The 56,169-nt window shown below is 57.1% G+C and carries 55 protein-coding genes, 1 tRNA gene, 1 pseudogene and 1 riboswitch (1 of these 58 only partly in view); of the genes and pseudogenes, 24 read left to right on the top strand and 33 right to left on the bottom strand.

The features are described from left to right. Both EDC27_RS06105 and EDC27_RS06100 read right to left on the bottom strand, forming a co-directional pair. On the bottom strand, nucleotides 1–845 hold the 5' portion of the coding sequence (locus EDC27_RS06105) for an oxidoreductase (RefSeq protein WP_123289743.1). 313 nt of this gene lie to the left of the window's left edge; 845 of the gene's 1,158 nt are visible here — the first part of the coding sequence; it begins with the start codon at nucleotides 843–845; the stop codon falls past the left edge of the window. Between the two features lie 135 nt (nucleotides 846–980). Beyond that, a complete protein-coding gene (locus EDC27_RS06100; RefSeq protein ID WP_123289742.1) occupies nucleotides 981–2,681 on the bottom strand; it encodes an acyl-CoA dehydrogenase family protein in 1,701 nt (566 codons plus the stop codon). A gap of 203 nt (nucleotides 2,682–2,884) precedes the next feature. Here EDC27_RS06100 and EDC27_RS06095 point away from each other — a divergent pair, with 203 nt between their 5' ends. The 6 genes from EDC27_RS06095 to serA all read left to right on the top strand — a co-directional run bounded on the left by EDC27_RS06095 (nucleotide 2,885) and on the right by serA (nucleotide 9,341). Further along, entirely contained in the window at nucleotides 2,885–4,018 is a 1,134-nt protein-coding gene (locus EDC27_RS06095) for an ABC transporter substrate-binding protein (protein ID WP_211334825.1), read from the top strand. Between the two features lie 268 nt (nucleotides 4,019–4,286). Further along, nucleotides 4,287–5,216 (top strand): branched-chain amino acid ABC transporter permease, encoded by a 930-nt coding sequence (locus EDC27_RS06090; protein WP_342778635.1) that lies wholly within the window; start codon nucleotides 4,287–4,289, stop codon nucleotides 5,214–5,216. A gap of 15 nt (nucleotides 5,217–5,231) precedes the next feature. After that, a complete protein-coding gene (locus EDC27_RS06085) occupies nucleotides 5,232–6,254 on the top strand; it encodes a branched-chain amino acid ABC transporter permease (RefSeq protein ID WP_123289739.1) in 1,023 nt (340 codons plus the stop codon). Then, entirely contained in the window at nucleotides 6,255–7,031 is a 777-nt protein-coding gene (locus EDC27_RS06080; protein ID WP_123289738.1) for an ABC transporter ATP-binding protein, read from the top strand. Beyond that, entirely contained in the window at nucleotides 7,024–7,743 is a 720-nt protein-coding gene (locus EDC27_RS06075; RefSeq protein ID WP_123289737.1) for an ABC transporter ATP-binding protein, read from the top strand. The genes EDC27_RS06080 and EDC27_RS06075 overlap by 8 nt, the downstream gene beginning before the upstream one ends. A gap of 17 nt (nucleotides 7,744–7,760) precedes the next feature. Beyond that, the gene (serA, locus tag EDC27_RS06070) at nucleotides 7,761–9,341 is read left to right on the top strand and encodes a phosphoglycerate dehydrogenase (RefSeq protein ID WP_123289736.1); all 1,581 of its coding nucleotides are present in this window, start codon (nucleotides 7,761–7,763) and stop codon (nucleotides 9,339–9,341) included. 508 nt (nucleotides 9,342–9,849) lie between these two features. On the opposite strand, the gene EDC27_RS06065 is transcribed toward serA, so the two are convergent. Then, nucleotides 9,850–10,923, bottom strand: a complete 1,074-nt coding sequence (locus tag EDC27_RS06065) for a branched-chain amino acid aminotransferase (protein WP_123290109.1) — start codon at nucleotides 10,921–10,923, stop codon at nucleotides 9,850–9,852. Between the two features lie 86 nt (nucleotides 10,924–11,009). Continuing rightward, on the bottom strand, nucleotides 11,010–11,738 hold the full coding sequence (locus tag EDC27_RS06060) for an amino acid ABC transporter ATP-binding protein (protein WP_123290108.1): 729 nt from the start codon (nucleotides 11,736–11,738) through the stop codon (nucleotides 11,010–11,012). 245 nt (nucleotides 11,739–11,983) lie between these two features. Between EDC27_RS06060 and EDC27_RS15965 the strand changes: the two genes are divergently transcribed. The 4 genes from EDC27_RS15965 (at nucleotide 11,984) to selB (ending at nucleotide 15,260) form a co-directional block, all read left to right on the top strand. Beyond that, nucleotides 11,984–12,075 (top strand) — tRNA-Cys (locus EDC27_RS15965). 64 nt (nucleotides 12,076–12,139) lie between these two features. Further along, nucleotides 12,140–12,604 carry a hydrogenase iron-sulfur subunit gene (locus EDC27_RS06055; protein WP_123289735.1) on the top strand — a complete coding sequence of 155 codons (465 nt, stop codon included), beginning with the start codon at nucleotides 12,140–12,142 and terminating at the stop codon, nucleotides 12,602–12,604. A 110-nt stretch (nucleotides 12,605–12,714) separates the two neighbouring features. Then, nucleotides 12,715–13,269 (top strand): hypothetical protein, encoded by a 555-nt coding sequence (locus EDC27_RS06050; RefSeq protein WP_123289734.1) that lies wholly within the window; start codon nucleotides 12,715–12,717, stop codon nucleotides 13,267–13,269. Between the two features lie 17 nt (nucleotides 13,270–13,286). Further along, nucleotides 13,287–15,260: a selenocysteine-specific translation elongation factor gene (gene selB, locus EDC27_RS06045; RefSeq protein ID WP_123289733.1), complete on the top strand. Its 1,974-nt coding sequence runs from the start codon at nucleotides 13,287–13,289 to the stop codon at nucleotides 15,258–15,260. Nucleotides 15,261–15,523: 263 nt separating this feature from the next. Here selB and EDC27_RS06040 read toward each other — a convergent pair whose 3' ends face one another. The 18 genes from EDC27_RS06040 to EDC27_RS05955 form a co-directional block, all read right to left on the bottom strand. Next, complete coding sequence (locus tag EDC27_RS06040) at nucleotides 15,524–16,261, bottom strand: ABC transporter permease (protein WP_123289732.1); 738 nt, start codon at nucleotides 16,259–16,261, stop codon at nucleotides 15,524–15,526. Then, complete coding sequence (locus EDC27_RS06035; protein WP_123289731.1) at nucleotides 16,258–17,094, bottom strand: ABC transporter ATP-binding protein; 837 nt, start codon at nucleotides 17,092–17,094, stop codon at nucleotides 16,258–16,260. The genes EDC27_RS06040 and EDC27_RS06035 overlap by 4 nt, the downstream gene beginning before the upstream one ends. A gap of 309 nt (nucleotides 17,095–17,403) precedes the next feature. After that, entirely contained in the window at nucleotides 17,404–18,015 is a 612-nt protein-coding gene (locus EDC27_RS06030; protein WP_123289730.1) for a class I SAM-dependent methyltransferase, read from the bottom strand. 44 nt (nucleotides 18,016–18,059) lie between these two features. After that, entirely contained in the window at nucleotides 18,060–20,024 is a 1,965-nt protein-coding gene (locus tag EDC27_RS06025) for a TonB-dependent receptor (protein WP_123289729.1), read from the bottom strand. Between the two features lie 230 nt (nucleotides 20,025–20,254). After that, on the bottom strand, nucleotides 20,255–20,875 hold the full coding sequence (locus EDC27_RS06020) for an FmdE family protein (RefSeq protein ID WP_123289728.1): 621 nt from the start codon (nucleotides 20,873–20,875) through the stop codon (nucleotides 20,255–20,257). Between the two features lie 33 nt (nucleotides 20,876–20,908). After that, nucleotides 20,909–23,197 carry a TonB-dependent receptor gene (locus EDC27_RS06015; protein ID WP_211334790.1) on the bottom strand — a complete coding sequence of 763 codons (2,289 nt, stop codon included), beginning with the start codon at nucleotides 23,195–23,197 and terminating at the stop codon, nucleotides 20,909–20,911. A 448-nt stretch (nucleotides 23,198–23,645) separates the two neighbouring features. Next, the gene (locus EDC27_RS06010; protein ID WP_245994306.1) at nucleotides 23,646–24,746 is read right to left on the bottom strand and encodes an iron ABC transporter substrate-binding protein; all 1,101 of its coding nucleotides are present in this window, start codon (nucleotides 24,744–24,746) and stop codon (nucleotides 23,646–23,648) included. 23 nt (nucleotides 24,747–24,769) lie between these two features. Next, nucleotides 24,770–25,525 carry an ABC transporter ATP-binding protein gene (locus EDC27_RS06005; protein WP_123289726.1) on the bottom strand — a complete coding sequence of 252 codons (756 nt, stop codon included), beginning with the start codon at nucleotides 25,523–25,525 and terminating at the stop codon, nucleotides 24,770–24,772. Then, nucleotides 25,522–26,535 (bottom strand): FecCD family ABC transporter permease, encoded by a 1,014-nt coding sequence (locus EDC27_RS06000; RefSeq protein ID WP_123290106.1) that lies wholly within the window; start codon nucleotides 26,533–26,535, stop codon nucleotides 25,522–25,524. The genes EDC27_RS06005 and EDC27_RS06000 overlap by 4 nt, the downstream gene beginning before the upstream one ends. A gap of 293 nt (nucleotides 26,536–26,828) precedes the next feature. Further along, on the bottom strand, nucleotides 26,829–27,020 hold the full coding sequence (locus tag EDC27_RS05995) for a CooT family nickel-binding protein (RefSeq protein WP_123289725.1): 192 nt from the start codon (nucleotides 27,018–27,020) through the stop codon (nucleotides 26,829–26,831). Beyond that, on the bottom strand, nucleotides 27,013–27,441 hold the full coding sequence (locus EDC27_RS05990) for a DUF3842 family protein (RefSeq protein ID WP_123289724.1): 429 nt from the start codon (nucleotides 27,439–27,441) through the stop codon (nucleotides 27,013–27,015). The genes EDC27_RS05995 and EDC27_RS05990 overlap by 8 nt, the downstream gene beginning before the upstream one ends. 72 nt (nucleotides 27,442–27,513) lie before the next feature. Further along, the gene (locus EDC27_RS16730; protein ID WP_170161641.1) at nucleotides 27,514–28,404 is read right to left on the bottom strand and encodes an energy transducer TonB; all 891 of its coding nucleotides are present in this window, start codon (nucleotides 28,402–28,404) and stop codon (nucleotides 27,514–27,516) included. Nucleotides 28,405–28,466: 62 nt separating this feature from the next. Continuing rightward, nucleotides 28,467–28,877 (bottom strand): ExbD/TolR family protein, encoded by a 411-nt coding sequence (locus EDC27_RS05980; RefSeq protein WP_123289722.1) that lies wholly within the window; start codon nucleotides 28,875–28,877, stop codon nucleotides 28,467–28,469. A gap of 6 nt (nucleotides 28,878–28,883) precedes the next feature. Next, entirely contained in the window at nucleotides 28,884–29,498 is a 615-nt protein-coding gene (locus EDC27_RS05975; protein WP_123290105.1) for a MotA/TolQ/ExbB proton channel family protein, read from the bottom strand. A 266-nt stretch (nucleotides 29,499–29,764) separates the two neighbouring features. Beyond that, nucleotides 29,765–30,619, bottom strand: a complete 855-nt coding sequence (locus EDC27_RS05970) for an ABC transporter ATP-binding protein (RefSeq protein ID WP_123289721.1) — start codon at nucleotides 30,617–30,619, stop codon at nucleotides 29,765–29,767. Then, on the bottom strand, nucleotides 30,616–31,647 hold the full coding sequence (locus EDC27_RS05965) for a FecCD family ABC transporter permease (protein ID WP_245994302.1): 1,032 nt from the start codon (nucleotides 31,645–31,647) through the stop codon (nucleotides 30,616–30,618). The genes EDC27_RS05970 and EDC27_RS05965 overlap by 4 nt, the downstream gene beginning before the upstream one ends. Then, nucleotides 31,647–32,570, bottom strand: a complete 924-nt coding sequence (locus EDC27_RS05960) for an ABC transporter substrate-binding protein (protein ID WP_123289720.1) — start codon at nucleotides 32,568–32,570, stop codon at nucleotides 31,647–31,649. Before EDC27_RS05960 ends, EDC27_RS05965 begins: the two co-directional genes overlap by 1 nt. 14 nt (nucleotides 32,571–32,584) lie before the next feature. Then, on the bottom strand, nucleotides 32,585–34,684 hold the full coding sequence (locus EDC27_RS05955) for a TonB-dependent receptor plug domain-containing protein (RefSeq protein ID WP_170161640.1): 2,100 nt from the start codon (nucleotides 34,682–34,684) through the stop codon (nucleotides 32,585–32,587). Nucleotides 34,685–34,823: 139 nt separating this feature from the next. Beyond that, nucleotides 34,824–35,011, bottom strand: a riboswitch (cobalamin riboswitch). A 40-nt stretch (nucleotides 35,012–35,051) separates the two neighbouring features. On the opposite strand from EDC27_RS05955, the gene EDC27_RS15785 reads away from it, so the two are divergent. Then, a complete protein-coding gene (locus tag EDC27_RS15785; RefSeq protein ID WP_148045692.1) occupies nucleotides 35,052–35,294 on the top strand; it encodes an ERA-like protein 1 in 243 nt (80 codons plus the stop codon). Nucleotides 35,295–35,342: 48 nt separating this feature from the next. Beyond that, nucleotides 35,343–35,540 (top strand): annotated as a pseudogene (locus EDC27_RS17020) (KH domain-containing protein); the annotation flags it as partial. A 348-nt stretch (nucleotides 35,541–35,888) separates the two neighbouring features. On the opposite strand, the gene EDC27_RS16485 reads toward EDC27_RS17020, so the two are convergent. The 3 genes from EDC27_RS16485 to EDC27_RS05930 form a co-directional block, all read right to left on the bottom strand. Continuing rightward, nucleotides 35,889–36,395 (bottom strand): hypothetical protein, encoded by a 507-nt coding sequence (locus tag EDC27_RS16485; RefSeq protein WP_123289719.1) that lies wholly within the window; start codon nucleotides 36,393–36,395, stop codon nucleotides 35,889–35,891. A 543-nt stretch (nucleotides 36,396–36,938) separates the two neighbouring features. Then, nucleotides 36,939–37,787, bottom strand: a complete 849-nt coding sequence (gene panB, locus EDC27_RS05935; protein ID WP_123289717.1) for a 3-methyl-2-oxobutanoate hydroxymethyltransferase — start codon at nucleotides 37,785–37,787, stop codon at nucleotides 36,939–36,941. After that, complete coding sequence (locus tag EDC27_RS05930; RefSeq protein WP_123289716.1) at nucleotides 37,765–38,706, bottom strand: ketopantoate reductase family protein; 942 nt, start codon at nucleotides 38,704–38,706, stop codon at nucleotides 37,765–37,767. Before EDC27_RS05930 ends, panB begins: the two co-directional genes overlap by 23 nt. A 223-nt stretch (nucleotides 38,707–38,929) precedes the next feature. Between EDC27_RS05930 and EDC27_RS05925 the strand changes: the two genes are divergently transcribed. From EDC27_RS05925 to EDC27_RS05900, 6 genes are all read left to right on the top strand, one after another. Continuing rightward, nucleotides 38,930–39,274 carry a hypothetical protein gene (locus EDC27_RS05925; protein WP_123289715.1) on the top strand — a complete coding sequence of 115 codons (345 nt, stop codon included), beginning with the start codon at nucleotides 38,930–38,932 and terminating at the stop codon, nucleotides 39,272–39,274. Nucleotides 39,275–39,331: 57 nt separating this feature from the next. Then, a complete protein-coding gene (locus EDC27_RS05920; protein WP_123289714.1) occupies nucleotides 39,332–40,042 on the top strand; it encodes an RNA polymerase sigma factor in 711 nt (236 codons plus the stop codon). Next, nucleotides 40,039–40,623, top strand: coding sequence for an anti-sigma factor family protein (locus EDC27_RS05915; protein ID WP_123289713.1), 585 nt, complete (start codon nucleotides 40,039–40,041; stop codon nucleotides 40,621–40,623). The genes EDC27_RS05920 and EDC27_RS05915 overlap by 4 nt, the downstream gene beginning before the upstream one ends. Before the next feature lie 301 nt (nucleotides 40,624–40,924). Further along, entirely contained in the window at nucleotides 40,925–41,134 is a 210-nt protein-coding gene (locus EDC27_RS17015; protein ID WP_170161639.1) for a DUF3106 domain-containing protein, read from the top strand. Between the two features lie 12 nt (nucleotides 41,135–41,146). Then, the gene (locus EDC27_RS05905) at nucleotides 41,147–41,590 is read left to right on the top strand and encodes a 4Fe-4S binding protein (RefSeq protein WP_123289711.1); all 444 of its coding nucleotides are present in this window, start codon (nucleotides 41,147–41,149) and stop codon (nucleotides 41,588–41,590) included. Nucleotides 41,591–41,616: 26 nt separating this feature from the next. Beyond that, entirely contained in the window at nucleotides 41,617–43,356 is a 1,740-nt protein-coding gene (locus tag EDC27_RS05900) for an aldehyde ferredoxin oxidoreductase N-terminal domain-containing protein (protein WP_123289710.1), read from the top strand. Nucleotides 43,357–43,522: 166 nt separating this feature from the next. Here the strand turns inward: EDC27_RS05900 and EDC27_RS05895 are convergent, their stop codons facing one another. Continuing rightward, entirely contained in the window at nucleotides 43,523–43,957 is a 435-nt protein-coding gene (locus EDC27_RS05895; RefSeq protein WP_123289709.1) for an acyl-CoA thioesterase, read from the bottom strand. A 189-nt stretch (nucleotides 43,958–44,146) separates the two neighbouring features. Between EDC27_RS05895 and EDC27_RS16230 the strand changes: the two genes are divergently transcribed. The 4 genes from EDC27_RS16230 (at nucleotide 44,147) to EDC27_RS05885 (ending at nucleotide 46,224) form a co-directional block, all read left to right on the top strand. Continuing rightward, a complete protein-coding gene (locus EDC27_RS16230) occupies nucleotides 44,147–44,683 on the top strand; it encodes a patatin-like phospholipase family protein (protein ID WP_211334788.1) in 537 nt (178 codons plus the stop codon). Between the two features lie 12 nt (nucleotides 44,684–44,695). Beyond that, a complete protein-coding gene (locus EDC27_RS16225; protein WP_211334787.1) occupies nucleotides 44,696–45,022 on the top strand; it encodes a hypothetical protein in 327 nt (108 codons plus the stop codon). A 33-nt stretch (nucleotides 45,023–45,055) separates the two neighbouring features. Next, a complete protein-coding gene (locus EDC27_RS16720; RefSeq protein WP_281273120.1) occupies nucleotides 45,056–45,187 on the top strand; it encodes a hypothetical protein in 132 nt (43 codons plus the stop codon). Between the two features lie 290 nt (nucleotides 45,188–45,477). Next, the gene (locus EDC27_RS05885) at nucleotides 45,478–46,224 is read left to right on the top strand and encodes an HAD family hydrolase (protein WP_123289708.1); all 747 of its coding nucleotides are present in this window, start codon (nucleotides 45,478–45,480) and stop codon (nucleotides 46,222–46,224) included. Between the two features lie 528 nt (nucleotides 46,225–46,752). Here the strand turns inward: EDC27_RS05885 and EDC27_RS05875 are convergent. Genes EDC27_RS05875 through EDC27_RS05845 form a run of 7 tightly spaced genes read right to left on the bottom strand, consistent with a single transcriptional unit; the run spans nucleotide 46,753 to nucleotide 53,942 of the window. After that, nucleotides 46,753–48,078 (bottom strand): CaiB/BaiF CoA transferase family protein, encoded by a 1,326-nt coding sequence (locus EDC27_RS05875; RefSeq protein WP_123289706.1) that lies wholly within the window; start codon nucleotides 48,076–48,078, stop codon nucleotides 46,753–46,755. A 32-nt stretch (nucleotides 48,079–48,110) separates the two neighbouring features. After that, entirely contained in the window at nucleotides 48,111–49,448 is a 1,338-nt protein-coding gene (locus EDC27_RS05870; RefSeq protein ID WP_123289705.1) for a CaiB/BaiF CoA transferase family protein, read from the bottom strand. Nucleotides 49,449–49,493: 45 nt separating this feature from the next. Beyond that, nucleotides 49,494–50,201, bottom strand: coding sequence for an LrgB family protein (locus EDC27_RS05865; protein ID WP_123289704.1), 708 nt, complete (start codon nucleotides 50,199–50,201; stop codon nucleotides 49,494–49,496). After that, a complete protein-coding gene (locus EDC27_RS05860; RefSeq protein WP_211334786.1) occupies nucleotides 50,198–50,536 on the bottom strand; it encodes a CidA/LrgA family protein in 339 nt (112 codons plus the stop codon). Before EDC27_RS05860 ends, EDC27_RS05865 begins: the two co-directional genes overlap by 4 nt. Before the next feature lie 4 nt (nucleotides 50,537–50,540). Beyond that, complete coding sequence (locus EDC27_RS05855; RefSeq protein WP_123289703.1) at nucleotides 50,541–51,257, bottom strand: FadR/GntR family transcriptional regulator; 717 nt, start codon at nucleotides 51,255–51,257, stop codon at nucleotides 50,541–50,543. After that, nucleotides 51,254–52,555, bottom strand: a complete 1,302-nt coding sequence (locus EDC27_RS05850) for a (Fe-S)-binding protein (RefSeq protein WP_123289702.1) — start codon at nucleotides 52,553–52,555, stop codon at nucleotides 51,254–51,256. Before EDC27_RS05850 ends, EDC27_RS05855 begins: the two co-directional genes overlap by 4 nt. Before the next feature lies 1 nt (nucleotide 52,556). Continuing rightward, nucleotides 52,557–53,942, bottom strand: a complete 1,386-nt coding sequence (locus EDC27_RS05845; protein WP_123290101.1) for an FAD-linked oxidase C-terminal domain-containing protein — start codon at nucleotides 53,940–53,942, stop codon at nucleotides 52,557–52,559. Between the two features lie 567 nt (nucleotides 53,943–54,509). On the opposite strand from EDC27_RS05845, the gene EDC27_RS05835 reads away from it, so the two are divergent. Both EDC27_RS05835 and EDC27_RS05830 read left to right on the top strand, forming a co-directional pair. Next, nucleotides 54,510–55,667, top strand: a complete 1,158-nt coding sequence (locus tag EDC27_RS05835) for a TRAP transporter substrate-binding protein (protein WP_123289700.1) — start codon at nucleotides 54,510–54,512, stop codon at nucleotides 55,665–55,667. Between the two features lie 27 nt (nucleotides 55,668–55,694). After that, the coding region (locus tag EDC27_RS05830) for a TRAP transporter small permease subunit (RefSeq protein WP_123289699.1) at nucleotides 55,695–56,169 on the top strand (475 nt) is incomplete at its 3' end.

Below are 56,169 nucleotides of genomic sequence, written 5' to 3'. Positions count from 1 at the left end.
ACGGCCTTTTTGATTCGGGCGGCAAAATCGACCATGTACCCCTGCCTCTTTTCTCTGGCGAGATAGTCCGGCAGGAAAAAGGAATCGTAGGTTCCGGCCATGACGGAAAGATAGGCCACCCGCCGCTTCTCCAGTTCCACGGCGTAAACGGATGTCTCCTCCAGGCCGAGTCCATCTGGAAGGCACTCATCGGCCAGAAACCGATAGCCCACCGGAAAGCCGGCACCCACGGCATCCTGAACCGCTTCCACCACCTCCAGGGGATAGCGCATGCGGCTCTCCAGCGGTCCTCCGTAGGCGTCCCGGCGCTGGTTGGTCCGCGGCGACAGAAACTGCACCAGCAGGTATCCTGTACCGCCGTGAATCTCCACCACATCGAATCCAGCGTCCCGCAGTCTTCGACCTGCGGCCGCATAGGCTTGGCGGATGGTTTCCATATCCCTTTCGTCCATCTCTTTGGGCACGACCTCACCCGTTCGAAAAGGCGACGGCGCTAAGCGCTCTGGCGTGTAAGCAAATCGGCCCGCGTGGTTAATCTGGGCCGCCGCCACAGCTCCTTCACCCTTAATGATTCGGGCCAGTTGTTCCAAGCCCGGCAGGTAGCGATCGTCGTCGGCACGGAGCATATATGGACTTCCCAAGCCCGTTACATGAACCGCGATGTTTTCCACCACGATCATGGCCGCCCCCGATCGCGCCATTTCCCGGTAATGATCCAGAAGGAGCGGGGTGACCGTGCCGTCGGCACCTGCGTAACCGGCAAAAAGGGGAGCCATGGTGATCCGATTGGCAAGGGTAAAGCCTTTTAACACGATGGGGGAGAAAAGCCTTGGGTAGCGTGTCATGGGGCGTCTCCTTTTGTCGGCAATCGCAGGTTAGCACGGAAAAGGAAAGACATGCTTTTCCTTGACCGGCAGGTTTCTCGAGGTCATGGCATCCTGGATGGCCACAACGTACTCGCCTTCCTTTCCCGTTATTCGTCATCTGTTCATTTCATAGGCACCTTTGAGCGCATAGATGTGGTCGTTCCAGACGGTCGCAAACCGGGCCGAATCCACGTGAGGCTTGCGGATCATCTTCTGGCACAAATCCATCTGTTCGGGCGTACTGCTGGGTTTGGAGTAGATCTCCAGGGCGAACTTGGAAAAATCGCGGACCATGACATCAAAGATCTGATCCACGAGGTTCTTGTCCACATTGTCCATGGCGGCCTCTTCCAGAATGAGCTGGCCGTAAGCCACGAGTGTAAAAAGTTCTCCGAGACTTAACAGAAAGTCGATGTCGCGGCTCTGCTCCTTGCTGGGCGGGGCCGCCATAAGGAATCGCTTAAACGCCTCGATTTGTTCCTTGAAGACGGCCAGGTTGGGCAGATCCATGCTGTCGTAGGCGATGCGGTAGTCGTGGAAGAGCACTTGACTGAGACCACCCGTGGGGCCCTGGTTGAAGAGGAAATCATCGTTCGCCGCATCGTCCCGTTTAGGGATATGCGGAAACGGTGCCGGGTTGAAAAGGAAGTTTTTCATGAATTTGACCACCAAAGCCATGTTCACATGCACGGTTCCTTCCAGCTTGGGAAGGGCGCGGATTTCCCGAGCGGCCATTTCGAAGTAGACGTCCTTTTCAAAGCCGCGGGCCGCAATCACGTCCCATAGCAGGTTGATCACGTGCTCGCCTTCGGTGGTCACTTTCATCTTCACCATGGGGTTGTAGAGCAGGTAGCGGCGGTCTTCCCGGGACGCGGATCGCATATAATCGATGGCGCGAGTGGAAAAGAGCTTCATGGCGGCCAGCCGTGCATAGGCGTCCACGAAAAGTTGCCGAATGTGAGGGAAATCGCTCACCCACTTACCGTAGAGATTTCGGTTGGCGGCGTGCGTGATGGCTTCATAGAAAGCGTGGGTGCAAATGCCGATGGAGGCCCACCCCAGATTGAACTTACCCACATTGACCGTGTTCAGGGCTGCGTCCCAGGCCGCCTGGCCCGTGGACAGGATGTCGTCTTCGGTCACCGGATAGCCGTTCAGGGCGTATTCGGCCACGAACCCCTGCCAAGCCACCACGTTTTGAATGCACTCGTAAGCTTCATGGCGGGAATCTACAGCAAAAAAAACGTACTCACCGGTTTCGCTGTTTTTGCCAAAAGTGGAGACCATGGCGGCTTCATTGCCGTTGCCGATGTAATATTTGCCACCGTCGGCCACGTAACGCCCATTGCCCAACGGGGTCAACGCCATTTCGGTGGAATAGAGGTCCGCGCCGTGCGCCCGTTCCGACAGGCCAAAGGCGAAGATGTGGCCTTCCTTCAGGAGCTGTGCCGCCTTCTTTTTGGCCGTCTCATTGGCGCTCATCCAGATAGGGCCCAGCCCCAAAATGGTCACCTGCCAGGTGTACCAGTAAGGCAGGCCGTAGAAGCCCAGAATTTCATTCATGTCGCAGATGCGCCGCGTATCCCAGCGATAGACCGGGTCGCCTCCGCCGTAGCCCGAGGGAGTCAGAAGCGGGGCAAAGATTTCGTTTTCCTTAACGAACTGCAGAAAGTCCTTGTACCAGACCTGCTTGTGATAGTCTTCCTTAAGCTTGGCCTTTCCTTTCGCTTCAAAAAACTCGATGGTCTTGTGCATGATCTCCTGCGACCGCGAATCTAGATAACCGTAGCTTTCCTTTTTAGGGTGGAGCAGCATGAGCTTTGACTCCTTTCATGAACCTTGGCGCTGGTGTACCAATTCTTTTTACGTAAAGCTTCGTGATTGAAAGCGCATGTGAGCCTGTGCTATGAAAGCCCCATTTTGACCCAAATGTGATGTGCCATAAACCCTTTCACTTTTCAAGCCAGGGAGGAAAAGCCATGTCCCAAAGAAAACCCTTGACTGTTTTCTTGATCCTCATGGCCGTCCTAGTTTGCGCACCTGGGGTGTGGGCCGTGGACACCATCAAGATCGGTTTCAACATTCCTCTGACCGGGGACATTCCCAAGGTGGGCGAAGGATCCAAATATGCCGCGGAGATTCTTCTGGCGGAAGTGAACGGGGCAGGTGGCATCAAGGTCGGGGACAAGACCTACATGTTGCAATTCATTTACGAGGACAACGAATCCAAGGCGGAGTCGGCCACAGCCGCGGCCTTGAAGCTTATCACGCAGGACCAGGTGCTGGCCGTCATCGGCCCTCAAGCCAGCAAGCAGGCCATTCCCGCGGGAGAAGTCTGCAACTCCTACAAAACACCCATGATTTCCCCTTGGTCCACTAACCCTCAGACCACCACAGATCGACCCTATGTGTTTCGTGCCTGTTTCCTGGATCCATTTCAAGGCCCTGTAGCGGCCAAGTTCGCCTCGGAAGAATTCCAGGCGAAAAAAGCTGCGGTCCTTTACGACATCGCCAGCGATTATCCCATGGGGCTTGCGCAATACTTCAAGGAAGCCTTTGAAAAGATTCATGGTCCCGGTAGCGTCGTGGCCTTTGAAACCTTCACCACCAAGGACCGCGACTTCAGTGCTCAGCTGACCAACATCGTCAAGTCCGGTGCCGATGTGCTCTTTACCCCGCAATACTACGACGAAGTGCCGCTCATCGTTAAACAGGCCCATCAGCTGGGCTGGAAAAAACCCATTATGGGCAGTGACAGCTGGGGGTCGGCGGAACTGATGAAACTGTGCGGCGACGACTGCAAGGGTCTTTTCTTCACAACCCACTATGCGGCGGCCGGAGCCAAGGGGGCCACGAAAGAGTTCATCGATAAATACAATGCCAAGTACGGGTATGTTCCGGACGATGTGGCGGCACTCACCTGGGATGCCATTCGGCTGCTGATTCAAGCCATTCAAAACACGGGTGGATTGACCGGAAATCTGGACAAAGACCGGGAAAAAGTAAAGAACGCCTTGGCCCAGATTAAGGACTTTGACGGGATCACCGGCAAGATGACCTTCACGCCTGAGGGGGATCCTATCAAGTGCGCGGTGGTGGTGAAGATCAGTGACACGGGTGAGTTCGAATTTTTCAAGTCTGTGTGCCCCTAAATTCGAAGCCCGCCCGGGGCTTCAAGGAACCCCAGAGGGACGAGACTTTTGCCTTTTCATGAGGGCATGAATTTCTGCTGCTTCGAAAGTGAAAGGCAAAGAGGCTCCGCGGCCTTTCGCAGACCCGCGGTTCAACGGCACCATTAAAAGGAGCGCCGCCAGGGCCGCATGGCCTCGCGGCGCTCCTTTAAAAATGAAGGCTTGATGGGGACGGCAAGACGTTCACCGAAAAGGGTCCAACCATAACTTTTAACGAAAAACGGAACGAATAGTGGATCTACTGCTGCAAAACATTCTCAACGCCTTACAATGGGGAAGTTTTTACGCCCTCATCGCTCTTGGCTACACTCTGGTCTACGGCGTTCTGCTCCTGATCAACTTCGCCCACGGGGACATCTTCATGGTGGGAGCCTACATTGGCTTCTTCGTCGCCAATTTCCTTTTAGGCGCCTATGCCTTCAAGCTTCCCACAGCCCTATCCCCACCTTTGGTTTTCGCCCTCACCATTGTGGCCACCATGGCTTTGACCGCCCTCGTGGGCGTGACCTTGGAAAGGGTGGCCTATCGACCTCTGCGCCGTCGAGGGGCTCCGCGCCTCTACGTGGTCATCACCGCCCTCATGTGCGGCCTGCTCTTGGAAAACGGCAACTTGGCCCTCTTGGGCGCCAGCCGACGCAGTTTTCCCACGCTGATTCCGGCCACCGTCTATGACGTCGGTGGCGTGCTGGTCACCAATGTCAAGCTCCTGGTCATCCTCGCCACGATCTTGGTCTTTTTCTTTCTGGAAACCGTCGTGCGAAAGACTAAACTGGGCATGGCCATGCGGGCCGTCTCCTATGACCGCATGGCCGTGCCTCTCATGGGCATTCCTGTGGACCGGGTCATCGTGTTCACCTTTATTCTGGGATCTTCCATGGCGGCTTTGGGGGGCGTCCTTTTCGCTTCGGCCTATCCGGTCCTGGAACCCTACATGGGAGCGCTCATCGGTTGGAAAGCCTTTATCGCCGCCGTCATCGGCGGCATCGGTGAAATTCGAGGCGCCTTTGTGGGCGGATTTCTTCTCGGCTTTGTAGAAATTTTCGTGGCCGCCCTTTTTCCATCCACCCTGCGGGATCTCATTGCCTTCAGCACTCTTTTGGTCTTCTTGAGCTTTCGACCCACGGGCATTTTCGGGGTCGCTCGAGCCACCAAGATCTGAGGGCAGGACAAGAGCATGCGACGCTTCCTAGGATTCTGGCTCTACGTCATTTTTTCTCTCGTGCTTCTCTGGATCTGTCAGGCTCGATGGCTCACACCCTATGTGCAACTCGTCGTGATGTTCATCGGCATCAACATCATCCTGTCCAGCTCCTTGAACCTGATCAACGGATACATGGGGGAATTCTCCTGCGGGCATGCAGGATTTATGGCCGTCGGCGCCTATGTGGCCTCCATCCTCAACGTGTGGCTGTTTACCTCGCACAAGGTTTTTGGGCCCGCATTGCTTTCGCCCTCGGCGGCCGTGTACCTCTTTCCGGTGACGCTTTTTGCCGGAGGCGTGGCGGCAGCTCTGGCGGGTCTTTTGGTGGCGTTTCCGTCCTTTCGCACCCGAGGCGACTATCTTGCCATCATCACCTTGGCGGTCAATTACATCGTCAAGAGTTCCGTGGAAAACATTCAAGCCATCGGCGGTGCCAGAGGCTTTATGGGCATGCGCAAAGTCATCGAAGGCATGGAAGCGGTGTGGAACATCCCTTGGGTCATGCTGTGGATTCTGGTTTGCACGGGACTTACCGTGTGGGTGCTGCACCGTTTTGTGTCTTCATCCTACGGCAAGGGTATCGTGGCGATTCGAGACGATGAAATCGCCGCCGAAATCATGGGCGTGAACACGCGGCGTATGAAGCTCATGGCCTTCATGCTTTCTTCCGGTCTTGCCGGAATTGCCGGAGGCCTTTTTGCGCATATTTTGGGCTATATCAACCCTGGGACCTTTACCATCATGAAATCGACGGAAGTCATGGTCATGGTCTATCTGGGGGGGATGGGATCCCTGAGCGGGTCGGTCTTGAGCGCCGTGGCCTTTACCCTGATCTTGGAATTGCTGCGACCGCTACAGGTCATCAAATGGGTGGTGATTCCGCTTCTGCTCATCCTGCTCATGCTGCTGCGGCCCGAAGGCTTCCTTGGAAACCGAGAACTCACGGACGTCTTTCCCAGGCTTCGTCGCTGGTTTGCCGCGGGAAAGGAGGCCTAGATGGCGCTCCTTGTCATTCGAAAACTCACCCACTACTTCGGTGGCCTGCGAGCCGTGGCCAATTTCAACCTCAGCGTGCAGGGCGGAGAGCTTTTGGGTCTGATCGGCCCCAACGGCGCAGGAAAGACTACCGTATTCAATTTGGTGTGCGGGTTTTACAAGCCGACGGAAGGACAGATTCTTTTTCAGGACAAAGACATCGCGGGACTAAGACCGCACGCGGTCACCGCCATGGGCATCGCCCGCACCTTTCAAAACATTCGGCTCTGGAACACCCTCTCCGTTTTTGACAACCTGTGCATCGCCCAACACTTCCGCCTCGGCTATGGGCTGCTGGACACCATCCTGCGCACGGGCCGCTACATGCGGCGCGAACGCGCCGTGCGGCGCACTGCCGAAGAACTTTTGGAAATCATGGGGCTGCGCCATTACGCTCAGGAACAACCCAGCAACTTGCCCTACGGCCTGCAGCGGCGCCTGGAAATCGCTCGAGCTCTGGCCACCCAGCCCAAACTCCTGCTTCTGGATGAACCGGCCGCGGGCATGAACCCAGGCGAAATCCAACAACTGGTGGAAACCATTCGTTGGATTCGCCAGTCGTTTCAACTGACCATCTGGCTCATCGAACACCACATGCGGGTGGTCATGAGCGTCTGCGAACGCGTGCAGGTGCTGGATTTTGGAGAAACCATCGCGGATGGATCCCCTGAAGACATTCGGCGCAACCCTCGTGTGATTCAGGCCTATCTTGGGAGTGAAGAGCTGAGCCATGCTTGAAGTCAAAGACCTGCACGTGCGCTACGGCAACATTCAAGCCCTGCACGGCATTTCTTTCACTGTGCGTGAGGGGGAAATGGTGGCCTTGCTGGGCGCCAACGGCGCCGGCAAGACGACAACGCTATGCAGCATCATGCGGTTGCCGCCCCCGGAAGGGCCCGTGGTGACGAAAGGAACGGTGCGATTTCGCAGCACGAACCTCCTGCATGTGCCGCCCCACGAGGTAGTGGCCAAGCACGGCATCGGCCTGGTGCCGGAAGGACGCCACATTTTCGGCAACCTGACCGTGATGGAAAATCTTCGCATCGCCACCTACGCTCGAAAAGATACAGGGGCCATCGCCAAAGACATGGATCGAGTGTTTGGCCTGTTTCCTCGACTGGCTGACCGAAAAAACCAGAGGGCAGACACACTGAGCGGCGGAGAACAGCAGATGCTGGCCATGGGCCGAGCCTTCATGTCCGGTGTGCGCTGGATTCTCCTGGATGAGCCGTCCATGGGGCTCTCGCCACTGCTCATGCAGGAACTGTTTCGGGTCCTTAAGGAACTCAATGAGACAGGCACCACCATTCTCGTGGTGGAACAAAACGCGCACCTCGCTTTGCGCTACGCTCACCGTGCCTACGTCTTGGAAACGGGGCGCATCGTGATGGAAGGCCCGGCTCGGGAGCTAGCTCAAGATCCTGAAATCAAAAAAGCCTATCTGGGCTGACATCCAGGAGCAGGACCATGAGAATCCTCATCTGTGACGGACTGCATCCCCAAGGTTTGGACATTTTGCGTGCCGATCCGGACGTGGAAGTGCTGGCGCCGGATCAACCCAGCGCCGAACTTATTCGAGAAATACTGCCGGAATGCGACGCCATGGTGGTGCGCAGCCGCACCAAAGTCACAGCCGATCTTTTGGAAAACGCTCCGCGCTTGAAGGTCATCGGCCGAGCCGGCACGGGGGTGGACAACATTCAGGTTCAAGCCGCCAGCGCTCGAGGCATTCTGGTGATGAACACTCCCGGAGCCAACGCCATGGCGGCGGCGGAACACACCATGGCGCTCATGTTGGCCCTGGCCCGGCACGTTCCTCAGGCCACCCAGTCCATGCGGGAAGGTCGCTGGGACAAGAAACGCTTCATGGGCACCGAACTCTATCAGCAGACTTTGGGCATCGTTGGCCTAGGAAAAATCGGCACCATCGTGGCCGATCGGGCTCTGGGCTTCAAAATGAACGTCTTGGCACACGACCCGCACATCACGCCGGAAACGGCGGCCATTTTGGGAACCGAGTGGGTGGAGCTGGACAAGCTGTGGTCTCGCGCAGACTTTATCACCCTCCACACGCCCCTCACTGCCGAGACACGCAACCTGATCAATCGGGACACCCTGAGCAAAATGAAAAAAGGGGTAAGAATCATCAACTGCGCGCGAGGCGGCCTTATCGATGAAGAGGCCCTTTATGAAGCCATCGTCTCTGGGCATGTGGCCGGAGCGGCCTTGGATGTCTTTGCCAAGGAGCCTCCCGAGGGAAGCCCACTATTGAGATTGCCCAACGTCATCTTCACGCCCCATCTGGGAGCGTCGAGCACTCAGGCTCAGGAAAACGTCTCTCGAGCCATCGCCATGCAGATTTTGGATTACCTCAAACGAGGTATCATTCGTAACGCCGTCAATTTCCCATCTATGAGCGCTCGAGAATACGACCGCCTTCGCCCCTACATGAGGCTCGCCGAACAGCTCGGGCACCTGCACGGCCAACTGAGCACCCCCATCGAGAGGGTGGACATCGAATACAGCGGCCCGGAACTTCAAGAGCTGCCGTTGGACCCCCTGACCCAAAGCATCGCCAAGGGGCTTTTGGACCCCATTTTGGCCGAAAAGGTCAACTTGGTGAACGCCCCCCTGCTCTTGCAGGAACGCAAGATCCAGCTGACGGCCACCCGCACAACAGCAACTCAAGGCTACACGGGGCTCATCCGTGTCACCGTGGAAAGTAAAGGCCAAAAAAAATCGGCCACCGGCGCCGTTTTCCCCGGGAACGAAATCCGTCTTATTCGTTTCAACACCTATCGGCTGGAGGCCGAACTGGAAGGCATCAACCTTATCGTTCAGAACAAGGACACTCCGGGAGTCATCGGTTTTATCGGGACCACCCTGGGCACCTTTCACATCAACATTGCCAACATGCACTTGAGCCGCACGCCGGAAAAAGATAAGGCCGTGGCCATCATTCGCCTGGATACCGAAGCGCCGGAGGAGGCTTTGAACGCCCTGCGCGCCAATCCGATGATTCTCTCCGTCGAACAGGTCCGGTTATAGACGGTGTTCTAAAAAGAACCTGCCCGGCCGGAGGGGGGAGCCGGGCAGGTCAAGGAGGGGTTAGGAGAAGGCGAGGTCTCTATCGCCCACCTAGTATGAGTCTAATGACACCCTGTGAGAAATTCAACCCCAGCTCGACAAATACCTTGTGACATTCTTCCGACAAAGGCGTCGAGGCACTCTGAAGTCTTTCCTTCGTCCAAAGACTCAAAGCATATTCCACAACACGGCCCGCGGGAGGGAGCATTCCCTCAGGCTCGTCCTTTGGAAGAACTCCTCTTGCGGTTCGCCCTCCTAGGCTGAAGGCATGGTGGAGGGCCGCACGGCGTGTCACGTTGTCCAGGCGTCCGCCACTCCAAACGTTTTTCAATCTGTCAAAGGCACCACGTCGCGCGCTTGTCGTCGGCTTGACGCACAAACGCTCGACGAGGGCTTCGTCGCTGCACCACCCCACGCGCCCGGGGGCCTCAAAACAGAACGTTCGCGGGCATCCCGCCGCCTCAGGTGCCTAGGCAACAATGGTATGAACCCACCCAAAGGGATCTTCCTTGTCGCCGTATTGAATCCCCGTCAATTCGTCATAAAAACGTTGGGACCATTCGCCCACGCCGCCGTTTCCCACCCGGTAGGTCTTGTCCTTGTAGCAGACCTGGCCAACGGGGGAAATGACCGCCGCCGTGCCTGTGCCAAAGATTTCCTTCATGGTTCCCATCGCGATAGCGTCCAGGACTTCATCGATGGTGATGGGTCGTTCGTGCACCGTAAGGCCCCAATGTTGTGCCAGGTGAATCACCGAGTCCCTTGTGACCCCGGGCAGAATGGAGCCGCTCAAAGGCGGTGTCACCAGCTCGTCTTTCAACCGGAAGAAGATATTCATGGTGCCCACTTCTTCCACGTAGCGGCGTTCCACGGCGTCCAGCCACAGCACCTGAGTGTAGCCCTTCTTCTTGGCCACCTCCTGGGCTTGAAGGCTTGCCGCATAATTGGCCATGGTCTTGGCTTCTCCCACACCACCGCGCACGGCCCGCACATATTCGTCCGTGACGTAAATCTTGACCGGGTTGAACCCTTCCGGGTAGTACGCCCCTACAGGTCCCGTGATCACATAATGAAGGTATTCCGTGGCCGGCCGCACGCCCAGATGGGGTTCGGAAGCAACCATGGTGGGGCGAATGTAGAGCGAGGCCCCTTTGCTTCGAGGCACCCAGTCCGCGTCCAGTCGAACCAAAGTTTCGATGGCCTGCAGATGAAAATGGATGTCCACTTCTGGCATGCACATGCGTTGAGCCGACCTATTAAAACGCTTCATGTTTTCCAGTGGGCGAAAGAGATGAATGCGCCCGTCGGCACCGCGGTAGGCCTTGAGACCCTCAAAGATGCCTTGGCCATAGTGAAGCACCATGGCCGCGGGGTCCAAAGACAGGGGCCCGTAAGGAACGATCCGTGCGTTGGACCATCCCTGCGGCGTCTCGTAATCCATTAAAAACATATGGTCGCTAAACACTTTACCAAAAACCAACTCCGCATCCTTTGGCCGATCCTTTCTCCGTTCTGGTGCCACAGCATGAATGGTAATTTCCATGAAAACCTCCCCCAAAGGAATTCCCTGTGCGGTTACCGAGACCTTTCTCCTTTCCCGCTTTTCCTCGCCTTGAAGCCTCCCCCCCCTCAATGGCTCAAAATCTTGCTCAGGAACAACCGCGTTCGCTCACTTTGCGGGTTGGAAAAAAACTCCTGGGGAGGCGCGCTCTCAATCAAACGGCCTTCATCCATAAACACCACTCGATGAGCCACTTCCCGAGCAAAACCCATCTCGTGGGTGACCACCACCATGGTCATACCTTCCTTGGCCAAATTCTTCATCACGTCCAGCACTTCATTGATCATTTCCGGATCCAAGGCCGATGTGGGTTCATCGAACAACATGATCTTGGGCCGCATGGCCAATCCTCGAGCAATGGCCACCCGCTGTTGCTGGCCACCCGAAAGCTGCGCGGGATAATGGTCCGCTTTTTCGCGAATCCCCACTTTGTCCAAAATGTCCAACGCCAAGGCTTCGGCGTCTTTTCTGGACATCTTGCGCACCTTCATGGGAGCCAAGATGATATTTTCCAGGGCGGTCATGTGTGGATAAAGATTGAACTGCTGAAAAACAAACCCGATTTCGGCCCTCAGTTTGGTAATATCCGTGCGCGGATCGTTCAGATCCATACCGTCCACCACAATGGTTCCCTTTTGAATGGGCTCCAGTTTATTGATGCACCGAATCATGGTGCTTTTGCCCGACCCGCTGGGCCCGCACACCACGACGACTTCTCCCGAATCCACCGAAAAGTCGATGTCCTTCAAGACGTGCAGCGGTCCAAACCACTTATTCACTTTGCGAAAAAGGATCATGACCATAGGCTCTTCATTGGGATTGGCGTCTGCGACCCCGCTTTACCCTGTGGGTTTTCAAGGCTCTTGCATCATCACCTTACGCCAGCCCTACCCGTCCTGGCAAGAATGGAAATTCACACTCCATAAAAATCCAAAATCCAAAACTGCATGTTATCGGAACTACCTATTTGACACATTAGGCTTTTCTCCATAAGAGCCAAATCGGGTAAGGGAAGAGGCCTTACTTTTTTTGACGGATTCTTGGGGGCAACGGCGCTGGGCGCCCCACGGGCTGCAAACCCGCTGGCCCGGTCTTATCAACCGGGAGGAGGTTCGATTCCCCTTGCCCCCTCCAAGAGGACCGGCGCGGATGCACGACGGCTATGTTTGTGTCGGTCCACGCCCCAGAGGATGCCCCCATGAGCGAGAGAGCCCTGCAGGAGTCCGCATCCCTTGTTGATGCCTTTGAACCCGTCGTCATCCTGTATTGCTGTCAGTGGTGTTCCTATGCCGCGGCGGATCTGGCCGGAGCCATGAGGCTTTCTTACCCCCCGAACGTGCGCATTGTGCAGGTGCCGTGCACGGGCCGAGTGGATATCTTGCATCTGCTCAAGCCCTTGGAACATGGAGCGGACGGCGTGTACGTTTCAGGCTGTCTTCCTGGTGAATGCCATTATGTGTCCGGTAATCTCAAGGCTGCCAAGCGGGTCGCTCAAGTCCAAAAAATTCTTGAATCGGTCGGCGTGGAACGCGACCGAGTCGGCATCGTCTACAACTCGGCATCCATGGGACCACAGTTCGCTCAATGTTGCCGGGACATCACGGAACGCGTTCGCGCCATGGGCCCCATGTTCGCCGGAGTCGAAAGAAAGCTTGAGGCTTAAGAAGCCGAAGCCTTCGAGACATAACGAAAATCGTTAAGGACTGACGGCCTAAGTTTCACTAAAAACCTTGCCTAACAGGCCAAGACCCTAACGGAATCGCTTTCAGGACCATGGATAACGTCGTTTTCCTGGACCAAATGAGAAGACAAAAGCTGGCCAGTCGAGCTTTTCGGCTCTGGCGCCGATTGTTTTCGGGCGACCACCCGTGGAACGAAAAAACCCGGTGGCAAGATCTTACCCATTCCATGCTGCTGCGCTTCGCCTCAGAAGACCAGAACGCTCAAAAGGCTCTCTACGACTTGATCATGGTGACTCAGGGGCTTGGCGATGGGGATCACTTTACATCTGTCAATCTCGAGACGCTGTGTCGCCTTCTTAACGGGTATTTTTACCTCACCGACCAGGCCCGATTTGAAATCATGGCCCGCTTGGATTGGGTCCAGAGGTCGCCCCGCATGGAAAGACCGATTTTGGATATGGCCTGTGATCCGTCCATTTATGAGACCGAAGCCCTTTGGGAAATTCCGCCTCTCTGTCCGAGACATCCCGAGTACGAAAAAGATTGGATGACAAAAGGCATGGAGCGTTCCGTCCTTGTCCGCAAAGCCATTCCCCAAGCCCTTCAGCAGCTTCGTGCCATGGCCCAGAATCCGGTCACGATGTGAAACGTTCGAGGAATCCCATGCTTGCGTCCTTCACCATTGGCATCGCCGGCCATGTGGACCACGGCAAAACCTCCTTGGTCAAAGCCCTGACCGGATGGGACACGGATCGGCTGGCAGAGGAAAAACGCCGGGGTCTGACCATAGAACCGGGCGTTGCGCCTCTTGTTCTGCCCAACGGGCGCCGCGTGGCTTTGATGGATGTTCCTGGCCATAAGGATTTCCTGAAAAATACCATTCGAGGGCTGAGCAGTGTGCAGGCGGCAGTTCTTGTGGTGGCCGCCGATGACGGCATTATGCCTCAAACGCTGGATCACCTGGAAATCCTGCATTTCATGGGGGCCAAAACCGGGATGGTGGTCCTCAGTAAAGCGGATTTGGTCGATGAGGAAACCCTGGAACTGGCCGAAATGGAAGTGAGGGACCTGATCAAGGGCACTTTCTTGGACGGCTGTGTGGTGGTGCCATTTTCTGCCCTCCAAAACCGCGGTCTTGCTCAGGTCCTCAAAGAGCTGGAGCGGCTGGTGGACAGGGTGACGGTGGATTTCGTCCACCCCATCTTTCGGCTTTGGATCGACCGGGTGATCCAGGCGGCGGGTTTCGGCACCGTTGTTTCCGGCACAGTTTTGTGCGGGGCGCTTGCCGAAGGCGACCCTGTGGAAATCCTTCCCACCTGCGCAAAAGCAACGGCGCGTTTTCTTGAAGTGCACCACGAAAGGGTGCCGAGGGTAGAACCGGGCATGCGTGCCGGGATCAACCTGCGGGGGGTCCCTTTCGAAGCCGTCGCTCATGGAATGGCCTTGATCACTCCAGGCTACACTTCCCCGGCCTTTTACCTCAACGCCCAGCTGGAAATTTCTCGACATGCTCCAAAGCCCTTGAGGAACCAAGCGCGAGTTAAAATTCACCTGGGAACGGGCTGCCACAACGCCCTCGTCGTTCTTATGGACCAAAAATCCTTAAACCCCGGAGAAACGGGGTTGGTGCAATTGCGAATGGAAAAACCCGTCCCAGCTTTAGCCCGCGATCCTTTTGTGATGTGTTCTTTGGATTTGGAGGCCGTGCTGGGAGGGGGGACCGTTTTGGAAGTCTCCAACCAGAAATTTCGGGAACGCAAAGCGACCAAAATCCTCCCTTTTCTGGAATGTCTTCTTCGGGAAGATGTCTCCGGTGCCACGGACATGCTTTTTCAGCGCAGCGGCAACCGCGCCTTGACGCTTCAGGACATGACCCGAGCCACGGGTTTTTCCAGCCGACGCATTGCTGACCACGTCAATCAAGCCTGCCGGCAGGACCGTTATGTGCTCTTAGGCCAAGAGTTTTACCTTCCCAAAGCGGCCTACAGACATTTAATTCGAGAAACCTTTCAAGCCTTATCGGCAATCTTGGCCGAGACCCCCCTCAAAGCCGCCGTGACGGCCCAGGAAATCAAGCATCGCGTCGATGCACACTTGGACGACGCTGTTTGCGCGCACGTTCTGGACACGTTGGTTCAGCGCGGCATGGTGGCACGAACAGAGTCGGGGTATCGCCTTCCTGAAAAGGTCACAGCGCTTCCTCGACGGCAACAGGAAATCGTGCAGAGGATTCTGGATTACGCCCATAAACTGGGGTGGCGCACTTTTGCCGTGGGCACCTTTTGCGACGAACATGGCGAGCGATATTCCAGGCCGGAGGTTCAAAAACTCGTCGACTATCTGACGGCCCAAAAAACTTTGGTTCGTCTTCGGGATGGGCGCTATATGACGCGCAAGGCCCTAGAACAGATCAAGGAAAGGGTTCGGGACAAAATCCTTCGCGATGGCTCCCTTACCATCGCCGATTGCTCCCAACTGTTTGGTTTCGGGCGAACCCGCGGCATCAGCATTCTCGACTATTTGGACTCCATCGGCATGACCATGCGCGTAGGCGATCGGCGCGTTCTTTCGGACCAATACGCTCAAACCTTTTGGAATGAACGCCGGCGGCGTCCAAACAGCTCGTCCAGTGCTTAGGGTCTCAAGGCGGCCCAAAAGATCGAGCAGCAAACGAGCGGGGCCGTATGAGCGGCCATGCACGAATCTACCTTTTAGGCGCTTCAGACCTCGCCCAACGGCAAGAAACACAGGCTGCGCAGGACTTTTCTTACCCCGGCGTTTTTTTCCACGCCGGTAGATTCATTCAACGCCCATGGCGTGGCCTCCTCGTGACACACAACACCCCCGCGGCACATTGAGATCAGGGCTCAACGCATCGCAACACGTTCGACGAAAAAACTTCAGTCCTTGGCTCGGTCCACGGTGAACACGGCACCCGCAAAGGCCGCCACGCCCAGCACGGCCAAAAGCCCAAAGGGAAAAAGGGGAGGTGTCTTGCCAAGAGCGGCGTCGCGCATTGCAAACGTCGCGTGCGTGATGGGCAGGAATTGCAACACTTTTTGGGCCCACTCCGGCAGATGGGCCAGGGGAAAAAAGGTACCGCCCAGAAAGGCCATGGGAGTGATGATGAAGTTGTTCATGAAGGCCTGGTCGGCATGGGACTTGACCACCATGGCCAAGGCCACGGCCAAAGACGAAAAGACCAGACCGTTGAGCACAAAGGCGATCCAAAAGTACAGGTTATACGAGAGAAATACGCCGAAAAGGGCTCCGAGCCCCACAATGACCAGACCGGCCAGAATAGCCCGGCACAACCCGGCCAAAACTTCCCCCAGCACATAGTCCAGATGGCTCATGGGCGCGGCCTGAAACTCTTCAAAAATATGCCAATAAAACCGAGCGATGTTGATTTCGCTTCCGATGGCAAAGGCTTGGGTCATGCTGGTCATGGCCAAAAGACCCGGAATGAGAAACTCCACATAGCTCACGCCCTGCACAGTGACATGGCGCCCCATGCCGTAGCCGAAGGCGATCAAGTACAGAAGCGGCGCCACGGACCAAGAGAAGATTTGACGAAACAAGCGCCGGCGCAGAATGAGCATCTCTCGAAGAAAAACCGCCTGCCATGCGCCACTCATGAGACTTTTTTCCCCGTGCAGGCCAAGAAGGCGTCTTCAAGGTTCACTCGCCGAAGAGTGTAGCCGTTCATGCGCTCTTCGGCATAACGGCGGGCCGATTCCCTGTCGGTAAAGTAGCGTGTTTCCATCTCGTTGCCCCGGTAGCAGTCAATGGCCCATTGGCCCAGGGCGTCCATCAGGTGCCGAGGCGTGTCCAAGGCCACGATGGCCCCCTCGTCAATGAAGGCGACACGGTCGGCCAAAAATTCGGCTTCTTCGATGTAGTGCGTGGTGAGAAAAATGGTCACGCCGTCCCGTTGAATTTTCTTGATGAGCGTCCAGACGCGGCGCCGAATGGCGGGATCCAACCCCACCGTGGGTTCGTCCAGAAAGAGCACGGCGGGGCGATGCAGCAAAGCCCGAGCGATCATAAGCCGCCGTTTCATGCCGCCGGAAAGGCGCTTGACGAGGCTTGTGCGCTTTTCCTTCAACCCCACATAATCCAGCAATTCTTCGATGCGCCGCCCAATATCCACGCGCCCCATGCCGTGCAGCCGACCGTGAATGAAGAGGTTTTCCTCGACGGTCAACTCGGCATCCAGATTCACGTGTTGTGGCACCAGTCCTTGGTGGCGCTTGGCTTTAATAGGTTCCTTGCCCACATCGTGCCCCCCTACGTAGGCTTGACCTCCACTGGGCCTTGTCAACCCTGTCAAGATGCGAATGGTCGTCGTCTTGCCCGCTCCGTTGGGACCGAGGTAGGCGAATAATTCACCGGACCCCACTCGAAGGCTGATACCCTTGAGGGCTTGCACTTTCCTGTAGTTCTTTTTCAAATCCACGATCTCGATCACACGCCACCCTATATGCGCATGCCCCACGTCTCCCTTGGCCGGCTATCTCAAAGAAGGTGCTGGCTGAGGCCGGCCTGGACCTTGGCCGACCCGCAATTGCCGAGGCCAAAGCCTGTGCCCTAGAAAACCACGTTCCCTCGGGCAGACGGGTCCTCTCTGGCTTCGGCCCCTTTGACTTGCGACTATCCTTCCACAATCCGTGCTCGGAAGGTCGTCGATCGCCCCTTTCATGGGCGCTCGGCCAGGGTCTCTCGAACGCTTTCTCCATACACCGAAGGCTTCTTTTTGTGAAGAATCCGAGGCGACTGCCTACGGTGCGACGGTGCAGCTGCGGACGGCCTTAAGAAGGTAGCGACCCGGTTCGTCCACCAGAGTGCGCACATGAAAGCCGGCCGCTCTCATCAGGAAGGTCATGGTCCGCGCATCGGGCAAAACATCCCGGCGCACATCCTCGTGGGTGGCATGATGCTGCGCGAGCTCCTCTCGGCTCATCAGATGGGCAATAATGAGCTCTCCCTCGGGCTTGAGCACCCGAGCCATTTCAGCCAGAGCTCGAGGTTGCTCTTTGAAGTGGGGAAAGGCGGCAAAACACAGCACGCGGTCAAAGACGCCGCTTCGACAAGGTATGGCATGCACGTCCGCCTGCAACACCATTCCCCACGGAGCGGCACATTTTTTTGAGGCCTCCACCGTCATGGCCCGCACCAGATCCAGAGCGACGATGCGGCCTTCAGGTCCGACGAGACGGTGCACATAGGGAACCAAAATGCCTGGGCCTGTCCCTACGTCCAACACCCATTCCCCTAAGCCGATACCGAAGTGCGGAAGAAACGCCTCAAGGCGCGCGCGCACCTCGGGCGGGTAACAGGTTTCTTCCCACCGAGCGGCCCTTGCCTCAAAAAATTCTGCCCTGCCCGCCATGGCGCACAACCTTTCCGTGCGTTTTCTCTGGGTATCGTTCCTGTTTAGAAGGTGAATTTGGCACCGAACATCACATTGGTTCCGGGCATGGGATACCCGGGCAGATATTCGTAGTCTTCATTCAAAATATTTTCCACGGCCACATAGACCGTTCCCTGCGCCTTGGTATGAGACAAGGGAAACTGATAACTCAGCTTGCCGTTGAGCAACACGTAGGCGTCCACCTTTTGGGTGTTGAGGGCGCCGAAGCGTCGAGCCTGCTCGCGTACGGCCATGGAGCCCACGCGCTCTCCATCCACATTGAGAGTCCAACGATCCAGAAAACGCCAGTTGAGGCCCCCCGTCACGGTCCATTTTGGAGTGTAGGGAAGATCGTCGGGATCCGCGACTAAATAGGTGGCCCCGGCAAAAAAAGCGAGCCGATCCGTCGCGAAAAATGTGGCCGTCGCTTCCGCCCCTTTCAGCGTGTAGTCTTCCACATTGTCATAGATGGGCGGAAAGGGCGGTGGAGGCACCACCACATAGCGGTCCGAGCCTTCATCGTAAAACGCTGTGACATCCACCGTGAGCTTTTCAGCCCAGCGATGCCGAATTCCCAATTCAAAATGGTCCAAAACCTCCGCATCCAGATCCTTCCACGTGTCCTTCAAAGCCGGTATGACTTTTTGGGAAAACACCACAACATCCAAGCCGGGATAGAGCACCCCACGGGCGTAGCTCGCGTGCAGTTCCGTGTGCCCGTAGCCAACGATCACACCGACATGGGGCGACCACTGCCCATCGAAATCCGTGTGATCATAGTAGCGAACCCCGACGGAGGGGATCACTCGAAAACCCTGAGGATCCCCAAAGGTGTGGCTCAACGCCGCATACGGGGACAGAAGGGTGAAATCGTGGCCGTCCCAGACATCTCTTTTGCCGTCCGTGAACCGGGCCACGTAATCGCCCTCCGTGCGGTCCCAGTCCAAGCCTGCGACGAGCTCACTTCCCGGCCACAACCTGAAACTCTCGCGGGCCTTGAATCCATAGAACAAAAAATCATTGAAAAGGTCTTCTCGAACTCCTTCTCTGGATGTGGGCTGATCCAGCCAGTCGCCCTCCCCGCTGCTCCGGTACACCTTGAAAAACCCGGAGGCTTTTTCGTATTCGTTGGTCAACGATGCCGTCACGAGCCATAGACGGGTCTCATAGCGCCCGAGGCGTTGTGCCCGCGGTGCCCCCTTGGCACCGGGATCGTCGGCATAATTGTCATTCCACAGGGCAAAGGCGTAGGCTCCCCAATGGGAATTGATGGTCCCCCCCAGGCGCGCGTAAGCGTTGCCAAGCTCACCGTTCGCATTGTCACGGTGGCCGTCGGAACGCCTGTAGGCCCCTGCGAGATAGTAATCCCACCGATCCGTAGGACGTCCTCCATGCTCCCCTTGAACCACCGCGGTGTCGTAGCTTCCGTATGAGCCCCGCAGTGTGGTCTGATAACCCTCCTTGAGCGCCGCCTTAGGCACAAGGTTCACCGCAGCAAAGGCGTTGCCAAAAACGTGAGGCTGTGGACTTTTGTACACTTCTACACTCTGGGCAGGATCAATGGGCAAAAGATCCAGCAGAGGATGGTTCCAAATGCTCATGTAAACAGGCACTCCGTCCACAAAAGTTTTGATTTCAGCCCCGGGTCGGCTGGATCCAAGACCACGGATGAAGACGGCCCCTCCTGTCGCTCCGCCGAAGGATCCAATGGGATTGTAGCGCGAAATGGTCACGCCGGGGGTTTGTCGAAGGGCGGTTTGCAAATCTTGGGCATTCAAGTCCTCCATTTGCTGATCCGTGACCACGGTCTTTTGCGCGGCAAACGCGTCAATGGCATTTCCTTCAATGATGGGCGAACCGACCACACGCACGGGTTCAAGGACCGTTGGCTCCAGCATTTCCTCACACATGCCCACTCCGGCGATAAACACAAGAGCCAAAGCTCCGGTGAACGTCGCCAAAGTTTTCACCATCTTTTCTCTGGACATTGCTCGTCACTCCCTTTCACGTGATGACTTTCCAAACCAGCGGTGCTTTTTAATGTGAGGTCCTTGCCGCAAGGAGATGGGTTGCGAAGATACCGTCCCTGCGATGGCACGAACCCTCGCGCACGGATCAAGTCAAAGCGTGCTTAAACCCCTTGCGTCCTCATAAGACTTGAGAGGCCTCTCAGGCCGCTCTGCCCAATAGCTAGACGGCGCACGCCCATTTCAGTGTCTCATGCCGAGCCTTTTTCGGCACAGGGACGGCACATCGCCTTTTCGGCCACCACGACCATCTTGCTGGGCATGGTCAGTTCCCCACAGCTTTCACAGAGTTTTGAAGGCTCGATTCGAGCCCTTTCCGGCACGGAGCCCTCAAGTTTTTCGGCGTGAAAGAGTTCGCGCGGGTCTTTCCCCAAAATTTCTCGAGTTCTTTTCTCATTGAGCTCCTGAAAGCGCGCTCTGTCCGCACCATCGGCCTCTCCGGTCATGATTTTTTTCATAAGAGCCCGGTGCTCCGAGTCCTGGCTATGAACCTGTTTTTTAAGCGACACGCGCACTCCATGCCCGGAACGCCGACTAAGAAGCCTCAGGGCAATTTTTCCATAATCTAGGTAAAAGAAATTCCCCTTCCCGAACGTGCATCCTGTGATCACCTGCACGGCATCCACAAAGCAGGCATCGTTTTCCACAAAGGCCACCAGCTCCTCGTCGGCCGCCCGGTCTTCCCTAAGTTTTTCCATGGCAAATCGGGACGCTTTGTAGCCCAGAGCCAATCCGGGGCATTCGTGCCCGTGAAAGTCCACACAGCGTCGCCACAACTCGTCGCCTTGGTTCCCAGGTCCATGGTCATCCATCGTCTTCGTCGCCTCCCGGACGCTATGTTTCCTTTAGAATTTCAAAGTGGCCGAAACAATAGCCGTAAAGGGTGATCCAGCATAGTAACTAGCGGCCCCTCCTCTGTTGTCATCAAACACGTTGATCCCCGATATATATTTTTTGTTAAACACGTTGTAAATATCCAGGGATAGCTCCAGGGTGTTATCAAAGAAGATGTTTTTCAATTTGTAGCGGGCGCCAAAATCCACAACCGTGTAGGAATCGATTTCCTCCTTGTGTTGAATGTCACCGTATCGTTTGCCTGAATACCGTAGGGAAGGAATAAGCTCCAAGTCTTTGTATTGGTAGAGAAGTCCGGCTTGCAGCATGACCTTGGGCGTATCCACCACCTGATCACCTTTCACGTCAAAGGTCTGCCCCTGAAAGGTGATGTCCTTGTCGTATTCAAGAATGGTTAGGGTGGGATTCAGGAACACCGTCAGATTTTTCATGAGGAAGATGTTTGTCTCCAAATCTAGCCCGTAACCGCGGGCTCGGCCGATGTTCTGTCGATAACTCAAGTTGACCCGAGGATCATAGACGGTCGTCAGCAACTTCTTGTGCTCGCTGTAAAAGAACGTAGGGGCCAATTCAAACCATCGGGTGTTCCACCGAAAACCGAGATCGAAATTGTCCGATTTTTCCATGTCGTAGCCTTGAAAAAGATCGTTCAGAGTGATTCCTGCTTGTTGAAAGGTCTGGCGGTTGGCGCTGTAGAGGCTAACGAGCGGCATGTATGCGTACGGTCGTATAAAATTCCTGCCGTAGCTGGCATACACCGAAAGGTCTTCCGTCAACTGATACCCCACCCCCAGTGTCGGTAACCAGATATCGTAGGTTCGGGCCTTTCTATTTAGGTCGGGCGCAGGGGTGGGAATGTAGTCAGGAGGCGGGGTCGTGTAGCCTTCACTATCGGAATCCTTAAATCGAAAATACTTTAGCCCGGCTTGCCAGTCGAAGGATCCATGGGTTCCCGAAATTTTGGCATAGGGGCTGTGAATATAAGTCGTTCCGGTGGTGGCGGCCACACCGACTCCCCTGTAGACCAATTTGTCTCCCGAAATTCCATAATTCCTTGTAGAGATGTTCATATCTGATTCTTCATAAAGATAGCCCAGGGTGCCGGAAAGTGACCTCCAGGTGCTTCGCACTTCACCGATGATCCCCTTGCGGTCGATGTCGCGATCTCTTTTCTGAATCAACCCCCCTTGGCTCGTAATTCCTTGGTAAATTTCCGTGTCTTCATCGGCATAGTAGGGTTTCAGAACAAAATGAATATTTTCCCAAGGCGTCACCGTTAAAACGGCAAACACATCGCTATTATTGTATTCCCCCCTGTTATAGTCATAATAGTTTATGTCCTGAGCTGCGGTACCTGCCCGCGTTGTGTTAAAATCTATATTGTAATTATTCGAAAGATTTCGCGTCTGTTGGTATGTCAAGGCTTTGTAAAGATTTTGTTCCAAGTCGTTCATGTTGAACCAGAGCTTGGCGTCCAGCCACGTGCCCACCTGTTGCGACAGCATGACATTGACGTTGTGGCGTGGGCCGATCTTTCCCGCCCCTTTCCATTTGTTTGCTTCTGTGTAGGAATAGGAAGCACTGACTCTGGTGCCCGTGGCTTCGATGGATCCGGAATCCACGCGGCCCACGGTGCGGGTATAGGAGTGCGCTCCAAGGCTTTGGCCCAGACTAACGCCGAAGTCCTCCTGAGGCCAGCGGGGTTGAAGCCAAATGGCGCCACCGCGGGATCCCACGCCGGTGCCTATATCTCCCGGCACCGCTCCCTTATAAACGGACAAAGACTCCACATTGATCATGTCGTAGATGTAATCCCTGGGACCGATGGGATTGCCGCCGTAGTTGGGAATGCCCTCCACCGTGAGCGCCCCCAGGTAGCCACGAACACCTCGCACTCGAATCGCTTGCTGTTCCGCAGCCAAGCCATAGGGGTCCGGGCTTTCCACCTGGACGCCGGGAAGAACCCGCAGGGATTCATAGACGCTGGTGGACGCTCGAGGCCCCTGGGCTTCCAAACCCTTCTGGGTGATGGCCGTTCCCGTGTAGACCGTTTCATCGGCCTGTCGAGTTGGTGTGAGAATCTTTTCCGCTTGAACCACGATGTCCTGGACCTTGGTCGCCTCGGATCCGCTTTGCTGGGCTAAAGCGCCGCCGGCAGCCAAGACCAGGGCCACAAGCGCGGCGCATAAAACAATCCTCGTAGACCTGACTCTATGGCGCCCTCTCTCGAACCCCGTACCCACGCCGCTCAAGAGACTTTTCATTTGCTTTGTTTCCATGGAACCCTCCTCCTCGATCATCGTCATCGTGTGAGATAGAGCGCTTCAGCGGCAACGGTAAGGGTTCCATACCCCCGTCTTTTTCCCAGCACTTTCACAAAAAGAGCTTACTTCGGCGGTTTCGGCCGCTCATTCCACCGGTGGCGCGGCACTCGGCGTCTCAAGGAAGGGCCTTCAGGCCTAGGCTTTACGTCGCGCACCGCAACGCATGGGCTCCTTCTCGGCACCCCCTCTTATTTTCCGCCTTGGACATAACGCCGTCTCGAGCGACCTCTTTCCCATAAGCGGTCATCAATCCCTTTCTGCAGACGCAGTCGACAAATGCCTTTTGTTCACCTTTTGGGCCCCGCTCTGCAGGAAGCCAGCAACGCTCGAGTCGTCCACGCAGCTCGCGCCGCTTTCTTACCGTGCGACCTTGACCCCACCTTCCGTGAACAAGACCTTAAACTTAATCCAATCCGAGCGACACGATTCCTCCGAGGGGCCCGTAGAGATGTTCCATCTCGGAAAGCACGGATCGGCCCACAAAGGTGCTGTAGATGCGATCGGCCACCTTGCCCAGATCCACATCGGCAAACTGTTCCGGATAAAGCCTCTTGCCCACCGCCACGGCATCCACCAGGGCCGTTTCCACATTGGTGGCGTAAGCATTAAACGGATACAAAAGGTAAACCCGCCCTGTTTGAAACGCTTTGATCTGTTTGTAAAAGGCGAGATGTTTTTTGGCGTCTTCTAGGACAAGCTGCAAACCACCGCCATCGATGAACACCACGTCGGGATTGAGGGTCAGGAGCTGTTCTTTATCCAAAAAAAGGTGCCCGCCGAGGCGACTTTTCACGGAGGCCGCCACATGGAGGACACGATTCCACAGAAAAGGTATGTAGTGGAGTTCCGTGCTTTCGAGGCCGTAAGCTCCCTTGTACCCGATTCCGCCAACATAAGCGCGAGGCCTTTTGGATTCAGGAACCGATGCGCTGCGGCGTTGAAGATCTTTGCGAAGGTCTTCCACAAAGCGAGCCAGTTCTTGAGCGCGCTCTTCACGGCCCAGCACCTTTCCGGCCACGCGCAGGGAATTCAAGATGTCTTCATCAAAAGACGCAAACCGCCCGTAGCTCAAAACGACCACGGGAATCCCGGCGAGGCGGCTCACCTCGTCCGCCAGAGCCTTGTCCATATAGGTCACGAAGACCACATCCGGCTTCACGGCCAGCAGGGGTTCCAGATCGGGCTTGGCATTGATGCTTGTGGGGCCTCCCGGACCCACCAAAGGCAGGTCGGCCAGTTCAGGATGCGCCATGCGATAGGGACGGCCGAAACGTCGTGTTTTCTCGATGCCTTCCACACCCACCACAAGGTCTTGAGCCTGCAAGTAGACGATGAGCCGCAACGCTCCCGGAGCCAGGCACACGACGCGGCGAGGCGGTTTGGGAAAGCTCACGGTGCGTCCTGCCATGTCCGTCACAGAAAAGGGCTCCGCCACCTGGGAAAACAGGGCGATCAAGCCCACGGCCGTCAGAAGGGTTCGAGAAAAGCCTCGCATGGGTGGCATGTCCTTATATTTTCCTCTTTTTTCTATCCTTTGGGCACCACCACCAAAGTCTCCTCGATGCGGCACACCTTCACATCCACGCCGTAGATGCGGCGAACGAGCTCCGCGGTCACATCGCCGGGTGTGACGGCCGTTTCGATGCGCCCGCCTTTCAGAAACAATATTCGGTCACAGTAGCGCAGGGCCAGGTTGAGGTCGTGAATGGCGGCGACCACGGCCAAGGACTGCTGCCGGCTAATACGGCGGACAAGCTGCATCATTTCCAGCTGGTTTTTCAGATCCAGATGATTGGTCGGTTCATCCAAAAGGAGCACTTTGGGTTTCTGAGCGAGGGCTTTGGCCAAGAGTACCTTCTGGGCTTCGCCACCGCTGAGCGTTGAAAAACGCCGGTGAGCCAGAGCCGCCAGATTCATGCTCGTGAGAATTTTTTCCACCGATTGAACGTCTTGGCGGGTCGGTCCCCAACGCCGGTGTGGAAGCACCCCCAGAAGCACCACTTCAAAAACGGTGAGTTCCGAATCCTTTCCCTTTTGCGGCACAGAAGCCATGGCTCGAGCCACACCACGACGGCCCAATACCCGCAAATCTTCGCCTTCCAACAGGACGGTGCCCACTCGAGGCTGAAGCATCCCGTTGAGGCAACGAAGCAGGGTGGATTTGCCAGCGCCGTTGGTGCCGCACACCGCCACCAGCTCGCCGCACGACACGTCAAACCGAACCCCTTGTAGGACGGCATGGCTGTTGTACTGAAAGGCAATGTCCAAAACGGAAAGAATCATGAGCGCCTTTTCAACAAAAGGGATAGAAACAGTGGAGCACCGAGAAACGAGGTCACAACCCCTACGGGAAACGACCCCGTGCCCAACAGCACACGGGAAAAGGTGTCCGCAAGAAGCAAAAGCCCCGAGCCCAACACCGCCGTCATAGGAACCAGGAATCGGTGGTCCGCCCCTACGATGCGCCGAGCGGCATGAGGGGCAATCAACCCCACAAAGGCGATGACACCGTGAAAGGCTGTGGCCATGGCCGACACCAGAGCCGCCACAATGAGGCCTTGCCATCGAAGGGTTCCGACGGAAATGCCCAAGGACTTGGCCGGTTCTTCTCCCATGTCCAGCGCGTTCAGTGGCCAGCGCCAGAGAAATCCCATGAACCACAGAAAAACCACGGCCACACTGAGCCACCCGATCTGAGTCCAGTTGGATCGGCCCACATCGCCGAAGCTCCAGGCCACCGCCATGGCCAGCCTGGTCTCGTCGCTCAACACCTGAAGCAGAACCGTCGCCGCGCCAAAGAGCGAAGACAAGGCAACGCCGGCGAGAATCACGGCCTCCGGCGTCAAACCTCGAAGCCGTCCCAAAACCACGATGAGCACCGTCGCTGCCAGTGATCCGGCAAAGGCCGCCACGGCCGTCCAGAAGGGGCTGGCCTGGAATAAAATGATGACACAGGACGCCCCAAAAGCCGCCCCCTGACTGATCCCCAGCGTGGACGGAGATCCCAGAGGATTCCTCAACAGGGTTTGAATGAAAAGGCCCGCCAGCGCCAGCCCCGCCCCCGTGGCAACGCTCGCTGCAATGCGCGGTAACCGAATGTTCCACACCACCAAGGCCTGCGTGTCGTCAACGAGCCGAAAAAAAGACCTCACCACCTGCACGAGGTTCATGGGATACGTCCCAAAGCTCACCGCCACGACGGCCAAGGCTGCCGTGCTTGCCGTAAGAACGACAAGAAGCCTTTGCTTTTTTTTCGCCCTGCGCCAAAAGGATTCTGAAAGTCCAAGGGGCATGCCGTGGCCCTCTCCGCTTGATGTTTCAATAAAAAAAGGCACACGTGGGCGCCGTCCTTTTTCAAAGGGTCTCGGCAGCCTTCGTGGCCCCGTTTTTATGAAAAGATGCAACGCTGGCTCGGCGGACGTCATGAAAGCCCGCGGTCCGGACGAGGAATGGCGCTCTGCGCCCTTCTCACCCCCACGACACGCCCACGAACCATCGGGCTCACCGCCCGCCTTTATGGGCTTGTGAACCGTCTGCCCGCCGCCTTTTCGGCGACGGCGCCACTGGACTTCGGTCCTTGGCGCTTCTATTTTTCTTCAAAAAGGATCTTATGATCCACAAGGTTCATCAGTTTGATTCGACCTCGAATGGTTTTGCGATCCCCAAAAATCCCCACCAGACGCCAGGTGTCGTCGCTTTCCGGCTCCACGATATCCACGGATTCCATAATGAGTTGTTCCTGTCCGTCTTTGATCACATAGGCATTGGCTTCACACATCGTGAATCACCTCCTTGATTTTTCCCTCCACCGCTGCTTGCACTAAATGCGGCAGCGGTTCCTTCACGACGCCGACAATCTCGACCTTTTCCTGGGATAACGGAATGAGCACTTTCATGGCTCGACAGGACGCCACCGCTTCGGCAATTCTCGGGGTTACTTCCCCGAGCATGCTGTGGGCCCAGGTAACGGCAATGGGACCCACAATACAGTCCGCCGTGGAAACCGTCCAACAAATAGCGCTCTCCCCCGTGGCTCCTCGATTCGCGCCGGCTTTGAGCATCTGGGATGTGGCAATGGCGTTGGTTCCAAGAGCAATCACTTCCACACTTTCACCAAAAGCGGCCTTAAGAGCCTTGATGACGGCGGCACCGATGCCGCCGCCCTGACCGTCAATCACACAGATTCTCTTTAGGGACATTCCGTGGACTCGCTTTCCTCATGTCTTGAAGTTCCTCCAACGATTAACCTCCACAAAGCCTTGGACCATGCTTTACGTCAGTTCAAACACCAGGGCCATCTGCACGGCCAAAGGCCGACCGAGAATTTCCCGGGGAAACCCGGGAAAGGGCGAGGCGTCTCTGACGGCCTTCAAGGCTGCCTTGTCCAGCAGCGTTGAGGAGGATCCCTTGACAACTTCCAGGCTATCAATGGTGCCGTCCGGGCGAATCACAAACCGCAGGGTCACCCGCCCTTCCAGCTGGCGACGCCTGGCGGCGTAGGGGTAGTGTTTGTAGCGGTCGATGCGCTGACGCACCTGAGCAAGAAAAAGCTTAACGGCATCCTCGGTGTTGGAGGCCCTCGACGCCGTTTGCCCGTGCGATGAACCAACGGGCGTCGTGGTGGTGCTCGCACTCGACGGCGTGTCGTCCACCGCCGGCACCGAGGTTTCTTTGACCGCCGAAGCAACCTTGGGCGCCGCGGGTTTTGGCTTGGGCTTCTTGACCTTTTGTGGAACTTTCACGCGCTGAAGCGGCTTGGGGATAACCTCCCGAGGCTTCGGCTCTATCCGAGGCCTCGGCTTTTCCTGAGGTTTGGACTCCACCCGAGGTTTGGGCTCTGTCCGAGGTTTAGGTTTCACATCGGGCATAGGCAAAGAAGGTGCCGGCTCCAGGTGTTTCACGCGTTCCGCCTTGGGTTCCGCACGTGGCGACAGCTCCAACTCGATCACCTGCAAAGGTTCCTTTCGAAACCACTGCGGATTGGTGGCAAGAAGCATGCCGTGAAGGAGGCCGGAAACCAAAAGGAACAAACCCAAAAGCCGGTGCGATCCAGAATGGAAGGATTCTTGGTCGCCTTTGAGGGCTTCTGCCATAACCGTCGACGTGGGCAGGGAGATGTGACGTTTGGTATTATCCACGCGCCTTCGGGATAAAGAGGGCATGGAAGGGGTCCTCAGTGCGTTTTTTTCCCCAAAAGAAGGCAAGGGGCGTGATGTCGAGGAACTCATGGAGACGGCCTCTCTGTCGCAAGACGCAACCGAGCGGCTCCGGCCGCCTTGATAGTGTCCATCACCTGCACCACTCGATCCAACACCAGACTTCTATCCGCCTTGAGCACCACCGCAGTCTCGGGGTCCGCTTCCAGGCGCTGCCTCACCACTTCCATAAGCTCATCCAACGCAACGGCCGTGGCCCCAAGATACACATCCCCTTCAGGGCTCACTGTGATGACAAGTTCTCGGTCTTCCTGAGCCACGGCGGAAACGGCGTGAGGCAAGTGTACGCGAAGGCCTTCCTCGGTCATGAAATTGGTGGTGAGCAGAAAGTAGATCAGAAGCAAGAAAACGATATCGATCAAGGACGTAAGCGGCATCTGTACGCCGTAGCGCGGTTTTCTTCGACGGTGCACAAGCATGTTTTTCTAGCCTCCGCACGCCAAGGACTTGCTTTTGAAAAACCGCACCACACCGTCTTGCAGCCGCGCTTCATAGCGATCCACTTGGGTTGTGAGGAAGCTGTGAGCCACCATGACGGGCAAGGCCACACACAACCCCAAGGCCGTGGTGAGCATGGCTTCCCAGATGCCGCCGGCCAAAATGGAGGCATCCACTTTACCACCCAGTTCCTGAATGGCCATGAAGGCTTTGATCATGCCCATGACCGTTCCCAATAGGCCCAAAAGAGGCGCGATGTTGCCGATGGTGGCCAGCGCTTGCAAGTACCGGGACAGCCCCCGCACCTCCTCTTCAACGCCGTGCAGAAGAACCGTTTCCAGCGTCTCTCGATCCGCTTCGATCACTTCCAGGCCCTGAGCCAAAACCCGTCCCATGGGGGATCGGCTCGTGAGAGCCGCTTCCATGGCTTCTTGTATTTTTCCTTCCTGCACCAAACCCGAGACGCGATCCGCCACGTGACGGCCGCGGCGCCGAAGCATGGCAAAACGCACGGCGCGCTCCAAGAAAATGGCCAAAGCCAGGACGGAACACGCCATGATGGGAATCACCAACACACCGCCTTTGGCCAAAAACGCCACCACGGTCACAAGCCTCCTTCACGTCTTTGCACTCCCCGCGGACCAGCCACGCCACGACTGGGGTCACAAGATCCGATCCAAAACAAAAGGCCACGTTTCCCCGCCCGTTCCAAAGCGAAGACCTTCGTGGCCTTTCATGTTCCGCATGGTGCCGTGCCTCATGGCGCCTTCGAGGCGCTGTTGCCGACCTTGCATAATCAAAAACCCCTGCCTTTGTCAATGGGCACCGCGTCTTTCGTGCACGCTCTCCTTTCATGGGAGGATGCCTTTCACTTTGACTTCGGCATGTTCCTTCCTCCGTCGCCGTGCCCGATGGCGTTTGGGCGGGCTTGATCCAAGTATCTTTTTGGCACCAAGGTCACTCTGGGAAAACATCCCAAAGGGCTTCTGTCCACGAGCACCACGCACCCGTAGGTTTCTTCCAGAGTGCGAAAGGTAAAAACCTCTTCCGGAGTTCCCTGGCACACGACCCGGCCGCCTTTTAGTAGCAGGACGCGATCTCCGTACATGGCCGCCAGATTGATGTCATGGGAAACCATGACCACGGTCATGCGTCGTTCCCGGCGCAGTTCTTCGAGAAGATCCATGAGGTGCACCTGGTGGGCGGGATCCAGGGCGGCGGTGGGTTCATCCAGAAGCAGGAGTCGGGGTTCCTGGCACAGGGCTTGTGCAAGAAACACGCGTTGCCTTTCTCCGCCGCTTAGGGCCGTCACAGGGCGGTTCCACAAGTGGGCCACGGCGGTTCGGGTCATGGCCTCCATGGCCTTGGCCGTGTCTTCGGGACCTTCCAAAGGCCACAGATGCCGGTGCGGATGCCGACCCATGAGCACCACCTCCAGGGCCGTAAAAGGAAAATCCAGGGGCACGGTTTGAGGAAGGTAGGCGATGATGCGGGCTCGCTCTCTTCGACGATACAAGGCCATGGAGCGGCCCATGAGCTCAACGAAGCCCGATGCGGGTCTTTCCAGCCCGGCCATGAGCTTCAGCAGCGTGCTCTTTCCCGATCCATTGGGCCCGGCCACGATGAAAAACTCCCCCTCGGCCACGGACAAAGACACACGACGTAAGGCATGAATGGTCCCGTAGGCAAAACTCACATCGTTCACGGACACTACGGTGTTCATCGGGTCGCTCGCCGCAAAAGCACAATGAACAAGGGCGCTCCTATCAAGGCGGTGACCACCCCGGCGGGCATCTCTCCGTGCTGAGGAATCCAGCGAGCCAGGGCGTCACAACCGATCAGGTAGGCACCTCCGCCCAAAAAACACGCAGGCACGAGCACGCGATGGTCCGGGCCAAAAAGAAGGCGCAAGCCATGGGGCACCGCCAAGCCCACAAATCCCAAAAGTCCTGTGGCACAAACCGCCGCACTGACCATGACCGTGGTCACCCCCAAAAGAAACAGCCGCATCCACGTGACGGACACACCTAGGCTTTTTGCAACATCTCGGCCCATGAGCATCACGTTCATGGGCCGAGCCATGGCGAAGAGGATCACGGCACATACGGCCAGCACGGCACCCAAGCGCCATACCACCGCCATGTCGGCTCGGGACAAATCTCCCATCAGCCAGAAAAGGATGGTGTGCAGGCGCGCATCCTGCGTGGTGGAAACGAAAAACAAAATGAGCGCTCCGCAAAAGGCATTGACCATGACCCCCGAAAGCAGCAGGGCCTCCCGGCGCAGCCCGGCGCGGCCGGAAGCCAGGAGAACGACCAAGGCCAGGCTCAGAGCGCTGGAAGCAAAGGCGGCCGCCCCAACTCCGGGAAACGGGGACAGGCCCATAAGAATACCGAGAATGGCCCCGACCGCCGCCCCACCCGATGTGCCCAGAATGTACGGTTCCGCCAGAGGGTTTCGTAGCAATGCCTGAAACACCAGCCCGCCCAAAGCCAAAGCCGCCCCCGTTTCCATGGCCATCAAAACCCGAGGCCAGCGCAAACGCCAGAGAATGGTCCATTGGGTAGCCTCCAAGGCTTTCTTTCCCTGAAGGGACCGAAACACCGCGGTAAAGTCCGTGCCCGAAGAGCCCACCGCCATACCAAAAACAATGGCCCCGAGAAGCCCCGCGGCGCACATCAGCGTCACGGCCACAAGGCGTGCCGGCGTGACGATCCCCATCGGGGTTTCGAGACGGTTAGATACGGCCATCAGTCAAGTTCCGGATGAAGAATGGTGACGAGTCGTTCGAGCCCTTCAACAAGCCTGGGCCCGGACCGGTCGAAAAGATCCGATGCGACCAAAACCACACGGTTCAAAGCAACTGCCGGAATGTTTGGCCATCGCAGCCACTGCTGCCGCACCCGCTCAAACGTCTGGTCCCGTTCCATGGACGATATGACAATGATGTCCGGCCGCAGCGCCATGACCTCTTCCACGGTGAACCTAGGGTACGGTTCCGGGCCTTCGGCCAGGTTTCGTCCCCCTGCCCGTGTGATCAGCTCATGGGCAAAGGTTTCCGTTCCCACGGAAACGATGGGCGAGACCCCGATTTGGAAAAAAACCCCGGGCCTTTGCGGCACACGCCGAACACGTTCGTCCACGGCATGAAGCCGCCGTTTCATATCGGCCACCAGGGCTTTGGCGGCATCCCGTGCCTGAAGCACCTCGCCCAGTGCGATCAAGGTTTCCATGACCTGGTCCAGATTCTTTGGGTTCACCGCGTAAACGGGAATGCCGACCTGTTCCAGTTTGTCCACCACCTCCCTAGGGTTTCCGTCCTTAACGACGAGGCACAGGTCCGGGTTCAGAGCCACGATTTTTTCCACATCCGGCTGCACATAGGATCCCACTCGAGGAAGATCGCGTGTGGCTTCCGGATAATTACTGTAGCGACTGACACCCACAACCCGAGGACCGGCACCCAGCGCAAAAACCATCTCGGTAAGACTGGGTGCCAAAGTCACCACCCTTTGGGGCACCTCAGGAAGGTTAACCCGTCGGCCCACCAGATCCACCCCATCCCTGGCGTATACCCGGGAAGCCGCCAAAATCAGGGCCAAAAAAACGCCAAATAGGGCACGCCGGGCCGGCTCAGGCCAGGATTTATGCCAAACGCGCCGATCACCGGTCATCTTTTATCACCCCTCTAGAATTTCATGGATGCGCCAAGCATGAACGCCGCCCCCGGCGTGGAATACCCAAACACCTGCTCATAATCGGCATCCAGGATATTTGTCCCTTTGAGGAAAATTTCCAAGTCTTTTGCGGGAGCCGGCACTGGCACACGATAGGACACCACGGCATCTAGCAGGAAATAATCGTCAAGGCTCACACGCCGTGGCATCGTCCAGTCCCTGTAGTCCGCATCGTCACGCGTTCCCACGTAGTGGCCGATGAAACGACAGTGCAAATTTTTCCACCGGGTCTCCACCCACCCGGAAGCACTGAATTTCGGGCGCCGCAGCAGTTTTTTCCCCTCCTGAAAAGCGATGGAACTCAACCCCCCGTCATCGGTCACTTCCGTCTCCAGCCAGGTCATATGAATACCCGCCGCGGTGTTTTCTAGCACACGCCCTTCCAGGCTCAGCTCCACGCCACGGCTTTTGGCGGCCTGAATATTGTAAAAATTGGGCACTCTTTCAGGAGGCGCGGGAAAAGGGGTGGGGACATAAGCAATGAGGTCCTTGTATCGGCTTTCGAAGTAGGTGGCTGAAGCCTGAAGCCTTGAGCCCAGACGCTGGGAAAGCCCGACTTCCCAGGATGTGGCCCTCTCAGGGTCCAAATCGGGATTGCCCAAGGTGAACGAGTCGTTGGCGTAGTTTTCATAGAACGTGGGTTCCTTAATGCCTTTGGCTGCCGCCAGCCGTAAGGTTGTTCCCGTCTCGCGAAGTTCAAAGGCCGCCGCGCCTCGCGGTGTCACCTTGGTGCCAAAGGCACTGTTGTCTTCCACCCGAAATCCCGCCACCAGGTGAAGGCGCGACAAAAGGCTCAGCTGTTCCTGAACGTAGACCGCATCGTTGGTCCGGTCTGCATTGAGCTTTGTCGTATCGAAGTAGATGCTTTCCTGCGCATAGTCTTCCTGGTCCCGTTCGTAACCCACCGTCAGGACCGAAGTCACCGCCTCCGTCGGCTTCCAGTTCAGGTTGGCGTGATAGTCCACTGTCGCCCGCACTTCGTTGTAGCGCCCATAGGATTCGGCAAAATCGGTTTCTTCATTGAAGGGATCCAGATTGCGGCGCAGATTGCGATGATATCCCACACTGACCACATTTTCCCACCAGGGCGTGCTTTGCACTCTGGCCGACACACCCACCAATACATCTTGTTCCCGTTGGGTCTGGTTTGGATCCAAGGGAGAATATTTATCCCCTGCGCTTTCCGTGGGGTATTCGTAGCGGCTGTCGCTCAGTCGACCCACGAGGCTCACTTCCCAAGTGTCCTTGGGAAAGAAATCAAACCGTGAGCTGAAAGTGTTATTCCAATAATCGTTGTTGATTTTCAGAATGCCACCGTCGTCCCTTCGACCGTAGGCGGCAGAGTATCCGAAAAGGTCGGTGCCACCGGAAACGCGCACTTTTTGTTCCCCAAAATAGCGACCGCGGTCCGATCGAAGTCCATGGGCCGTGGACACTTCCACGGACGCGGGGCCGCTTCCGGATTTGGTGAAGATCTGAACCACTCCACCGATGGCGTCGGACCCATACAGCGCGCTTTGTGGACCTCGAACGATTTCAATCCGTTCGATATTGTCTGTGGAAAGATTTTCCCAGTAAAAATCGCCACCGCCCAGGTTCACCTGCACACCGTCAATGAGGACCAGGGTATAGTTGGGTTCGCCCCCCCGGGGGAAAACCACGGTCTGGGAACCGGGAGACCCAAACCGAATGGTCTGAAACCCGGCCACATCTCGAAGCAATTCCGCCACATCGGTGGCTCGGCGCGCCTGAATGTCCTCTTCCGTGATGACCGTGGTGGAAATCCCCAGATGCTGCCTGGGAACCGCCGTTCGGGTTGCCGTCACCACCACATCTTCGACCTCCCGTACGGCTGAATCGGCCGAGTGAGCCGGCATCGCATGCATCGCCACCAGAATGACAAATAAAAACAACCCCAAAAGCTTGGCCCAAAAAGGTTTTTGTCGAAAAACCTGGAGCGGCCTGAAGCCCATCACAGAAAGCGCCCCTGTGCGGTCCGCGGCAATGAAGCTGGCTTCGAAGGTTCCTCTCCTTTCCAGAATGCTCCGCATGGTTCCCCCCTTTCCTAGAGTTCCATGTGGGGGCCCGCGACCACATGGCCAAAAAAATCCCGAGTTCCTCAAGAACCCGGGATCTCCCTTTTTCATCCGGCGGTCTCGTGGGCTCATGCCCTGTGCACCCGAGGGCTTGCCCAAACCCTTGACCCAGGCAGGTCTTCTGACTTTCGGATCATCCTACCGGCTGCGCCTTCCCACCCTGTCGAAAAGGGCAGTGGCTTTTGATAGCAGCCTTCGTTCCCGATCACAGCGGCGGGCCCGTTCCCGATTTTCACGGGATTCCCTATTAAGCCATACGGCACCTGGTCGCGAATTTGCTACCAATACCATTGTCGGGTGTCAAGCAGGGAAAATTCCTCCGGTGGTGCTCGTCCTCAAGAAAGTGGATCTTTTGAAAGACAACGTCGCGCGGCTTCCCATGATGGAATCTCATGCCGGCCCGCGATCCTTTGGGGCCGTGGTGCCGCTGTCGGCGCTTACGGGAGATGGCGTGCCGCAGCTCCTGGCCGAACTGGAAAAATGGCTTCCCGAAGGGCCTCAATACGATCCGAACGATGCCGTGACAGATCAGCTGAAACGGTTTTTGGTGTCAGAAATCGTATGAGAAAAAGCATTTCACCTGAAAGAAGAGAAAATTCTTTGCGCCACGGCCGTGACCGTGGACGTCTTTCGCAAGCAGGCCGAGAAAAACCTCCTCCGCATCGAGGCCACTATTTATGCGGAGCGGGATTTCCTAGGGGGCATCGTGATCGGCAAAGGGGGCCCGCAGCTCAAAGAAGTTGGGCAGATCGCTCGAAAAGACGTGGAACGGCTTTTGGGGTGCCGCGTGTCCTTGGGTTTGTGTGTGCGCGTGCCGAAAAACCCGCGTCGGGACCCGCGGCGGCTCAGGGAGTTCGGGTATCGCCTGCCGCGGAAAGGGTCGCGGGCATGCGGTGAGGTTTGGCGCGCGGCGGCACGCCGTGAAAAGGGACTCTATGGGCGGTGCGCTCAGGTGTCCTCGCGGGCGTGGGGGGGGAGGAAAATTCCGAGTAGGGCAAAAACGCGAGAGTCCTTAGGCGGGGCGCACGCTTTTTGTGCGCCCCGGTGCTTTTCGGGACCATATGCTGGATCGCGCCCCCGGCTCAAGCTTTCCTCTCTGAAGGCCTGTGAAAAGAGGCATGCAAAAGCGTGGGGCGCCGAGATGCAAAAGGATGGGCAGCTAGAGAAGATGATAGCTCCTGAGAATAGATGCCAGATCCTCGTTTTTGGCAGCAAATTCGCGCAGGGCCAGGATCACGTCCCGAAGACGGCCTTCCCGCTCCAGATCTTCCTTGGTCTCCTTTTTCGCTTGCGAGACGATGGTCCGGCGGTCCCAATAGGCGAAGCCGATGACCGCCACCACCAGGGACGTGAAAATGCCGGCGAGAATGTACAGAAAGTGCATGAGCTGATCAAAGCGTTTATCCACTTGCTCAAAGCGTTTGTCCACTTGTTCAAAGCGCTTATCGATCTGTTCAAAGCGTTTGTCGATCTGTTCAAAGATCTTGTTGATTTGTTCAAAGCGTTTGTCGATTTCCAGCATGCGGGTGCGCAATTCGATGAGCAGATCTCGATCTTGGCGGGTGAATCCTGGTTCTTGGGCGAGCACGGAGCCGGAAGCGGTCAGCACCCCGATAAGCATGGCCATGAGGAACACAACAAGCCATACGCGTTGTTGTTTTTTCATCGCGGCCTCCTTCAAACGCTTTATCAATAAAATAATCACGAGGCGTCGGGCCGGGCAAGGTGAGCGCGTTTCCCCAAATCACCCCCTATTGACCGGCGAAACTTGGCGGGGCCCTGGGCCCGCGGGGCTCTCAACACCTTCACCACGTCGCGACCACAACGCCTGGCCAGCCCAAAGGGCTCCACCTGACGAAGCATTCGGCATGACCCTTCGTCGACCTTCAACTCATCGAGATCCGCGACACACGCTCCCCCTGCCAAATTGAGCAAAATCAGCGCCATGACCATGTGCTCATCACCCCAACCTTGCCGGCCCCTCTCCCGAATCTTCACATGCCGCCTGATGGCATGGCGCATCCCTTCCGCATGTGCCAGGTCGAGATAGGCGGGAAGCCCCGCCAGCGAGGTTTTTTCTTTTTTTAATGGTGGATCTGGAAATCCCTAGCAGCTACCTTTTCTTTCACACCCGCGCCCCCCAAAGACTCACCGTTTCAAAGAAAAGGGTTCCAAGCGCGGCTCTTCCACGACCTTTTAAACCGCCGGGCTATTGAATCGTTCCAAAGGAGTGTTCCGGACCAGGAAACACGCCGGATTCCACTTCCTGCCGGTATCGGCTCACCGCCTCCTCGAGTCTTCGTCCCAACGTATCGTACTGTTTCACAAAGCGAGGAAGAAACCGGTCAAACAGTCCCACCAGGTCATGGATCACCAAGACTTGGCCGTCACAGGCCGGCCCGGCGCCGATGCCGATGGTGGGAATGGGCACGGCTTCTGTGATGCGCCGGGCCACCTGCGCCGGTATGGCTTCCAGAACCAAACTGAAACAGCCGGCCTGGGACAAAGCGATGGCGTCGTCCACCAGTTTTTTGGCCGCTTCTTCGTCCTTTCCCTGCACCTTAAATCCGCCCAGTTTCGCGATGCTCTGGGGGGTCAAACCCAAATGCCCCTGCACCGGAATGCCCGCTTCCACGATGGCCTCCACCTGCTTCAACACCGAAGCGCCGCCTTCCAGCTTGACGGCCTGAGCCCGCCCCTCTTTCAGAAAACGCCCGGCATTTTCCACAGCCTGGGACACGCTGACCTGATACGACAAAAAAGGCATATCCCCGACAACCAAGGCCCGTTGAGTGCCTCGAGCCACCGCGCGCGTGTGGTGCAGCATCTCCTCCATGGTCACCGAGAGCGTGTCCTCATGGCCCAACATGACCATGGCCAAGGAATCTCCCACCAGGATCATGTCCACTCCCCCTCGATCCACCCACCGAGCCGTGCAGTAGTCGTAGGCGGTAAGCATGGTGAGCTTGCGACGGCCTTTGGCCGCCATGATCCCCGGGACGGTGATTCGATCGTCGGATTTCACGGGATGCGTATCAGGCGTCTGTTCCGTGGCCATAGGTTCCCTCCTTGATTTTGACCAATTGGGTGAGGGTCCAGTTGATGGGGGCGGATAGGCCGTGTTTTTGCGCATAGCGCACAACAGCGCCGTTGATGGCTTCGATTTCGGTGGGTCTTCGTCCTTCCACGTCCTGGCGCATGGATGAACGGTTGCTGCCCGTGGCCTTGGCCACGGCCAGGACATGATCCAGCTCATCTTCGTCAAGGCGCACCCCTTCGGCGCGGGCCACCCTAAGCACTTCGCGGACCGCCGCCTCACACAGAAGGCGGGCAGGCGGCATGGCGGGTATCTGCCCGTTGGTCAGCCCGCAGAGGGCCGTGATGGCATTGATGCCCACATTGACGCAAAGTTTTTGCCACAGGAGGCGGTCAATGTCTTGTCGGTAAGAGGCTTCGAGTCCGGATGCGACAAAGAGGTTCACAATCTTTTCCAGATTCGGCGGTGTGAATCCCGAGAAGCTGCCAAAGAAAGTCGGGCCGACCCCGCCGTGGCGCACCACTCCCGGCCCCTCTTTGGTGGCCCCCTGGGCCGTCACCCCCACGAGGACTCGTTCCGGTCCCACAAGGTCCGCCAGCTTTTCGGCGTTTCCAAGCCCGTTTTGTAGTGTTAGGAAAACCGTCCCCGGCGTGATGGATTGGGAATGGACCAACCGCAGCGCCTCGCCAGTGGCATAGCTCTTGACCATGACCAAAACCAGATCGGCGCCGAGCTTGGAGGGCACGGGAGCAAAGGAGGCCTCAATGGGGACAATTTTTTCGTCTCCGTTGAGCTCAATAAGACGCAGCCCATGGCGTTGAATCGCTTCCACGTGGAGCACATCCACATCCAGCAAAAGGACGTGCGCACCGGCCATGGCAAAGCGCGCCCCCAAAAGACAGCCCATGGCACCGGCGCCAACCACCAGCACATGCATCATCGGTCTGTTCCTCTTTCTCCGGCGTAAAATGGGTGACAACGGTGTGGTTCATGTCGCCTTTTCCGACACTTCCAAAGTACCTTGGCACAGTTTCCACCTAAGGGCAAGTCGATGACCATGTTCTGCATCGGTTCCCAATCCCACGTAAACTCTTTGAAAGGATAAGTCATCAGAAAGGGTGTCACGGCGTGGACGATAGGATTCCCATTAAAGGAGCGCGAAGATGACGAAGAAAACAAAAGCTTGGATGATCGTCTTCCTTGTTTTGGCGCTGATGGCGGTGGGTGGTGTGCCAAAGGCCCAAGCGCACAAACCGAAACATGCCAAAAATTATGCCTACGTTCCGGCTCCGTGCCCACCCCCCAAGACGGTGGTGCACCATTATTACCCATACAAGCCCTATCGGTACGCCCCTCCGCCGCCTCCACGGCGTGTGGTTGTGTACCATCACTACAAATCGTGTTATCCTTCGTGCGGATATTACCCGGCGCCACGAGGCCCCTATGTGGGCGGTTACGTGGACAATTGGGGATGGTCCCTCATTTTTAAAACGGGCGGCCGCTGGTAACCGGCGTGCTTAGGGGGCTCGCCCCCGCGCCATGATCCCCGCACGGAAGGCTTTTCGGTGACCCACTCTTTTCATGTGCCTGCGGATGAGCCCTTGGTCGCTCAAGCGTCGAACAAAGCGGACGGGGGCAACGACTCGGCCGTAGAGCCAGGAGATGAATGGCACCTGGTGCGTCGAGCCCAGGCGGGCGATGCGGACGCCATGGATGCCATCATCGCGGCGTATCAACACATGGTGTTCACCGTGGCGTACCCTCTGTGCGGTTTCGATCGCGATGAAGCCATGGACGTGACGCAAGAAACCTTCATCCAGGTTTTTCGAAAAATCGGCCAGTTTGAAGGCCGATCTTCCCTGGGAGCGTGGATTCGCCGCATTGCCATCAATGCGAGCCGGCTGGCTCTGAAGAGAAAAAACCGGCGCCTTCAGTTCATCCTTCCATGGCGCTTTTTTAAAAACAAGGAGAACGAAGAGAGGCCTTTGGATCTTCCCGGCAATTCGGACGGCGCAGCACTTAAGGATCCTCTAGAAACCTTATCCACGAAAGAATTGACGCGGGACGTGGGCAAGGCCATGGAAGGTCTTTCCGAAAAGCAACGCACCGTCTTTGTGTTGAAGGTCTTTGAGGAAATGACCATCGCGGAAATCGCCGAGACAACCGGCATGGCCCTGGGAACGGTCAAAACCCATCTGTTTCGCGCCACGCGCACCGTCAGGGACCGCATGATGGCCATGGGTTACGGCGAAGATGGACAAGGGATGACGCCATGAACGGCTGCAAAGACTTTGAAGAGATGCTCATCTTGGATCTGTTCGATGAATTGCCCACAGGCCGGCGTTCCCGGTGGAGCGTTCACGTTGCCCAGTGCGACATTTGCATGGCCGAACGCCGACGGCTCGAGCGTGTGCTGCAGCAAGTCAAAGCTGCCGGAAAACCAGAACCCATGGCCGAATCGGACGCGGCGCGCATGAAGGCCCGAGTGCGCTGGGCCCTGAATAATGCGGGCCGCGCGAGCCCCTCGACCAAGGCACTTTCCCTGTGGCGCCGCTTTGGGCTCAGGCCTGCGTGGGCTCTGGGGCTTGTCTTGAGTGCCGCTGTGATGGTCGCCGGCCTTTCGTGGAAAGGGTTGCCTCGAAAAACGGCGGAGATGAACACGGCACCGGCACCGACGGCCGTGGCAACGCAGGATCAAGAGGTGGTGGAAAACCTGGAGTTCCTTAAGGACCTTGAGACCATTCGAAAACTGGTAACCGTGGTCGATCAACCGGACCAAGATCCTGCTTCAACGGAGGCTCCCAATACGGCGCCGGCCCCCGTTTCTTCGCACCTGGGAAAAGAAACCTATGCTTAAGCGCGCTCGCCTTTCCAGGACCCTCAACGCACTCGGCGCTTCGTCTTCATCGATCACAGCCCGCCGTATTGGGCTTCTTCTTTTCCTGGGCGCCTTGCTCTTGGGTTCAGCGCCCTGGACCTGGGCCGTCACACCCAGAGCTTTCGCATCTTTCAGGGAAGGTTCGGCCTCGGGTTCTTTTGTCCCATCGAGGCCTCAGTTCTATGCCAAAGGCCACGATGATGAGAAAAGAACCTCAAACCCTTTTGACCCCTTTCAAAACGCATCCAAGGCTCCACCGCAATACCGAGAATGGCAGTCTTTGCCGCCCCAACAAAAGGACGTGTTTCGGCGCCGGCTGAAAGAATATAAAAGCCTTCCACCGCAGCAGCAGCAGCTTTACAAAAAGCGATGGCAACAATGGCAACAGATCTCCCCGGAAGAACGGCGCCGCGTCGAATCGGATCTTCAGCGATGGAACGAGCTTTCCCCCGAACGGCGCGAAGCCATTCGCCGACTTTTTAACCGTTAAAGGGGATGCGTTATGAAGATCTTGCGAGCCTCCCACATGGAGCGCTGTATCGGATGTTATTCCTGTGCGCTGGCCTGCGCGCGGTTGGTGCACCGGTGTCTTTCCTGGTTGCATTCGGGGATACACATTCGGAGTTCAGGAGGGCTCAGCACGGGCTTTGATGCCCAGTTGTGCCTGGCGTGCGATCCGGCACCGTGTGTTGCGGTGTGTCCCACCGGAGCTTTTGCGCAGCGGCCCGGCGGTGGCGTCAAGGTCCAAAGGGAGTTGTGTATTCGGTGCGGCGCCTGCGCCGAAGCCTGCCCGGTGCAAGCCGTCTGGGTGGATCCTGAAAGCCTCAACCCCATCGTCTGCATTCACTGTGGCCGCTGCACGGCGTTTTGTCCTCACGACTGTCTGGAAATGGCCGAGGTGCGTGGAGCCGCTGAGACGCCATCCCTCGCCGACCATGAATCCTAAGGTAAGCTCTTAAATAAGGACATCCCATGTCATCTTCCTTTCGAGTCCTTGTGGTGAACCTGACGACAGGGCAATCGGAGCCCACAACATTCGGCGCCGTCCATGACCATTTGGGCGGCAGCGGGCTTGCCGCGGCGCTTTTTGAAGCCTTCGGCGATCCCAGCGCCCCGTGGGATGATCCAGAACAGCCCTTGGTGTTTGCCATCGGCCCTTTGAGCGGCTTTCTACCGCTCATGAGCAAGGTGGTGCTGGGTTTCCTTTCGCCTTATCACAACCAATACGCAGAAAGCCATGCCGGAGGGCGACTGGCCCTGGCTTTGCGTTTTTCCGGCTACGATGCCCTGGTGATTCAAGGCGTGGCGGCCTCACCAACCCTCTTGACCTTGGGTTCCCGAGAAATTCGCCTCCTGGACGCCCATTACCTGTGGGGTATGGACACGTTGGCCACGGGCAAGTGGGTGCGAAAAATCCATCAGGGCGAAGGCGGCCATCGAAGCATTGTGCGCATCGGTCCGGCGGGAGAAAACCTGGTGGCTTTTGCCGCCATCAACGTCGACACCTATCGCCATTTCGGTCGCTTGGGCTGTGGCGCCGCCATGGGGCGAAAGCGCCTCAAAGCCATCCTGGTTTCCGGGGATCGAAGTGTGGCGGTCCCCACGTCCAAGGCTTATGCAACGTTTTACAAAACCATCTACCAAGAAGCCGTGCGCTCTCCCATCATGCGCAAGTACCATGACTTGGGAACACCGGAAAACGTTCTTCCATTGAATGCCCTTCGAGCCTTGCCTTGGCGAAACCTTCAGGCCACTCAGGATCCAGGCGCCCAATTCATATCCGGGGAACACTTTGCCCAAGACCGGCTTCTGAGGCAGACCGCATGCGCGGGATGCCCTGTGGGTTGCATCCATATCGGATTGTTGCGGGAACGTTTTGGCGAAGAACACGAATACATCTACCGCCAGGTTTCCTACGATCACGAACCTATCTTTGCGGCCGGATCCATGCTGGGAATCACCGATGCGGCACAGGTACTACGGCTCCTGGAATCCATGGAACGCTTCGGCCTGGATGCCATTAGCGCAGGCGTCAGTCTGGCCTGGGCCACGGAAGCCTTTGAAAAAGGCCTGCTCAGCGAAAAAGAAACGTTGGGACCCCTTCGATTCGGCGAAGCCGAAGCCTATGACCGGGCTCTGGCGCACCTGGCGGGGGGAACCAACGATTTTTATCGAGCGCTGGGCCGAGGGACCCTCCATGCGGCAAGCCTCTATGGCGGACAAGACTTCGCCTGTGTGCTCGGCCAAGAAATGGCCGGCTACGCCACGGGGGAAGTCTTTTTTGTGTCGCAAGCGTACGGTTTTCGGCATTCCCATCTAGACAGCGCCGGCTACAGCTATGACCAAAACACCGGGCAAAAGTCCGTCGATGAAGCCCTAGCCTATCTCATGGAAGAAGAACGCCGTCGCGTCCAACTCACCTCCATGGTGGCCTGCCTCTTTGCCCGCAAGCTTTACTCCGAGGACCGGCTTCAGGAAGCCCTGAACCTCTTGGGCCATGAAGAAGCCGCTCACAACCTGGCATCTTTGAGCGAAAAAGTGCAGGCCATGCGATGGCACCTGCGTTTCCGTTCCGGCTTTGACCCTGACCAGGTGGTTCTTCCAAAAAGATTTTTCGAACTTACCACATGGAAAGGCCCCATAGACGCGGCCTTTCTGCACGATCTCGCCGCCGCTTATGGAAGCGCCATCCGCCGAATCGTCAATCATTGATTCTCGCAAGCCCTTGAAAAAGGGAATGTATCGAAGCGGCGTACGTCGCGAAACCCGTCGCGCGGTGCGGCGCTGCGACGGAATGGAAACCCTGAATCCCGTCCTTATGCGGAAGGGATGCGGCGGGTTGAAATTCTTCTCAAGGCTGCGAAGCCCTGGGCCCGCCTCATGAGGAAAGAGGCTCCCCTTCGTATTTTTCCACCGCGCAACGCAGCTTTTCCGGAACGGGCACCGGCTGACGCCCTCCTTTTTCCACAGCCACGGCCACAATGCGGCCCGTCGTGATCAAGGCGTCCGTGTCCGCCTTGTGAATGGCAAAATGAAAAGTGAAGCTGGTTCTGCCGATATGGGTAATGCGCGCATGCACATGCAGCACCTCATCAAATCGGGCGCTTCCCTTGTAGGTGCACTGGGCTTCCACATAGAAAAAATCGTACCCATCATTCAGCATGGCATCGTAGCCGTAGCCAATGGCTTTAAGGTAGTCCGTGAGCCCCTGGTCGAAGTAGACGAGATAGTTGGAAAAGAACACGTGCCCCTGAGCGTCCGTGTCCGCGTACCGCACACGAACCGGCGTAAAAAATTTGAACTTTTCATTCATGAAAGACTCCTCTCGAAAGGTTCACCGCCCCCATATCCTTCCCGGACAACCTCAGAATACATGCTCTTCCTCAACGCGTTTAGCACATCCCCTCTTTTGATGTCGACGGCAAGGGCTGAATGAATAGACCGCCAGCGCCGACTTGAGCCGGTTCTGCACGGATGTTATAGGAAGGCAAAGGAACCGGCCATGGGCTACCCTTTTCGCAATCTGGTTTTCGAAGGCGGCCGCATGAAGGGCATCGCCCATGTGGGGGCCCTTCAGGTGTTGGAAGAAAAAAACATCCTTCCACAAATCCTTCGAGTCGGCGGCACGTCCGCAGGGGCCATTACCGCCGTCATGGTTGGGCTCAATGACATGCCGTCAAAAATCTGGGAAGCGGTCAGTTACATAAACTTCGGAAAGTTCATGGACGACGATTTCGGCGTGGTGCGCGACATCCACCGGCTCATCTACGAATTCGGCTGGTACAAGGGAAACGCTTTTCGAAAGTGGATCGGCGAAATCATCGCTCACAAGGCCGGCCATTCGGAAGCCACTTTTCTTCAGGTCCATCGGCAAAAGGCGGCCAAAGGTTTTCGTGACCTTTATTTCATAGGAACCAACATCTCCACCCATTTCTGTGAATTCTTCTCCTACGAACACACGCCGCGCATGTGCGTGGCCGACGCCGTGCGCATTTCCATGTCGATTCCCCTCTTTTATACGTCGCGCCTCAGTCCTTGAGGGGACGTGTACGTGGATGGAGGTGTGCTCGACAACTACCCCGTCAAGCTTTTTGATCGCCTGCGCTACTTGGATCCCGCCGTCGTCGCCAGCCACGGGCGCCTTACGGATTACTACACCAAGCACAACACCAGCCTGAAGCGCAAAGTAATCGATGTAAGTCCCTACATCTACAACAAGCAAACCTTGGGTTTTCGGCTGGATTCGGCTCGGAAAATCGCCGTCTTTCGTGATCAGGCTAAACCGGTACTCGAAGCCGTGGACGATTTCTTTTCCTATGGCTTCAATCTGCTTCAGACCATGCTCAACGCCCAACAATTATCATCTGCACAACGATGACCGGCACCGGACCATCTCCATCGACACCTGGGCGTGAAAACAACGGACTTCAAGATTTCCAAAGCTCGAAAGAACGCGCCAGTGCAATCCGGCCACAAAGGCACCGAAGCTTACTTTGCCTGGTACAACGACCCGGCCAGCGATCCGGCCAACCGTGTCGTGTGACATACGCGGGGGATTGTGAAGCGGATGCGAAGGCGGCTTGTCGAAACTCTGCGGGGAATGGCCGAAAGTGAAGTCGGTGAGCCGCTACCTGGTGTGACGGCTGTCGCCATGAGACCTAAGGTGATTTCCGAACACGCTCCGAGCCAGGGTTTACGCCGCGACCAGGCCATCCATCTGAGTCCTTCCAGGCTCCCAGAGGTAACGTCGCGTGAAACTCATCTTTGTCTTGACTTTTGGCAGGGCTTGCCCATGGTGGTGAAAAACCTTTTCGCACAAGGAAGGAGTGGGTCATGGCTCAAAAGGATTCCTATCGAGCTTTGTTTTCGTCCGACTGGAGTGAATGCCTGGCTCCGAGCGGCCCCTTTGACTGCATTTTTTTTAACTATCCCGACCTCAAAGATCCGCTGACAACCATCTTTCGGCAGTACACGTCCAACACGATTTCATTAGGTGAGGCCATCCGCCGCATTGAGGCCATGATGCCGGGACCGGTAACCGAGGACATGATGGACGCCTACCTTCAGGCCTCCTTTGCGACCTATCCCGGAGCCGCCCCATTCATTCGGTGGTGTCATGAAAACCGGATCCTGTTCATGCTGAACACCACGGGAATGAAAGGCTACTACCAGCGGATGTTGGCTCAGGCGCTCCTACCACCGGTGCCGGCCTTGTCTGCGCACCCGTTTATCAGCTACCCGAAAGGGCCCACCGACCCTCACATCTTTTTGCCTCTGCACGAAATTCAGGACAAGGCCGCCAATTCCGCGGCGGTGGCCGAAAAGAGCGGTATTCCTGCCGGGCGGATCATCATCATGGGCGACAGCGGCGGCGACGGCCCTCACTTCGCCTGGGGCGCTCAAGTGAAGGCGTTACTGATCGCCAGCCGGCCGAAACCCTCCTTGGAAAAGTACTGCGCCGACCGCGGCATCGTGATTCATCACCGCATCGGCACCACCGATGCGCCCGAAAAGGGAAACTTCATGGACATGGTTCCATGGGTGGAGGCGTACCTGGCCTCGAGTGAGGATTGGCGGTAAACCGATCCTTGAAGCGTGGTTCTAGAACCCGGCCATGATCATGGCCTGGCCGTCTTGAAGAAGCTGCGCCTGGCCCTTCGGCCCATGGGCCGACGAGGCGATCGGTGGGCGGGATTGCTGGAAGCGCAGACCTTCCCGCCACAGGCTTTTGAAACAACGGGCGTTATGGACTCCGTCGACGCCCCATGGGCCTGTGCGAGAAGGCAACTTGGCCAAGCAAGACAAATCGGCCTCGCGCCTTTTGGCGTTCTTGTGATGGGGAAGCTGCGGGAAGGCATTGGAAGGCGTGGCGCAACCCACGAGACCCCATCGCGCCGGGTGACCCTTTTCCACAAGCCGACTCCACAGGCCGATTGGCGCGAGCGGCACGAACGCATACGCCCCATCGCGCCTCTCGGCCCTTCCATAGAGCGCGAAAACGTTCTGTATCGCTCTATCGCCTGCCAAAAGTGGAAAAAGGTGTGACCCAATCCGCCAATTGATACAAACCCCGAACAGGGCGTCACAGGGCCGCTTTCAAAAGGCTTTTCAGATGACTCCGGAAGCCCTTAGCCGCTCCAATTGGCTATGGCCCAGGCCCAGCAGGCGCCCGTAGACCGCTTCGTTGTCGGCTCCCACGGGCCGGCACGCCCATTTGAGGCGCGGAGGCGTGCCCGTCATTTTCCACACCGGTCCTTGCAGGGCCAGGTCTCCGTAGACGGGATCATGGATCTTTTGAAAGACACCCCGATCCCACCAATTTTGTTCGGCAAAGGTCTGAGACGGACGGCAGACTTTCCCCGTCACCACCGCAGCGGCACGCCCCTCCTTTTTGGCCGTGGCTTCGGCCACCATATGGATCACCTCATCCACGGTGTACTGAAGGCTCCATTCTTCGAGAATCTGCTGCAGAGCCTCCTCGCTTTCATAGCTTGTCCTTTGCATGAAGGTGGAAAATCGAGGATCCTGCGTGAGTTCCGGACGGCCGATGATTTCCATCAAAGTGGCAAAGGCTTCGTCGTTGTAGGCGGCCAAAAAGGTGTAGCCGTCCTTGCACTGAATAAAGGTGTAGGGAAAGACCGAAGGGTCGTAATTGCCCAGCCTTTCTTTGACCCCGCCTCCCATGTGGTACCAGCCCATGTTGTAATCAATGAACTTCATGATGCATTCGGCCCCGGAAACATCCACCATCTGCCCTTTGCCGGACCGCTCCCGGTACAAAAGGGCGGCCAGAATGCCGTAGGCGGCAAAGAGGCCTTCCGCGTACCAGCCGTACCAACTACCCACCTTGGTGGGCACGGCGTGCGCAGAGCGCTGTGCGTCTTCAGGTTCTCCATTGATGTGAATGAGGCCGGAGTAGGCCTGGTTGGCAATTTCCGACGCTTGCCGCCCCTGGCGGGCCTTGGGACCGAACTGGCCGTAGGTGTGCAACGCCGCATAGATGAGGCGCGGCTGAAGGTCTCGAAGGTGGCGGTAACCGATCCCCAAGGCGTCCAAGAAACCGGGTTCAAAGGTTTCGATGACAATGTCGGCGTGGGCTACGAGCTTTGTGAAGATGTCCCGGCCTTCCTCCTCCTCTAGGTCCAAGGTGATGTGGTGCTTGTTTCGCCCTTCCACCAGGTACGCCAGGCCCGTGTCCTGATGGGTCAAGCCGAAGGGACTGAAGTGCCGAGCTGGATCCCCCTCGGGCGGTTCGATGCGAAGGACTCGAGCGCCCAATTCCGCCAAGATGGATGAGGCAACCAAGCCGCCGAAACTCATATAGCTCAGGTCCAAAACCAAAAGATTATCCAGCGCTTCGGGGTGCTGCGCCGCCTGGCAAGGATCGGAGTGGGCCTTTGCCCAATCAAACCAGGTCGTGGTGGTTTCGTTCATGGTTTGCCCTTTCCGTACCTGTAAGGTTTCCTTCAGAAGACGCGTCCCGCCTGACCATTCCAGTCTTCCGGAGGTTTGGCGCCGATGCGATCGGCCCATGTGCCCACAATGCCTTCGTCGGTGAGAGCTTTGACGGTATCGGCATCCAGGCCCAACAGGGTGCGAAAGATGTAGTCGTTATGAAACCCGACGGGCCTGGCGATCCAGCGCATGCGTCCTGGGGTTTCCGAAAGTTTGGGGCCCGGCCCGTATTCCACCACGGGACCGTACAGAGGGTCTTCAAATTCCCAGACCGCTCGACGAAACCGAAGGTGCTCATCCTCGTAGTGATCCCGCGCCGAGGCCACGCGCTGGGCGGAAAAACCGTGCCGCACACCCAGATCTTCCACTTGGCGCACCGTGTGGTCGGCCACCCACCGGGACAGGCGTTCATAAATTCTGTCCCGGTTTTCTTCCTTAAGACGCCCACAGAGGCTCTCGATCTCTTCGTCGTCACGCAGGTCCTGAGCCCCCATGGCCTCGCACAGTCCTTGAAAGGACCCGTCATCGACGGCGGATACGGCCACAAAGCCATCTTTCGCTCGAAACACCCCCGAAGGCACCATGGCCACATCCACATTGCCCACGCGACGCCTTTCCTTGCCAAAAAGGCTCCACAACAGCCAGGTCCAGTCCTGAATGCGAATGAGGCTTTCCCCTTGGGACACATCGATCATCTGGCCCTGCCCTGTCCTGGAACGGGCGTAAAGCGCCGCGAGAATGCCCAGCGTGGCAAAAAGCGCTCCCGTGTAGTCGCCAATCCAGATGCCGATCTTGAGGGGTGGGCGGCCCGGGAAACCTGTGGTGGCCGAAAAGCCGCTCATGGCCTGGGACGTGGCGTCATAGGACGGCCGATCCCGATACGTGCTCCATTGCCCAAACCCGCTGTTGGCCTGATAGATGAGCCGCGGATTGAGCTCCTTGAGTTGCCGATAGCCCACGCCCCAACGGTCCATGGTGCCGGGACGAAAGTTTTCCACCAGAACGTCCGATCGGGCCACGAGCTGTTTTAAGAGTTCCGCCCCCTTCGGTTTTCTGATGTCGATGGCCACGTGATACTTGTTGTGGTTCATATGGGTAAAAGCGGGGGAAATGTTCTTGTAGAAAAATCCGCGAGGCGCCACGTAGCGCATGAGGTCCCCCACACCGGGCAGCTCGATCTTGATGACCTCAGCCCCCAGGTCCGCCAAAAGATCGGCGGTCACGGGCCCAAACACCCGCGTGCATAACTCCAGCACTCTTATGCCTTTGAGCGCCTCGGGTTTGAAAAAGATGGCCTCGGGATCAAACAGCTTTTCCGTCCAGTCGAAATAATCGTCTGCTGCCATCATCGTGCTCCTTGCTTCCTGATTTTTTCCCTGGTCGAGATCCTATGGCTACGGACGCACCCACAGCACAATGAGCTTCATCAGGACCGGGGTCACCACGGCGGTGGCGATGCCGTTGAGACATATGGCCAGGCCCCCCGCGGCCCCCTGAACTTCCCCTTCCTCCACAGCTCGAGCCGTTCCAATACCGTGGGACGCCGCCCCCATGGCCAGCCCAAAGGCCACAGGGTGCCGCACGCCGCACAGGCGAAGAACACCAGGGCCGATCACGGCGCCGAGAATGCCCGTGGCGATGACGATGGCCGCAGTCAGCGAGGGAATACCTCCGATCTTTTCCGCGATGCCCATGGCAATGGGCGTCGTGACCGACTTGGGCGCGATGGAGGCGACCACAGGAAGCGAGGCCCCCAAAAGAGCCGCCGTGCCGGCGGCGCTCAGCACCCCCACCACGGCCGCCACTGCCATGGAGACTCCAATGGCGCGGCCGCGCTTTCGAATTTCTTCCATCTGCACATACAGAGGAACACCCAAGGCCACCACCGCGGGGCCGAGAAAGAAGCTGATGATCTGTCCGCCCTGAAAGTAGTCTTCGTAAGGAATCCCCGTGAGGGTCAAAAAGGCCATGAGTCCCAAAATGGAAAGAAGAACGGGATTGAGCCAGAAGAACTTGAACCGCTGATAGATGCGCTGCGCGACATAGAAGGCAAAAAAGGTCACAAAAACGGAAAAGGCCTTGCTCGTGAAAAATCCCATCATCGGCGCTCCATTTTTTGCGTCACCCAGCCGACGACCCCAAGCACCACCACGGTGCTCACCACGTAAGCCACCACCAAGGGAACCCATTCGCGGGACAAAAGGTCCAGATAAAGGAGGAGCCCCACGCCCGGCGGCACAAAGAAGAAAGCCATGTTCTGCACGAAAAGGTCTGCGGCCGGTTTGACACTTCTGAGGTCAACCCAACCACGACACAGGGAAAACGTGAGCAGCATCATGCCGATGACATTGCCGGGAATGGGCAACGCCAGCCCATAGCTCACCGCATCCCCCAAAGCCAGAAATCCGAAAATGATACTCAGGCTTCGAACCATCATGCCATCATGGTGCTTGACGCGATCGAAAGAAATCCAACACGAACCCGATGTGACACCGCATGGCATTGAGAGCCTCTTCGCTGTCCCGATGCCGTATGGCTTCATAGATCGCCGTGTGTTGTGCAATGATTCGTGGAAGATTGTCGGGGTCTTCGTAAAGTTTTTGCAAATTCATGCGAATGCCGAAAAAGAGAAAATCATAGAGGCTGCGCATCACCTTAATCTGGACGGGATTGCGGGAGGCATAGGCCACGGCCATGTGAAAGGTGATATCCGGTTCGTGACCCAACCCTCCTGCAGCAATATCGGCCTTCATGGCTTCCAGACTGGTGCGCAGGTGTTCAATGTCCCGATCGTCGGCCCGCGTGGCGGCCAGAGCCGCCGCCGTGCATTCCAACCCCATGCGCACTTCCAGAATGTGCTCCAAGGTCACATCCTGACCCTCCATGAATGTGGCCATGGGATTTTCGTGCAACGGATCCAGGCTGCGCACGAAGGTGCCTTGCCCGTGGCGCTGCTCCACCAGGTTCATCACCGTGAGCTGATTGATGGCTTCGCGCACCGTGGGACGGCTCACCTGAAGCTGCCGCGCCAGCTCCCGTTCCGAAGGTAGCCTCTCCCCGGGTTTCAAAAACCCACGGTAGATGAGCTCGGTCAACTGCTGCGCCACTTCGTCGGCAACCCGCTTGGGCTTGATGGGTTTAACGGGAAGGACAGTCACGATGCCACACTCTCCGCGTAAATTTCCACAGCATGCCGCACCTTCACGGCATCCCCGGCTTGACTCAATCGATCATGAAACTGCAGCATACAGGCCGGACAGGCCGTGACCAAAATGCGCGCTCCCGTCGCAGCCACCATGTCCCGCTTTCGACGACCCACTTTAGACGAAAGATCGTAATGTTCCAGGCTAAAACTGCCACCCAGACCGCAACACCAATCGGGTTGGGCCATTTCCACTAAGCGAACGCCCGAATGGGCCTGGAGAAGTTGTCGAGGTTCGCGAAACACGCCGAGGGATTTCTTGAGGTGACAGGGGTCATGATACGTCACGGGAATGGCCGTGGCATCCGGCCTGGCTGCAGGTAGGTTCAGACCCAGGCGTTGAATGAGAAATTCATGGATGTCCATGGTCTTTTCGCTGAGGCGGCGCACGCGGGCCACAAGGTCGGCGTCGTCCTCGGAAAAAAGGACGGGCCAGACCTTGCGAAGCGTGGCCGTGCAGGTGGCGCATGAAGTGATCAGCACATCGAACCGATCCAAGGGAAATCGATCCAGGTTGTGCCGCACGAGTTTTTTAAAGGTCGTCATGTCTCCTGAGGAGGCCGCCGGAATGCCGCAGCACGCCTGATTGTCAGGAACATACAGGCCGACTCCATGAGCGCGAAGCACCTTGAGTGTCGCATGGGCGACCGATGGAAAAATCTTGTCAATGAGACAGCCCACAAAAAAGGCGGCTTTGAGGCCGGAAGAACCGGGAGCAGTGTCCAGCGAAGCCACCTCCGCATGAAAAGGGCGGGGCGCCAAAGGTTTGATGTGCCGACCACCAAGAAGCGGGGACACAAAACGAGCGCACGAGGTTCCCAACACCTCGTTGGCCGGCTTGGTGAAAAGATCCTGGAACCGGACTCCCCATTCGGTCACCTTGTCGAAAAAGGCGGGATTGGCCAACATGCCACGAAGGATGAGCTTTTTGACGGGGGATAGCCCCATGTAGCCGGCAAGAATGGCTCGCGCCTTCAAGAAAATGTCCAGCACCTTGACGCCGCTGGGGCAATTGGCGGCACAGGATCCACACAAAAGGCACCGCTGCAGCCGCTGCGAAACCCCTCGGGGATCGCGAAACATCTCTTTGGAAAGGCCCTCCAGCAACGCCAACTTGCCGCGCGCCACGTCGGCTTCTCGCCCCGTTTCGGCATACAGCGGACACACAGCCTGGCACATGCCACAGCGCATGCACACCACCATCTGGTCTTCCAATTCCCGCACCAGCCGAGCCAGATCCTTCATGCTGGCCATCTCACGCCTCCCCGATCACCTTGCCGGGATTCAAAATGTTTTTGGGATCCAAAGCCCGTTTGATGCGACGCGCATATTCCAAAGTGGCCCGCGTGGTTTCCTTGACCATAAAGGGTGCCTTGGCCAACCCGATGCCGTGTTCGCCGGACAGGGTGCCGCCCAATGCCAGCGCTCGATCAAAGATCTCTTCCACCGCCCGTTCCACGCGATGCCACTCCTCGGTGTGGCGCCGGTCGGTCAAGATGGTGGGATGCAGGTTGCCGTCCCCGGCATGGCCAAAGGTGCCGATGGTCAGGTTGTATTTGGCCGCAATTTCTTGCACGGCTTGCACCATGTCGGGAATTCGGCTTCGTGGCACCGTGGCGTCCTCCAAAACCACCGTGGGTTTGAGCTTGGCCAGGGCCGATAAGGCCGCTCGGCGCGCTTCCCAAACCTTGTCTCGTTCCTGGGCCGTCTGGGCCACGCGAAGCCGCTGCGCACCCAGCCGGCGGCAAATGGCTTCTACCTTGGCCGCATCCTCTTCGACCTGCGCCGGGTGACCGTCCACTTCAATGAGCAGCATGGCAGCGGCGTCCGTGGGCAGCCCGGCTCGCGAAAAAGACTCCACGGCACGAATGGTGAAATTATCCAAAAATTCCAACGTCGCCGGAAGAATTTTTTCCGCAATAATGGCCGCCACGGTTTGGGACGCGCCCGAGACGCTGTCAAAGATGGCCATCATGGATTTTCGGTGCTGTGGCTGAGGGATGAGTTTGAGCACAATCTTGTAAATGACCCCCAGCGTGCCTTCCGATCCCACAAGAAGGGAAGCCAAGTTGTAGCCCGTCACACACTTGACCGTGCGTGCCCCGGTCTTGATGGCGTCTCCGTGAGCGTCAAAAAATTCGAGACCCATCACATAGTCGCGCGTCACGCCATATTTCAAACCGCGCAGCCCTCCGGCGTTTTCGGCCACGTTACCGCCGAGAGTGGACACGGCCTGGCTTCCGGGATCGGGAGGGTAAAAGAGGCCGTGGGCTTCCACGGCGGCGGCAAATTTGGCCGTGATGAGCCCGGGTTCCACCACGGCGTAAAGGTCTTCTACGTTGAGTTCCAAAATGCGGTTGAGGGCATTGGTGAGCACCACCACGCCGTGGGCTTTGGGAATGGTGCCGCCGCTCAGATTCGTGCCAGCACCGCGAACGGTCAGCGGCACCTCGTTATCGTGACACAGGCGAACCACACGCCCCAGGCTTTCGGCCGTAACGGGCCGCACCACCGCGGCGGGCACCACAGGATCCAAAACCGCCGCATCATAGGCGTACACCGCTCGATCCGCCTCGTCCACAAAGACATTGTCCTTGCCCACCACATCCGCCAAAGCCTTGATGAAATGCTTCGAGACCATGATGTGTTCCTCCATGCGAGATTTGTTTCTCATTAAAGAACCCACCGGGACAATGAGCCCACAGTCTGAGAGGCCAAAACACGGACCGAGGGGCAGGATGGCAGTTGGTAAGACCACATGACATTGAGACCATTTCGAGGGGCGAGGCGGCCCGGTACGTGGGCAGCCTAGCAGGCTTCCTAAAGTTTTTCAAGGCATTTTGTGAAATTTTTTCTTGACACTCTGGGAAGGCTGTGCAAAGTGTGTGGTCAAGCCATCGACCTGATTGGGCTTGCGGCGCAGGTTGCGTGTCGGCGTGGTCTCCCGTTCTATCTCCGGGAAAAGGTGTGGCGAGGCTGTTTGGCCTCTCAGGTGCCTTTCCCCACCGTTTCGGCTCACCCTCCCGTTGCGCTCAGCGGACGCGTCGACCGTGGACTCCGCAAGAAAGGGGGTGAGAGTCTTTCAGCAGATCCAGAGGCTTTGGCCTGCCCTTTGAAACTGGAAAACCCAAGCAAAAGGGCCTTGCGGGGCGGCAAGAATTCGTTGAGCGAATGATCCTTACCGAAAGCAAGCAAAGGAGACGGTGTGATGAAGCGTTGGGCTACTGTGGCAACGGTGTGTGTCTTGGCGCTTTTTTTGGCTGTGGGAACGGGTCTGGCGGCCAAAAAGCAGCGCGGTAAGTTTGCAGAAGATCCGCGCCATAACATGGCCAAGAGAATAACTTTCAAGCCGTCCGACAAGACATTTCGCTGGAAGATGGTCATGCCTTGGACCAAGGGGCTGTTGTTCTACGACATCGCCCAACATTTTGCTGACAGTGTTCGGTTGGCCTCGGCAGGACGCCTGGACATCAAAGTCTTTTCGGCCGACGAATTGGTTCCGGCCATGCAGACCTTTGATGCGGTCGCTCAGGGAACGGCCGAAGTGGGCCATGATTGGCCGGGGTATTGGAAGGGCAAAAACGAAGCGTTCGTGGCTTTTGGTTCCGTGCCCTTCGGTCTGGACGCCGAAGGCTACAATATTTGGCTCTACGAAAAGGGTGGCCTGGAGATGATGCAGGAACTCTACGGGCGTTTTGGACTGCATGCGCTGCCCTGCGGTCAAGTGGGACAGGAAATGGGCCTTTTTTCCAACAAGCGCGCCACCAAGATGGAAGACTTCAAAGGCCTTCGTGTGCGCACGCCCGGCTGGTACATGGACATCATGAACATGCTGGGAGCTTCGGTCAGCCCGCTGCCCGGCGGGGAAGTCTATTTGGCCTTGGAACGTGGCGTGATCGATGCCGCTGAATTCTCTTCTCCGGCGATCAACTATCCCATGGGTTTTGACGAAGTGACCAAATATTCCATTCAGCCGGGCGTCCATCAGCCGGGCTGCCAATGTGCGGTGTTTTTCAACAAAAAGGCCTGGGACGAACTGCCGGAAGATCTCAAATGGATCGTGCAGATTGCCGCCATGGAAACCCAGCTTTGGAGCTACAACTGGGTGAACGCCCTAAATGCCAAGGCCATTGAGGAATTCAAGAAGCGCATCGAATTCGTTCGCATGGACACGGACGCTCTCATTCAATTCCGGAAGACTACGAAAGAATATTTGGATTCACTCAAGGAAAAATTTCCCGACGTGAAGAAGGTTCTGGATTCTCAGGAAGCCTTCATTGAAGAATACGCCGTGTGGCGCGACGCTCGAAGCGGCGTGGCGCCGTGGCCCTATGAGGTCTATATCTCCGGGCGGGTGACCGAATAAGGCGCCCCAATCTGCCAACCATGGAACATGCCCAGATGCCTGCGGTCCTTTCGGGGCCGCGGGCACTCCAATGTGGAGATGCTCAAGATGGCCAATCCCTTCAGCTCCTTAGTGGATAGTTTTGTCGAGCGCCAGGGTCGGCTATGTGCCCTGCTGATCCTTCCCCTGAGTGTCGTTGTCATCTATGAAGTGGCCATGCGCTATCTATTTAACGCTCCCACGATCTGGGGCTTTGAAATGACCACCTTTCTCTACGGGCTGCACTACATGCTGGGCCTGGCCTACACCGAATTGCACGGCGGTCATGTCAAGGTGGATATTCTTACGGCCCGCATGAAGAAAAAACCGGCCACTCTCCTTGCCATTCTCACCAATGCGGTCATTTTTGTCCCCGTCATGAGCCTACTTGTTGGGTCCCATGTTATAGTATTCCACGAAGAAGCTATCCGCTGTTTCGTGCCCGCGAGAGGCTGCGCGTCATGGTTTCAAACGCAACATGGAG

Source organism: Desulfosoma caldarium, assembly GCF_003751385.1.
Lineage (GTDB): Bacteria > Desulfobacterota > Syntrophobacteria > Syntrophobacterales > DSM-9756 > Desulfosoma > Desulfosoma caldarium.
The sequence above is the reverse complement of the archived record's forward strand: the minus strand, read 5'-3'. Positions and strand labels throughout refer to the sequence as shown.

What these genes read in the sequence shown, in the direction of transcription:
- EDC27_RS06060 (WP_123290108.1), bottom strand. Translation starts at nt 11,738, where the DNA reads ATGATCCTTTTTCGCAAAGTGAATAAGTGGTTTGGACCGCTGCACGTC.
- EDC27_RS05990 (WP_123289724.1), bottom strand. Translation starts at nt 27,441, where the DNA reads ATGTCCCTAAAGAGAATCTGTGTGATTGACGGTCAGGGCGGCGGCATC.
- EDC27_RS06055 (WP_123289735.1), top strand. Translation starts at nt 12,140, where the DNA reads ATGAGCGAGAGAGCCCTGCAGGAGTCCGCATCCCTTGTTGATGCCTTT.
- EDC27_RS05845 (WP_123290101.1), bottom strand. Translation starts at nt 53,942, where the DNA reads ATGGTCTCGAAGCATTTCATCAAGGCTTTGGCGGATGTGGTGGGCAAG.
- EDC27_RS05980 (WP_123289722.1), bottom strand. Translation starts at nt 28,877, where the DNA reads ATGCTTGTGCACCGTCGAAGAAAACCGCGCTACGGCGTACAGATGCCG.
- EDC27_RS05895 (WP_123289709.1), bottom strand. Translation starts at nt 43,957, where the DNA reads ATGAATGAAAAGTTCAAATTTTTTACGCCGGTTCGTGTGCGGTACGCG.
- EDC27_RS05915 (WP_123289713.1), top strand. Translation starts at nt 40,039, where the DNA reads ATGAACGGCTGCAAAGACTTTGAAGAGATGCTCATCTTGGATCTGTTC.
- EDC27_RS05835 (WP_123289700.1), top strand. Translation starts at nt 54,510, where the DNA reads ATGAAGCGTTGGGCTACTGTGGCAACGGTGTGTGTCTTGGCGCTTTTT.
- EDC27_RS06050 (WP_123289734.1), top strand. Translation starts at nt 12,715, where the DNA reads ATGGATAACGTCGTTTTCCTGGACCAAATGAGAAGACAAAAGCTGGCC.
- EDC27_RS05865 (WP_123289704.1), bottom strand. Translation starts at nt 50,201, where the DNA reads ATGATGGGATTTTTCACGAGCAAGGCCTTTTCCGTTTTTGTGACCTTT.
- serA (WP_123289736.1), top strand. Translation starts at nt 7,761, where the DNA reads ATGAGAATCCTCATCTGTGACGGACTGCATCCCCAAGGTTTGGACATT.
- EDC27_RS16730 (WP_170161641.1), bottom strand. Translation starts at nt 28,404, where the DNA reads ATGCCCTCTTTATCCCGAAGGCGCGTGGATAATACCAAACGTCACATC.
- EDC27_RS06075 (WP_123289737.1), top strand. Translation starts at nt 7,024, where the DNA reads ATGCTTGAAGTCAAAGACCTGCACGTGCGCTACGGCAACATTCAAGCC.
- EDC27_RS06080 (WP_123289738.1), top strand. Translation starts at nt 6,255, where the DNA reads ATGGCGCTCCTTGTCATTCGAAAACTCACCCACTACTTCGGTGGCCTG.
- EDC27_RS06010 (WP_245994306.1), bottom strand. Translation starts at nt 24,746, where the DNA reads ATGCCACCCATGCGAGGCTTTTCTCGAACCCTTCTGACGGCCGTGGGC.
- EDC27_RS06020 (WP_123289728.1), bottom strand. Translation starts at nt 20,875, where the DNA reads ATGGATGACCATGGACCTGGGAACCAAGGCGACGAGTTGTGGCGACGC.
- EDC27_RS05970 (WP_123289721.1), bottom strand. Translation starts at nt 30,619, where the DNA reads ATGAACACCGTAGTGTCCGTGAACGATGTGAGTTTTGCCTACGGGACC.
- EDC27_RS05905 (WP_123289711.1), top strand. Translation starts at nt 41,147, where the DNA reads ATGAAGATCTTGCGAGCCTCCCACATGGAGCGCTGTATCGGATGTTAT.
- EDC27_RS05860 (WP_211334786.1), bottom strand. Translation starts at nt 50,536, where the DNA reads ATGATGGTTCGAAGCCTGAGTATCATTTTCGGATTTCTGGCTTTGGGG.
- EDC27_RS05850 (WP_123289702.1), bottom strand. Translation starts at nt 52,555, where the DNA reads ATGGCCAGCATGAAGGATCTGGCTCGGCTGGTGCGGGAATTGGAAGAC.
- EDC27_RS05960 (WP_123289720.1), bottom strand. Translation starts at nt 32,570, where the DNA reads ATGACCGGTGATCGGCGCGTTTGGCATAAATCCTGGCCTGAGCCGGCC.
- selB (WP_123289733.1), top strand. Translation starts at nt 13,287, where the DNA reads ATGCTTGCGTCCTTCACCATTGGCATCGCCGGCCATGTGGACCACGGC.
- EDC27_RS06040 (WP_123289732.1), bottom strand. Translation starts at nt 16,261, where the DNA reads ATGAGTGGCGCATGGCAGGCGGTTTTTCTTCGAGAGATGCTCATTCTG.
- EDC27_RS05925 (WP_123289715.1), top strand. Translation starts at nt 38,930, where the DNA reads ATGACGAAGAAAACAAAAGCTTGGATGATCGTCTTCCTTGTTTTGGCG.
- EDC27_RS05965 (WP_245994302.1), bottom strand. Translation starts at nt 31,647, where the DNA reads ATGGCCGTATCTAACCGTCTCGAAACCCCGATGGGGATCGTCACGCCG.
- EDC27_RS05900 (WP_123289710.1), top strand. Translation starts at nt 41,617, where the DNA reads ATGTCATCTTCCTTTCGAGTCCTTGTGGTGAACCTGACGACAGGGCAA.
- EDC27_RS06030 (WP_123289730.1), bottom strand. Translation starts at nt 18,015, where the DNA reads ATGGCGGGCAGGGCAGAATTTTTTGAGGCAAGGGCCGCTCGGTGGGAA.
- EDC27_RS06025 (WP_123289729.1), bottom strand. Translation starts at nt 20,024, where the DNA reads ATGTCCAGAGAAAAGATGGTGAAAACTTTGGCGACGTTCACCGGAGCT.
- EDC27_RS06065 (WP_123290109.1), bottom strand. Translation starts at nt 10,923, where the DNA reads ATGGAAATTACCATTCATGCTGTGGCACCAGAACGGAGAAAGGATCGG.
- EDC27_RS05875 (WP_123289706.1), bottom strand. Translation starts at nt 48,078, where the DNA reads ATGAACGAAACCACCACGACCTGGTTTGATTGGGCAAAGGCCCACTCC.
- EDC27_RS05995 (WP_123289725.1), bottom strand. Translation starts at nt 27,020, where the DNA reads ATGTGTGAAGCCAATGCCTATGTGATCAAAGACGGACAGGAACAACTC.
- EDC27_RS05885 (WP_123289708.1), top strand. Translation starts at nt 45,478, where the DNA reads ATGGCTCAAAAGGATTCCTATCGAGCTTTGTTTTCGTCCGACTGGAGT.
- EDC27_RS16485 (WP_123289719.1), bottom strand. Translation starts at nt 36,395, where the DNA reads ATGAAAAAACAACAACGCGTATGGCTTGTTGTGTTCCTCATGGCCATG.
- EDC27_RS05930 (WP_123289716.1), bottom strand. Translation starts at nt 38,706, where the DNA reads ATGATGCATGTGCTGGTGGTTGGCGCCGGTGCCATGGGCTGTCTTTTG.
- EDC27_RS06095 (WP_211334825.1), top strand. Translation starts at nt 2,885, where the DNA reads ATGGCCGTCCTAGTTTGCGCACCTGGGGTGTGGGCCGTGGACACCATC.
- EDC27_RS05955 (WP_170161640.1), bottom strand. Translation starts at nt 34,684, where the DNA reads ATGCGGAGCATTCTGGAAAGGAGAGGAACCTTCGAAGCCAGCTTCATT.
- EDC27_RS05870 (WP_123289705.1), bottom strand. Translation starts at nt 49,448, where the DNA reads ATGATGGCAGCAGACGATTATTTCGACTGGACGGAAAAGCTGTTTGAT.
- EDC27_RS06100 (WP_123289742.1), bottom strand. Translation starts at nt 2,681, where the DNA reads ATGCTGCTCCACCCTAAAAAGGAAAGCTACGGTTATCTAGATTCGCGG.
- EDC27_RS06000 (WP_123290106.1), bottom strand. Translation starts at nt 26,535, where the DNA reads ATGCCCCTTGGACTTTCAGAATCCTTTTGGCGCAGGGCGAAAAAAAAG.
- EDC27_RS06015 (WP_211334790.1), bottom strand. Translation starts at nt 23,197, where the DNA reads ATGGAAACAAAGCAAATGAAAAGTCTCTTGAGCGGCGTGGGTACGGGG.
- EDC27_RS06005 (WP_123289726.1), bottom strand. Translation starts at nt 25,525, where the DNA reads ATGATTCTTTCCGTTTTGGACATTGCCTTTCAGTACAACAGCCATGCC.
- EDC27_RS16230 (WP_211334788.1), top strand. Translation starts at nt 44,147, where the DNA reads ATGGGCTACCCTTTTCGCAATCTGGTTTTCGAAGGCGGCCGCATGAAG.
- EDC27_RS06085 (WP_123289739.1), top strand. Translation starts at nt 5,232, where the DNA reads ATGCGACGCTTCCTAGGATTCTGGCTCTACGTCATTTTTTCTCTCGTG.
- panB (WP_123289717.1), bottom strand. Translation starts at nt 37,787, where the DNA reads ATGGCCACGGAACAGACGCCTGATACGCATCCCGTGAAATCCGACGAT.